General features: G+C 51.5%; 48 protein-coding genes and 1 pseudogene (1 of these 49 cut by a window edge). 22 read left to right on the top strand and 27 right to left on the bottom strand.

The features are described 5' to 3' along the window. The first annotated feature begins 203 nt into the window (after positions 1 to 203). Entirely contained in the window at positions 204 to 1,043 is an 840-nt protein-coding gene (locus B5D23_RS03920; protein WP_078684100.1) for a glycosyltransferase family 2 protein, read from the top strand. 71 nt (positions 1,044 to 1,114) lie between these two features. Further along, positions 1,115 to 2,164 (top strand): glycosyltransferase, encoded by a 1,050-nt coding sequence (locus B5D23_RS03925; RefSeq protein WP_159445895.1) that lies wholly within the window; start codon positions 1,115 to 1,117, stop codon positions 2,162 to 2,164. An 88-nt stretch (positions 2,165 to 2,252) separates the two neighbouring features. Here the strand turns inward: B5D23_RS03925 and B5D23_RS03930 are convergent, their stop codons facing one another. Beyond that, a complete protein-coding gene (locus B5D23_RS03930; protein WP_078684102.1) occupies positions 2,253 to 3,743 on the bottom strand; it encodes a sigma-54 interaction domain-containing protein in 1,491 nt (496 codons plus the stop codon). Positions 3,744 to 3,998: 255 nt separating this feature from the next. On the opposite strand from B5D23_RS03930, the gene B5D23_RS03935 reads away from it, so the two are divergent. Both B5D23_RS03935 and B5D23_RS03940 read left to right on the top strand, forming a co-directional pair. After that, complete coding sequence (locus B5D23_RS03935; RefSeq protein WP_078684103.1) at positions 3,999 to 5,000, top strand: DMT family transporter; 1,002 nt, start codon at positions 3,999 to 4,001, stop codon at positions 4,998 to 5,000. Between the two features lie 10 nt (positions 5,001 to 5,010). Continuing rightward, a complete protein-coding gene (locus B5D23_RS03940; protein WP_078684104.1) occupies positions 5,011 to 5,283 on the top strand; it encodes a hypothetical protein in 273 nt (90 codons plus the stop codon). 829 nt (positions 5,284 to 6,112) lie between these two features. Here B5D23_RS03940 and B5D23_RS03945 read toward each other — a convergent pair. From B5D23_RS03945 to B5D23_RS03985, 9 genes are all read right to left on the bottom strand, one after another. After that, positions 6,113 to 7,090, bottom strand: coding sequence for a DMT family transporter (locus B5D23_RS03945; protein ID WP_078684105.1), 978 nt, complete (start codon positions 7,088 to 7,090; stop codon positions 6,113 to 6,115). A gap of 1,096 nt (positions 7,091 to 8,186) precedes the next feature. Further along, the gene (locus tag B5D23_RS03950; protein WP_078684106.1) at positions 8,187 to 8,750 is read right to left on the bottom strand and encodes a hypothetical protein; all 564 of its coding nucleotides are present in this window, start codon (positions 8,748 to 8,750) and stop codon (positions 8,187 to 8,189) included. Positions 8,751 to 8,817: 67 nt separating this feature from the next. Further along, entirely contained in the window at positions 8,818 to 9,252 is a 435-nt protein-coding gene (locus B5D23_RS03955; RefSeq protein WP_078684107.1) for an OsmC family protein, read from the bottom strand. A gap of 21 nt (positions 9,253 to 9,273) precedes the next feature. Beyond that, complete coding sequence (locus B5D23_RS03960; RefSeq protein WP_078684108.1) at positions 9,274 to 9,606, bottom strand: DsrE family protein; 333 nt, start codon at positions 9,604 to 9,606, stop codon at positions 9,274 to 9,276. Positions 9,607 to 9,621: 15 nt separating this feature from the next. After that, positions 9,622 to 10,020: a DsrE family protein gene (locus tag B5D23_RS03965; protein WP_078684109.1), complete on the bottom strand. Its 399-nt coding sequence runs from the start codon at positions 10,018 to 10,020 to the stop codon at positions 9,622 to 9,624. 12 nt (positions 10,021 to 10,032) lie between these two features. After that, positions 10,033 to 10,314 (bottom strand): DsrH/TusB family sulfur metabolism protein, encoded by a 282-nt coding sequence (locus tag B5D23_RS03970; RefSeq protein WP_078684110.1) that lies wholly within the window; start codon positions 10,312 to 10,314, stop codon positions 10,033 to 10,035. 263 nt (positions 10,315 to 10,577) lie between these two features. Continuing rightward, positions 10,578 to 12,470 carry an alkaline phosphatase family protein gene (locus B5D23_RS03975; protein WP_078684111.1) on the bottom strand — a complete coding sequence of 631 codons (1,893 nt, stop codon included), beginning with the start codon at positions 12,468 to 12,470 and terminating at the stop codon, positions 10,578 to 10,580. 45 nt (positions 12,471 to 12,515) lie between these two features. After that, positions 12,516 to 14,141, bottom strand: a complete 1,626-nt coding sequence (locus B5D23_RS03980) for a BCCT family transporter (RefSeq protein ID WP_078684112.1) — start codon at positions 14,139 to 14,141, stop codon at positions 12,516 to 12,518. Between the two features lie 737 nt (positions 14,142 to 14,878). Next, positions 14,879 to 15,208 carry a CGGC domain-containing protein gene (locus B5D23_RS03985; RefSeq protein WP_078684113.1) on the bottom strand — a complete coding sequence of 110 codons (330 nt, stop codon included), beginning with the start codon at positions 15,206 to 15,208 and terminating at the stop codon, positions 14,879 to 14,881. A gap of 962 nt (positions 15,209 to 16,170) precedes the next feature. On the opposite strand from B5D23_RS03985, the gene B5D23_RS03990 reads away from it, so the two are divergent. The 3 genes from B5D23_RS03990 to B5D23_RS04000 all read left to right on the top strand — a co-directional run bounded on the left by B5D23_RS03990 (position 16,171) and on the right by B5D23_RS04000 (position 18,733). Beyond that, a complete protein-coding gene (locus B5D23_RS03990; RefSeq protein ID WP_159445896.1) occupies positions 16,171 to 17,070 on the top strand; it encodes a transporter family protein in 900 nt (299 codons plus the stop codon). Positions 17,071 to 17,325: 255 nt separating this feature from the next. Continuing rightward, positions 17,326 to 18,018 carry a Crp/Fnr family transcriptional regulator gene (locus tag B5D23_RS03995; RefSeq protein ID WP_078684115.1) on the top strand — a complete coding sequence of 231 codons (693 nt, stop codon included), beginning with the start codon at positions 17,326 to 17,328 and terminating at the stop codon, positions 18,016 to 18,018. 115 nt (positions 18,019 to 18,133) lie between these two features. Next, positions 18,134 to 18,733, top strand: coding sequence for a hypothetical protein (locus B5D23_RS04000; RefSeq protein WP_078684116.1), 600 nt, complete (start codon positions 18,134 to 18,136; stop codon positions 18,731 to 18,733). A 51-nt stretch (positions 18,734 to 18,784) separates the two neighbouring features. Here the strand turns inward: B5D23_RS04000 and B5D23_RS04005 are convergent, their stop codons facing one another. Genes B5D23_RS04005 through B5D23_RS04020 form a run of 4 tightly spaced genes read right to left on the bottom strand, consistent with a single transcriptional unit; the run spans position 18,785 to position 26,779 of the window. After that, positions 18,785 to 19,321 carry a hypothetical protein gene (locus B5D23_RS04005; protein ID WP_078684117.1) on the bottom strand — a complete coding sequence of 179 codons (537 nt, stop codon included), beginning with the start codon at positions 19,319 to 19,321 and terminating at the stop codon, positions 18,785 to 18,787. Next, positions 19,318 to 23,280: an efflux RND transporter permease subunit gene (locus B5D23_RS04010; RefSeq protein ID WP_078684118.1), complete on the bottom strand. Its 3,963-nt coding sequence runs from the start codon at positions 23,278 to 23,280 to the stop codon at positions 19,318 to 19,320. Before B5D23_RS04010 ends, B5D23_RS04005 begins: the two co-directional genes overlap by 4 nt. A 12-nt stretch (positions 23,281 to 23,292) precedes the next feature. Beyond that, positions 23,293 to 25,434 (bottom strand): efflux RND transporter periplasmic adaptor subunit, encoded by a 2,142-nt coding sequence (locus tag B5D23_RS04015; protein ID WP_078684119.1) that lies wholly within the window; start codon positions 25,432 to 25,434, stop codon positions 23,293 to 23,295. A gap of 4 nt (positions 25,435 to 25,438) precedes the next feature. Beyond that, positions 25,439 to 26,779, bottom strand: coding sequence for a TolC family protein (locus B5D23_RS04020; protein WP_078684120.1), 1,341 nt, complete (start codon positions 26,777 to 26,779; stop codon positions 25,439 to 25,441). Positions 26,780 to 27,107: 328 nt separating this feature from the next. Between B5D23_RS04020 and B5D23_RS04025 the strand changes: the two genes are divergently transcribed. From B5D23_RS04025 to B5D23_RS04055, 9 genes and pseudogenes are all read left to right on the top strand, one after another. Continuing rightward, the gene (locus B5D23_RS04025) at positions 27,108 to 27,713 is read left to right on the top strand and encodes an NAD(P)H-dependent oxidoreductase (RefSeq protein ID WP_078684121.1); all 606 of its coding nucleotides are present in this window, start codon (positions 27,108 to 27,110) and stop codon (positions 27,711 to 27,713) included. A 4-nt stretch (positions 27,714 to 27,717) separates the two neighbouring features. After that, entirely contained in the window at positions 27,718 to 29,583 is a 1,866-nt protein-coding gene (locus tag B5D23_RS04030) for a monovalent cation:proton antiporter-2 (CPA2) family protein (protein ID WP_078684122.1), read from the top strand. A gap of 11 nt (positions 29,584 to 29,594) precedes the next feature. Then, positions 29,595 to 29,846 carry a thioredoxin domain-containing protein gene (locus B5D23_RS15125; protein WP_200803620.1) on the top strand — a complete coding sequence of 84 codons (252 nt, stop codon included), beginning with the start codon at positions 29,595 to 29,597 and terminating at the stop codon, positions 29,844 to 29,846. A gap of 12 nt (positions 29,847 to 29,858) precedes the next feature. Continuing rightward, positions 29,859 to 30,242 carry a redoxin domain-containing protein gene (locus B5D23_RS15130; RefSeq protein ID WP_200803628.1) on the top strand — a complete coding sequence of 128 codons (384 nt, stop codon included), beginning with the start codon at positions 29,859 to 29,861 and terminating at the stop codon, positions 30,240 to 30,242. Positions 30,243 to 30,289: 47 nt separating this feature from the next. Continuing rightward, complete coding sequence (locus tag B5D23_RS15000; RefSeq protein WP_159445897.1) at positions 30,290 to 30,433, top strand: hypothetical protein; 144 nt, start codon at positions 30,290 to 30,292, stop codon at positions 30,431 to 30,433. A gap of 12 nt (positions 30,434 to 30,445) precedes the next feature. Further along, positions 30,446 to 30,802: pseudogene (locus B5D23_RS04040) on the top strand (hypothetical protein); the annotation flags it as partial. 5 nt (positions 30,803 to 30,807) lie between these two features. Next, a complete protein-coding gene (locus tag B5D23_RS04045) occupies positions 30,808 to 31,407 on the top strand; it encodes an NAD(P)H-dependent oxidoreductase (protein ID WP_078684125.1) in 600 nt (199 codons plus the stop codon). A gap of 164 nt (positions 31,408 to 31,571) precedes the next feature. Further along, on the top strand, positions 31,572 to 32,156 hold the full coding sequence (locus tag B5D23_RS04050) for a DUF1007 family protein (protein ID WP_159445898.1): 585 nt from the start codon (positions 31,572 to 31,574) through the stop codon (positions 32,154 to 32,156). Position 32,157: 1 nt separating this feature from the next. Further along, complete coding sequence (locus B5D23_RS04055; protein WP_159445899.1) at positions 32,158 to 33,090, top strand: nickel/cobalt transporter; 933 nt, start codon at positions 32,158 to 32,160, stop codon at positions 33,088 to 33,090. Between the two features lie 701 nt (positions 33,091 to 33,791). Here B5D23_RS04055 and B5D23_RS04065 read toward each other — a convergent pair. The 10 genes from B5D23_RS04065 to B5D23_RS04110 all read right to left on the bottom strand — a co-directional run bounded on the left by B5D23_RS04065 (position 33,792) and on the right by B5D23_RS04110 (position 43,888). After that, on the bottom strand, positions 33,792 to 34,700 hold the full coding sequence (locus tag B5D23_RS04065) for a DMT family transporter (protein WP_078684129.1): 909 nt from the start codon (positions 34,698 to 34,700) through the stop codon (positions 33,792 to 33,794). 144 nt (positions 34,701 to 34,844) lie between these two features. Beyond that, positions 34,845 to 36,218, bottom strand: coding sequence for an SLC13 family permease (locus B5D23_RS04070; RefSeq protein ID WP_078684130.1), 1,374 nt, complete (start codon positions 36,216 to 36,218; stop codon positions 34,845 to 34,847). Positions 36,219 to 36,230: 12 nt separating this feature from the next. After that, positions 36,231 to 37,148 (bottom strand): NAD(P)/FAD-dependent oxidoreductase, encoded by a 918-nt coding sequence (locus B5D23_RS04075; RefSeq protein ID WP_078684131.1) that lies wholly within the window; start codon positions 37,146 to 37,148, stop codon positions 36,231 to 36,233. Between the two features lie 12 nt (positions 37,149 to 37,160). Next, on the bottom strand, positions 37,161 to 37,469 hold the full coding sequence (locus B5D23_RS04080; protein WP_078684132.1) for a thioredoxin family protein: 309 nt from the start codon (positions 37,467 to 37,469) through the stop codon (positions 37,161 to 37,163). A 75-nt stretch (positions 37,470 to 37,544) separates the two neighbouring features. Next, on the bottom strand, positions 37,545 to 39,068 hold the full coding sequence (locus B5D23_RS04085; protein WP_078684133.1) for a sulfatase family protein: 1,524 nt from the start codon (positions 39,066 to 39,068) through the stop codon (positions 37,545 to 37,547). A 325-nt stretch (positions 39,069 to 39,393) separates the two neighbouring features. Then, on the bottom strand, positions 39,394 to 40,071 hold the full coding sequence (locus tag B5D23_RS04090) for a Crp/Fnr family transcriptional regulator (protein WP_078684134.1): 678 nt from the start codon (positions 40,069 to 40,071) through the stop codon (positions 39,394 to 39,396). Between the two features lie 495 nt (positions 40,072 to 40,566). Next, complete coding sequence (locus B5D23_RS04095) at positions 40,567 to 41,379, bottom strand: 4Fe-4S binding protein (RefSeq protein ID WP_159445900.1); 813 nt, start codon at positions 41,377 to 41,379, stop codon at positions 40,567 to 40,569. Further along, complete coding sequence (locus B5D23_RS04100) at positions 41,366 to 42,022, bottom strand: 4Fe-4S dicluster domain-containing protein (RefSeq protein WP_078684136.1); 657 nt, start codon at positions 42,020 to 42,022, stop codon at positions 41,366 to 41,368. The genes B5D23_RS04095 and B5D23_RS04100 overlap by 14 nt, the downstream gene beginning before the upstream one ends. 115 nt (positions 42,023 to 42,137) lie before the next feature. Next, entirely contained in the window at positions 42,138 to 42,362 is a 225-nt protein-coding gene (locus B5D23_RS04105; protein ID WP_078684137.1) for a hypothetical protein, read from the bottom strand. A gap of 17 nt (positions 42,363 to 42,379) precedes the next feature. Further along, positions 42,380 to 43,888 carry a reductive dehalogenase gene (locus B5D23_RS04110; protein WP_078684138.1) on the bottom strand — a complete coding sequence of 503 codons (1,509 nt, stop codon included), beginning with the start codon at positions 43,886 to 43,888 and terminating at the stop codon, positions 42,380 to 42,382. 294 nt (positions 43,889 to 44,182) lie between these two features. On the opposite strand from B5D23_RS04110, the gene B5D23_RS04115 reads away from it, so the two are divergent. Continuing rightward, positions 44,183 to 45,736: a sigma-54 interaction domain-containing protein gene (locus tag B5D23_RS04115; protein WP_078684139.1), complete on the top strand. Its 1,554-nt coding sequence runs from the start codon at positions 44,183 to 44,185 to the stop codon at positions 45,734 to 45,736. A gap of 159 nt (positions 45,737 to 45,895) precedes the next feature. Here the strand turns inward: B5D23_RS04115 and B5D23_RS04120 are convergent, their stop codons facing one another. Further along, positions 45,896 to 46,138: a hypothetical protein gene (locus B5D23_RS04120; RefSeq protein ID WP_078684140.1), complete on the bottom strand. Its 243-nt coding sequence runs from the start codon at positions 46,136 to 46,138 to the stop codon at positions 45,896 to 45,898. 18 nt (positions 46,139 to 46,156) lie between these two features. Further along, entirely contained in the window at positions 46,157 to 47,596 is a 1,440-nt protein-coding gene (locus B5D23_RS04125; RefSeq protein ID WP_159445902.1) for a reductive dehalogenase, read from the bottom strand. Between the two features lie 387 nt (positions 47,597 to 47,983). Here B5D23_RS04125 and B5D23_RS04130 point away from each other — a divergent pair, with 387 nt between their 5' ends. From B5D23_RS04130 to B5D23_RS04150, 5 genes are all read left to right on the top strand, one after another. Next, positions 47,984 to 49,537 carry a sigma-54 interaction domain-containing protein gene (locus B5D23_RS04130; RefSeq protein WP_159445903.1) on the top strand — a complete coding sequence of 518 codons (1,554 nt, stop codon included), beginning with the start codon at positions 47,984 to 47,986 and terminating at the stop codon, positions 49,535 to 49,537. A gap of 396 nt (positions 49,538 to 49,933) precedes the next feature. Next, positions 49,934 to 52,777: an ABC transporter substrate binding protein gene (locus B5D23_RS04135; protein WP_159445904.1), complete on the top strand. Its 2,844-nt coding sequence runs from the start codon at positions 49,934 to 49,936 to the stop codon at positions 52,775 to 52,777. After that, positions 52,752 to 54,176 carry a sigma-54-dependent transcriptional regulator gene (locus B5D23_RS04140; protein WP_234985064.1) on the top strand — a complete coding sequence of 475 codons (1,425 nt, stop codon included), beginning with the start codon at positions 52,752 to 52,754 and terminating at the stop codon, positions 54,174 to 54,176. The genes B5D23_RS04135 and B5D23_RS04140 overlap by 26 nt, the downstream gene beginning before the upstream one ends. A 370-nt stretch (positions 54,177 to 54,546) precedes the next feature. Continuing rightward, positions 54,547 to 55,857 carry a 2-hydroxycarboxylate transporter family protein gene (locus tag B5D23_RS04145; RefSeq protein WP_200803621.1) on the top strand — a complete coding sequence of 437 codons (1,311 nt, stop codon included), beginning with the start codon at positions 54,547 to 54,549 and terminating at the stop codon, positions 55,855 to 55,857. Between the two features lie 60 nt (positions 55,858 to 55,917). After that, the gene (locus B5D23_RS04150) at positions 55,918 to 57,234 is read left to right on the top strand and encodes a malic enzyme-like NAD(P)-binding protein (RefSeq protein WP_078684145.1); all 1,317 of its coding nucleotides are present in this window, start codon (positions 55,918 to 55,920) and stop codon (positions 57,232 to 57,234) included. Between the two features lie 127 nt (positions 57,235 to 57,361). On the opposite strand, the gene B5D23_RS04155 is transcribed toward B5D23_RS04150, so the two are convergent. Beyond that, on the bottom strand, positions 57,362 to 57,671 hold the 3' end of the coding sequence (locus B5D23_RS04155; RefSeq protein WP_078684146.1) for a metallophosphoesterase. Its footprint extends 884 nt past the window's final position; 310 of the gene's 1,194 nt are visible here — the last part of the coding sequence; its start codon lies beyond the right edge, outside the window — the gene reads right to left on this strand; its stop codon occupies positions 57,362 to 57,364.

The following is a 57,671-nucleotide window of genomic DNA, read 5'->3' on the forward strand; positions in this document are numbered from 1 at the left end:
CCCCAGTGTAAGCGTTTTTGATTAAATGCGACGCACTCGCGTAAGACATACATTTACAGCTTTAGAAAAGCTGATTATGCACTGTATCGCTTGCTATGAGTCGTTAGCCATGAATGGAAAGTATTAATAATGGTGATGAACACATAGCACCAAGCTCACTTCCGTATCCGATTTAATTTTTTGAAACAAGGTTTTGCAAAGGAATGTTTGATCTTATACTTGCTACGGTTGACAGAGTATATTGTGTTGAAAAACTATTCTCTTCACTTGCAACCCAGAAATCTAAAGATTTTCGAGTTGTAATAATAGATCAGAATGACAAGAAAACTTCTTTTGCGCTGCAAAAAATTGCAAAAAAGTATAGAGATATATTTTCTGTGAAGATCGTGAGCTCAGAGCGTGGCCTTTCACGAGCAAGAAACGCAGGGTTGGATATTTTAAAAGGAAATATGTTTTCATTAACAGATGACGATATATTCTTTTATGATGATACACTAGAGTGTGCAGAAAAGGCGCTTGGTCAGTGTGATATTGCAATAGGAAAAATCGTTTATCGAAATGGAGACTTTTCAAAGGGACTTCCTGAAAAAGAAAAGTATGCTAAGCCATATAGGCTACATTTTTTGCAGGAAGCCTGTTTTCAGGCTCCATCGGCAACCCTGTTTTTTCGTCGAGAGGTCGCCGAAGCTTTGGAAACGCATTTCCCGGAGCATATTGGAGCTGGGACTTCGAGCCCGTATGGCTCCGGAGCCGAGACTGATTTTCTGATTCGGGCAATGAAAAAAGGATTTCGGGTGGAGCGTCATGGAGAGATACAGGTTATTCATCCGGAGATGGAGCTGGCAGGCGCTGTGAATCTTACGAAAGCTCGTCGCTATGGGCTTGGGCGATATCGTTTAATTAAAAAGTATCGGCTGGGTTTTTGGTTTTTGCTTTTGAACGCTGCTCAGCCTTTGTTTCGCATGTTGCGCAAGCCCTTGAATAAAGCGCACCGACAGTTTCAGTGGCAGGTCTTTCTTGGAAGAATTGGTCGTCACATATGAAAATAGCGTATCTCTTACACGCCCCATTTGGCGGGCTGGGCCGGGCGGCTTCCTGTGAATTTCCACGGCGAATGGCAAAACGCGCAGACGTGACGGTATTTGCTCCTGTTGTGCGCCGCGCCCCAGAAGAGACTGCCGGTGCAACACCGTTTAAGCTCGTTTCGCGGAAAAGGTCGGCTTTGTTATGGTTTCGAGCATGGTGGCAGGAACTTTCTCGTTGTTCTCCTGACATCGTTCACGTTTATTACTCCCCGCGTACGTTTCCCCTGTATGCTGCGCTTCGCAGGGCTGCACCCAACGCCCGATGGTGTATAGATATCCGTGCTCCTCTTCTTGCGCAGGGCAAGAAACTTTGGTTTGCTCAGCAAATGGGACTTCGGCTTCACCATCATTTTGACCTGTGCTTTGGAACTTCGTTGGAGAATGCCCGCCGAGCCTTCCCAAACGTTTTTTCTGCGGAACAGGGACCTTCATCCGCACAGGGATTTCCCTACCGAGATCTGCCTTTTGGGGTGGACTGCGCTCTTGCCTCAGCTGCTGCGCGTGGCAAAAAACTTTTGCCCTCAGAAGGATCTGGACCGCGAAAAGCGGTGTATGTTGGGACGCTCGCCAAAGCGCGTCGTCTTGATGTGCTTTTGCGTGGCGTTGACCGCTTTTGCCAGACACCGCAGGGAAGAGGTTTTTATCTTGATTTGTGGGGAGAAGGGGATGCCGAAGAAGAGTTGCGCTCTTACGCCTCGCAGCGAGGGCTTCCCGTTCGATTTTGTGGTCGTGCTCCGCATGATGTGCTCTTGCAGCGTCTTGGGCATTACGATGTGGGGATCGGTTTTGTGCCGGGGGGCGCGTATGAAGATTCCCCCTCACTTAAGGTGCTGGAGTATTGCGCGTCTGGTTTGCTGTGTCTTGCAAGCAAGACCCGTGCGCATGAGCGGTTTATGGCACAAGGGTTTGAGGGACTTGTGTTTGAGAATACCGAGCAGGGGGTCTGTGATGCTTTGGTTCGGGCATTCCAAAATGATATTGGTGCCCCATTCGTTCAGAACATAAAGCACGCACAGCAGTATGACTGGGATGTGTTGATTGAGGAGCGGCTTCTCCCAAGCTACAAAGATCTTTTATAGAACACAGTACTTTTTTGCTTCGCGGCAAACACAAAACTCCCGACAGAGGCGTCTGCTTCTGCCGGGAGTTTTTGCGTATTGGGGAATGTCAGATGCTGTAGCGGCGGATTTTGCGCTGCATGGTTCGAATGTTTAGCCCGAGCTTGTCTGCGGCTTCGCCTTTATGCCAGCGACAGCGTTCGAGGGTTTTGACGATGAGGCGGCGTTCAAGCTGCTCTACGGCGGTTTTGAGTGTTTGCCCTGACTGGAAGACAATACCCATCTCTCCAAGCTCTCCTGCGGCCTGCGCTATGGCTTTTTCTTCATTAACGCGGATGTCTGTGAAGTTGATATCTCCAAAAGCCACATAGCGGTCCAAAACGTTTTGTAACTCACGGACATTGCCCGGCCAGTCGTATTCTTCCAGTGCAACGCGTATTGCAGCAGGAATGGCAAAGCGGCCACCGCTTTTGGGATTATTTTTTTTGAATCGCTCCAGAAAGTGGTCCATGAGCAGAGGAATATCTTCTTTGCGTTCGCGAAGTGGGGGGACGGTAACGGGAAGAACGTGGATTCGGTAGAAGAAGTCTGCGCGCATTTCACCTTTGCGCACCATTTCTTTGAGGTTGCGGTTGGTTGCCGCGATGATACGGAAGTCAGAGTGGCGGGGGCGGGTTTCGCCGACGGGGGTGTACTGTTTGCTTTCCAGGGCGCGGAGGAGTTTGACCTGAAGATTGAGATTAAGCTCACCAAGCTCATCAAGGAAGAGGGTGCCGCCATCCGCCGCAGCAAGCAGGCCCTGTTTGTCTGTGTTGGCCCCAGAGAACGCGCCTCGCTTGTGCCCAAAAAACTCACTTTCCAAAAGCTGTTCGGGAATGGCGCCACAGTTGACCGGGACATATTGCCCCTTTCGGGAACTGAGTTCGTGAACCGTTCTTGCCACGAGGTCCTTGCCTGTTCCAGTCTCTCCATAAACAATGATGTTTGTGTCGCTTTCTGCCGCTTTCATCACAAGCTTGTAGACTTGCTGCATGGCAGGGCTTCGTCCGATCATTTCTCCAAAGCGGTACTGGCCATTGAGGGATGCTCTGAGACGGTCGTTTTCTTCCTTGAGGTCCATCTCTTTGAGCTTCTGGGCGCTGACATCCATCACAATGCCATCCAGATGGGTTGCGACACCTTTTTGGTTATAGACCGCTTCCCCCTGGTCCCAGATCCATTTCTTTTCCCCTGTGCTCATGGTCACACGGTACATCGCTCCGTATGGCTCATGTTTCATGACATGGTCTTTTACGTGTTTTCTGATTCTCATCAAATCAGAAGGATCGGTCATCCGCTCAATGGTGTTCCAGTTATCCCGAATCATCTCATGAGAGGTGAAACCAAGAAGCTCCAGACTTCCTCGGCTTGCAAACTCCAGAGTGTAGTTGAGGTCGGAATCGATACGGCATCTGTAGGCCATTCCGGGGAGGTTGTGCAGCATGCGGGTGTGGCGCTCTTCACTTTCTTGCAACTGGTTACGAAGTTTTTCAGAATCCTTGGCCTTTATGCGGAGAATTTCACATTCTTTTCGCAAAGCTTCATAGTCTTCATTCGGCATGTCAGTCATCCTTGTCGCAAATCATGTCATTTTTGTCGTTTCGCCAATAAGCTATTCGGGAAAATGGTTTTATACCCGTACTCTATTGCGAAACACGACAAATCTGTCGCTCTCTGACAGTGTGCTTGTACATTTTTTCCCGTTATGCAAGAGGAAAACCACGATTAGACCGAAACTTTTTTTCTTGGCGTACTTGTTGCTTGTGAAGATATCTGCAAACCTATGGCCCCTTACACATGAGACGGAGTTTCTATTATGAAGATTTATTCCCCAACTGTTGGGGAGCTGAAGGAAAAACGAGACATCGCATTTGCAAAGAAAGGGCTTGCATGGGCGTTGTGCTCAGGAATCATCTGGGGCGCCGAAGGCGTGGTACTCGGTATCGCTCTTTCTATGGCTCCTTTTGCAGATTCCCCCCTGTGGCTTTTGGCTCCACTTACAGCGTCAGGAATGCATGACCTGATTGCTGGATGCTGGACTCTGATGTTTAACTGGAAGACTGGTCGCCTAAGAGAAATTGCACGGAGTATCTTCACCAAACCCGGACTCTTTGTCTGTTTTGGGGCACTGTGTGGTGGACCCATAGGAATGGGTGGCTATCTTGTCGCATTAAAATTTGCAGGACCTGCATACGTCCTGCCCATCACGTCACTGTATCCTGCTGTTGCTTCAGTGTTGGCAATGATCTTCCTGAAGGAAAAGATCTGTGGCAGAGCTTGGCTTGGATTGTTGATGTGTATTGCTGGTGCGTTCATCATTAGTTATGCGCCCCCGGAAGGTGGCGTGAACTCACATTTTTACTGGGGTATCGGCATTGCCCTGCTTGCAACGCTCGGCTGGGGAGCTGAAGGCGTCTTTGCAACCTATGGCATGGACTTGCTCGATCCCACGGTTGTGCTGAACATTTATCAGATTGTTTCAGCATTTTTGTATCTTTTTATTTTGCTTCCGCTTCTCGGAGGATGGATGGTTCTGGAAGGTGCGATGACAAACTTCTCAGGACTTGTCCTTGTCGCTGCGGGTTTCCTTGGAGCCTGTTGTTACATTCTTTGGTACCGGGCAATGAATATGACCGGCGTGAGCCGTGCTATGGCTATGAATATCACCTATGCCCTCTGGGGTATTCTGTTCAGTGCGATATTCACTGATGTCCAGATTACGCAGAACCTGTTGTGGGGTGCGCTGATTATTACTGGCGGTATGGTGCTGGTTGTTGGCAATCCCAAAGACATCGCAAACCTGCGTAGCGTGAATTAGGGGAGAAACTATGTTCAATCTGAAGCCTCCGTTTCGTATGATGATTGCTAACAGCTTTCGGGATGAGCAGCCCCGCAATGCTCAGAGTTTGCTTGATGAGTTACGTGATGAATATGGCTCTGAACGCCAGTTTACAAAGAGCCATGTAGAAAACCATCTAATGAGCCTTAAGGCTGTAGGGATTCTTCGGGACTTCGACGCAGAAATTACTGAGTCGGGTCAGCTTGTTCCTCGCTATATCATAACTCCATATGGCAAGGGCAAGATTCAGGAATCCTGTTAGTTTCCTCAGATATACTCCATCCGTTAAGGCCAGAGGTCGTCCCCCTCTGGCCTTTTCTTATGGTTTTTAGGGGTATGTAGAGATTGGTGTGTGTTTTTTGAAATGTGGTGTTTGATGGGGGGGCGTGTAATGCCTTTGAGAGGAAGAGTGACCTCCGGTGGGCAAGGGGATTGCATCCCCCTGCACCCTGCAAATGGGGATGTGTCAGTGGCGTAGAGTTGTGGTTAGGAAGGGAGAGGTCTTTTGGTAAAGAGTGGGATGAGATGTTTGGGTAGAGAGGTGATGTGAGAGGTGTGCAGAGATTGGTGTGTGTGTTTTAAAGGGGGGTGTTTGATGAGATGGGCCGTGTAATGCCTTTGAGAGGAAGGATGACCTTCGGTGGGCAAGGGGATTGCATCCCCCTGCACTCTGCAAATGGGGATGTGTCAGTGGTGTAGCGTTGTGGTTAGGAAGGGAGAGGTCTTTTGGTAAAGAGTGGGATGAGATGTTTGGGTAGAGAGGTGATGTGAGAGGTGTGCAGAGATTGGTGTGTGTTTTTTTAAGGGTGGTGTTTGATGGGATGGGGCGTGTAATGCCTTTGAGAGGAAGAGTGACCTCCAGTGGGCAAGGGGATTGCATCTCCCTGCACCCTGCAAGTGGGGATGTGTCCGTGGCGTAGAGTTGTGGTTAGGAAGGGAGAGGTCTTTTGGTAAAGAGTGGGATGAGATGTTTGGGGGATCGAGGAAAAGCACGCTTCCACGGGCTGATGTGGGAGCGTGCTTTGTGGGGATACGGATGAGGGCTGATTCATCCGTTTACGCGAGGTAAATGCTGAGAGCGAGAGCAATATCTAGGCGGATTCTCCCTGGAGTTTTCTAGCCACAGCAGGAGTCTTTCGTGTCTTGCTGGAGCGTGAAGAGCTTCCGACAGTCAGGCATATAATGATGCCGCTAAAGATGAGCAGGCCGCTAATAATCTGGCATGTGCTGACCGTCTCACCGAGGAAGACCCAGGCAAGGATGCCGCTACAGAAGGGAATTGTGTAATAGAAAAGTGTGGTTTTTCCTGCGCCAATGATTTCTACCGCCATGTTCCAGAACAGGTAGCAGAGCACGGATGCAAAGATGCCAAGGTACAGAAGGATAGCCCAGACGGTTTGGGTCATTTCGGGCAGGACAGCACCGTTATTCAGTTCCCAGAAGCACATCGGGCACAGGAAGAGCAGTCCAAGAATAAAAGTGGACATGAGCATGGCAGACTGGCTGAGTTTGCCAGCAAGTTTTTTGACGGAGACATTATAGCAGGCGGACATACCTGCCACGGCGAGCATAAGCAGATCGCCGGTCGTGAAGGTGAGCTGGGCGAGTTTGGCAAAGTCACCGTCTGTGACGAGGACAACAACGCCAAACATGCTGACCAGAATGCCGAGAAGAGTCCGCAGGCGCAGGTCTTCGCCAAGGAAAAAGTATGCGAGAATAAAGGTAAAGACAGGGGAGAGTGTCGCAATCAGCGACATGTTGAGGGCCTCTGTTGTGCTGCCTGCAACAAAGCTCAGCAGGTCATACAGGGAGATGCCAAAAAGCGCGACGAGGCACAGCCCCGGCAGGTGTGCAAGCACGGTCTGCCGTTCACGCCAAAGCGGCCGGATTCCAAAAGGAAGGAAAACAAGCGTCGCAATGAGCCAGCGAAGAACATTGAAAGTCGCTGGGGGGAAACTGTCAGCCATTGCCCGTGCTGCGACGAAATTGCCTGACCAGTTCAGGACCGCAAGGGCGATGAGCACATACCCGAAAAGTTCATGAGTCCGAAGACTCTTCAGGCTATGCATGGGAAACTCCTTATAGGGGGAAATATCTCTGCCTTGCGAGATGTGATGTACAAGGCGGTCCGTTCTGTTTGGACACTTTGAGAAAGGAAGGGTGTTCCTGCCTCTCCCCCTCCTCTTGGCGGTTCCAAGAGGAGGGAGTTTGGGAGGCACTTACAGGAGCCTTCGCGTCCTGGACATTAAAGCGCATACTGGCAGGGCGCTTCACCAAGGATGGAGTTCAAGCAAAAGCTTCCGTAACTGTGTACACCCGAAGCAACTCGGCCGCGAAAATATATGGCTAGTACATTCTCCGCCGTACCGCTTCAAAGCAGCCGATGGCGTTCCTTTGCCCAGACTCCATTTGCAGTAACGGGAGAGAAGACACTGGCTATGCATCTGATCTCGTCGACCCTGCAAATGAAGGGTTAGGAGGTAATGGACAAAGGCAAACCTTGGCAGGCCTGCTGTGCTCGAGATATATCTCTGCAAAACAGGCGGGCAGCTGTAATACCTCTTTGGTATTGCTGAATATCTAGCATCAGTCGTGCCAACTTTGAAAATTGAGCAATAGCGGGCTTTTCCAGTGGTTTTTATGTCCCTCCTTGAGAGGGAGCTTTGAGGCGGCGACAAAAATGTCGCAGGAAAGCTTTGAATATCCAAGAAATCCCCTGTATTTACAGGCTTTTTGGAGTACGACAAGTTTGTCGCATCCCTTTGAGGAGACTCTAGAGCTGCGACAATTCTGTCGTTTCTGATGCGAAAGGTAAATCTGAGGAGGAAAAAGGCTGTGTATTTTACTGAAAAGAGAGGAAGATATTCTTCAAAAGCGTTGCTATTCGGTGAAATACATGTGCGACACTTTTGTCCTGCATGGAAAAACTGTCGCATTCCACTGCGACAGTTCTGCCGCATGATTTGAGTACGTGATATACGAGTGCTCTTTTTGGCGTGCTGCTGTTGTCTGATGATGTAGAGAGGAGTAGGCGTGGGGAAGAAGAGGGAAAAGGAAAACGGGGCAACCGCAGACGTGCTGACAGTTGCCCCGTGGCATGCAAACCTTAACGCATGCCGCACAGAATAGGACCCATACTTCCGTGCGGCAGATATCCTAGAAAGACTAAGCGCAGTCGTGCTTGTCCCAAGGCTCGCGATTGTCGCGCTGAAGAGCTGCTTCCATGCGGGAGATGGCGTCTTTCAGCTTGTTGATTTCACTCATCTTCAGGTTCGGATCTTTCAGAGCCTGATAGATCACAGCGCCGGTAGCGTCTGCGGGGATTTCGAGATCAGCAACGTAGCAGATAGTGGGGATAACGTCCTGAGCAGCAGCAGAGCGCTCGACTTCACCCTTCTTTTTGACACCAAGGCCGTAGAAGTACAGGCCATTTTCAGCAGCGAGAACAACCAGGGTGCGGCGGTCAGCAGCCTCAATCACCTGTGCCATGCCTGCTTCCTGGTCGTCGCCGAGGGAGCAGTATGCAAATGCTGCGTCGTCTTCGAATGCCTTTGCCAGAGCTTCGGGAGCTGCACTCACAGCGCCGGAAACTTTTGCTGCCTCAGCAAGCACATCACCGCAGGTGAAGTCTTTGACGGAAGCGGCTTTCTTAGCGAATTTCTTGAGGGAATCGCCAGCAGCAAAATCAACAGTAGCAGCGGAAACGAGGATTGCTTTTTTGTCAGCCATTGTGTTCTCCTTAATATGATGACCGCAGTAAATGCGGATGTTTGAATGTCAGCAGTACGAGAAAAATTTATTCGGAAACCATTGTGATCGTGTAGTCCACGTCCATAGCTTCTTCGAGAGAGTAGGTCAGAAGCGAGCCGTTCAGCATGTTGTCTTTGACTTCTTCAAAGGCGTCGCGGAACTGTTCGTCCAGGCCAACTTCAACAGTGATGTCCAGCGTGCAGTACTTGGTGCGCATGACTTCGTCCTTGTCTTTGGACGTCGTGGCATGGGCACGCATGAACTTGATCTCTGCGCCCTTGCGGGTCAGGCTGTTGGCAAAGGTGTTGGTGTAGCAGGCAAGAGCAGCCATACACAGCAGACGGGCACCCATGTGCTCTTGATTACGATCCTCAGCGCTCAGTTCGGAGTAGTCCACCCGGATTTCGGGGAGGGCCTGTGCGCCAAGATTGAAGAGATCAGTGTTTCCATCAACACGGTCGTAGGTTACATTTACAGCCATTTTTTTCTCCTCAAGGGTGAGCTAGAAGTAGCTCACGGTGTCGCAGTCTTCACACATTTCCTGCACATCGTCGGCGTCGACAATTTCGACACCTTCCAGCAGCTTGCCTTCGTCTATGCCGCGCAGCTCAAGGCTCTTGCGGTCACAAAACACTTCGCCGTCCTGATCCAGAAAATCTTTCAGCATGGAGCTGTGATATCCGGGATTTCCAGTGAGGCACCAAACGCCTTCTTCGGTGAACAGCAGTTTGGTTTCAAAACCATTTTGATGGGTTGCCCATGCAGTTCGGATTCCAAGAGCGGAAGCTTCAACTCCAAGGGGTTTCGCAACAACCCAGCATGCAGATCCAATCATTGTTTCGTCTCCCTTCTAGTGGCCTACGGTAAGAAGTACGTCTGTTGTCATGAGGTACTTGCTAAAGGTTCCGCCAACATCACCCCACTTGATCTCACCGTCGTAGCCACGGGACTCAATGCCGCGGGCGTGTTCGTTGGTGTGACAGGTGGAAATGTCAGCCCCTTTTTCTGTCAGCTCGCCAAGGCGGGCAGACACTTTTGTAGGCTCAATGTGATCCAGAAGGCGCGGAGCAATGTGCAGGTCATCACCTTCAATCGGGATTTCCTGCTTGGAGAGGTTCACCCCGTTTCCAAAAAGGTACATCTGTACCTTGTGACCCTTGTTCAGAGCGGCTTCTGCCAGGCTTGTGGCAAAAACCGAATCCTCGTTTTCTGCGGCGCCAGACAGCAGAACCATTGTCAGTGTAGCCATTGATTATCTCTCCTATAACGAGACGACTTTGTCTTCGCTGCCGAGCAGCAGGTCGACGATTTCGTTGTAATCAACAACCGTGCAGGCGTCGCTCAGTTCCAGGTTGCGGGACTCAACAGCGTCCTTAGCGGCGTAAACTTCATCAACATCCATATCTTCAAGCCGCTGCTCAAAAAAAGGCGTGGCAAACGTCACGGCGTCTCCAGCCAAAAGCAGCAGTTTGTCTTCTTCGCCGCCGACCAGATTGACGCGATCGAGCATCTTTACATCGGGCTTGTTCACAAAAAACAGCATCGCAATGCATCCATTTGACTTAAGGTTTCCCTCTGAATCAGCGACCGCTGTTCAAAGGCATTTTTCTTTGCCAAAGAGTTCATTACCCACAACCAAGTCTCTACACGCGGATTTTCATTGAGAGTCCGCCCCGGTTTTGAACAGGATATCAGGCAAATAGTGTGCTCCTCGCGATAGAGCCTTGCCTGTGTCTGACTTGGCAGGGACACCAAGGGGAGTGTCCCTGCCAACGGTTGGGGCCTGTTCAGGTCGTAGCGCGAGCGCTAGTCGACCAGGTCAGGGTTCTCAAAGATCTGATAGATCGGAGCACCCTCGGTATCTGCCGGCACAGGGCCGCCTGTTGCGTAGCAGAAAGTAGGAACGATGTCCGCGAGCCAGCGCGGGCGCTCGTAACGGAAGCCAGCCTTGACGCCGGGACCGCGGAAGAACATGCAGTTCTTCAGCTCGCCGATGCCGCAGGAACCGGTGGGCAGGCCGTAGCCGTGCTCAGCCATGTATTCGGGCTTCAGAGCGTAGACGACGTCGCCAGCCTGGGCACCGCCCATTCCGAAGACAGCTGCGTCTTCCTTACGGACTGCAAGCAGAATCGGGCGTTCGCCAGTTTCGGGGTGCTTGTAGTCGTAGAGTGCGTCGATGATTTCATCGCGGACTTTTTCGTAATCTTCGTCAGCAACAATGCCGCCGGGGTACTTGGAAGCAAGGTTGACGTAGACAAACATGTAGCGCTGAGGAACTGCCTTGGATTTGGTCACGTCCAGCTCGTAGTTGAAGCCTTCGGATTCCTCGTAGATCTCCCAGTAGTTCTCGTTCTTTTTCGGCTCGTAGTGGGTGAGACCCTTTGCCTTCAGAGCGTCAGCAGTGTTCAGGATCGGGCCGAGGCGGGTTGCGCCGTGGTCAGAAACACAGGATACGATGGTTTCGTTGTCATCAAACAGCTCCATCATCTTGCCGAGGAAACGGTCCTCGATCTGGTAGATGGCGCGTTCCATGCCAAGAGCCTTTTCGCGGATTGCCGGATCTTCGCTTTCCATCTCGGACAGCCAGCCGTGGTACAGCCAGTCAATCAGGTGAGTGTGGAGGTAGAAGAGATCAAAGTCAGGGTTGGTCTGGATAGCCTTGGTAGCAACCTCGGTAACCCACTCGGAGTGGAACTGAGCAACTTCAACAACGGTGTCCATGTCGATGATGCCGTGAACAAATGCCACGTAACCCATGTCGTTGCAGATGAGGTGCTTGTCCCATTCGACGTTCTTGACGCCGTCAGCAGGAGCGATGAAGCCGTGGCGGCCAGAGATGCCGGACAGGTACAGAGTAAAATCTTCTGCGTCGTCGGTGAGCTTCATGAGCTTGCCACGGAAGGTGCCAGGCTCAGTGCGGCCGTCGGACTTCACAACAAACTCGTGCTTGGCAACGTCGGACCATTCGCCAGCCTTGATGACAAAGAAAGCCTTCTCAAGGTCCTTTTCGGGGCACAGGGCGAACATGTCGTAGCCGTCGTCGTCAGATTCCCAGGTCAGGCCGTACCAGGTCTGGTCTTCGAGGGGATCCATGGATTCCTTGAAGTGCATGTTGACTTCGAATGCCAGAGGCTCGTCAGCGTCTTCGGGAAGGTTCTTCCAGCCCTTTGCATCGTCAAAGCGAACCTGCTCGCCCATCGGATAGAAGTCGGAAGAAATGACGCTTTCGGAAGCAAGCCATTCTTTGTGGCCGTTGCCTTCTTCGTTCCAGCGGCTTTCTGCGGGAGAAAGGCCCTGACCCTGAACCATGACGCCGTTCTTCATGTGAGAAGGCCAGGACATGGGGTAGTTGACAACGATGCACTTCTTGCCTGCGCGGTCCCAGCGATCCCAGATGGTCTCTGCGGTCAGCGGTTCGGAACCAAAAGCCTGAACGGTCTTGTGGTGCTCAAGGCTGCGGCCCTCAACGTAATAGTAGTAGTCTTCAACACCGTGAGTGCGCGGGAAAGCGCCTGTGCAGATGGTGGCCCAGGACGGAGGCGTTACGGTGGGCATGTTGAAGCCCTCGGTCATGTAACTTCCTTCGTTGATGAACTTCTCGAAGTTCGGAAGAGCGCCTTCTGCAATGAGAGCCTCAAGGCGTTTGGGGATCATGCAGTCAAAACCCAGAAGAGCTGCTTTTTTAGCTACTTTAGCCATTTCTTCCTCCTAGAATTCGCACCGTGGTGCGATTGGCGAGAAAACCTAGTCAGTGACGGGGATTTCTACGGCCACAGCCTGAACAGAGGCTGGTTTTTCACTTGATGTTTCTTCTACTTTTTCCACTGGCTCTGTTTTCGGGACATTGATGTCCTTCAGCATCTTGAACCAGCTAATGACAACAAACAGAATCGGAATAAGCATTAACGCGCCAGCAAAGTTGGCAAATATGCGCACCGGGCCGAGGCCTCCAAGGGAGATTGCCGCCAGAGCCAGACCAGCCTGAATGGCTGCCCAGAAGAAGCGGTGTCCTCGTGTTGGTTCGCTTCCTGGCACCAGTTTTGTGGTGGCGGAGCAGGAAATGACGTATGCACAAGAGTCCACGCTGGTCGCGAGAAAAATTGTTGAGAAAATGCAGTAACCAACCAAAACAACGGTGCTGCCGGGCAGGGAGTCCAGAATTGCGACCATTGCCGCAGGACCACCGGAACTCTTCAGGATGCTGATGGCGTCAACTGCACCCGTCCACTGCTGGAACAGGGTAAAGCCGCCAAAGACTCCGTGAATCATGTAGGAGCCAGCCATGCCGCCGAAGATGCCCATGAGGATGATTTCGCGAACGGTACGTCCTCTGGAAATTCTGGCGATAAACAGTCCCATGAAGGGTCCGTAGGACGCCATCCAGAGGCAGAAGAACACTGTCCAGTCCTTGGGGAAGGAGTTTGGTTCAAATGGTGCCGTCCAGAAAAGCATCTGCATGAAGTTGTTACTCAGTTTGCCAAAGGCGTTGGTAAAGTTGTCCACAATGAAAGTTGTGGGGCCAACGCAGAAGGTGAACAGAACCATAGCAATGGCAATGAGAACATTGACGTCTGAAAGGATCTTGATACCCTTCTTCAGACCTGCACAAACAGACGTTGTAAAGATGATGGCGGATACCCCAAGAATGACGAGCTGCATTTTAAACGTTGGCTCGAAGCCAAGCGTGTGAGCCAGTGCTTGATTCACAATTGGGAGTGAGGCGCCCATAACTGCTGCATTGGAAAACATCAGGCCAACGATAAAGAAAACCTCGATGAATCGACCAACGCCGCCTTCGACATGTTTTTTACCTAAAAAAGGTTCAGCTGCAGAACTGATACGAAGGACAGGTTTTTTCTGCTTATGGAAAAGGTAACAAATTGGAAGTGCTACAATTACGTACCATGGCCATGTTACGGGACCCCAGTGCAGCATGACGTATGACAGAGACCATTCAAAAGCTTCTCGTGACAGTTCGCCTGCATACTGTGGTCTGGAGATGAGATCCCAAAGCGGTTCTACGATTGACCAGAACATGACGGCACCGGCAACACCGGAACAGAACATCATGGCCAGCCAGGAGTAGGTGCTGAATTCAGGTTTCTCGTCAGGATCTCCAAACTTGATGTTACCGTATCTGCTCATTGCGAAAAACGCGGAGAGGCAGACCATGCCAAATGTTGCCCACTGGTAGTACGAACCTGTGGCGCGAACGAATGCACCGTATGTGGAGCTTAAAATTCTCTGACTTGCCTCAGGGTAAAGTACAGAGCTTCCAATAATGAGGAGCAGAACAACAGAAGCAGGAACGAGGATTCGTAAATCGGGTCGTAAATCTGCTTTGCCAGTTTGTGTCCGGGTATCAGCCATATTACCTCCTAGTTTGTGTTCCAAAGCAGGGAAGCCAGTATCCCTGAACCCCCGAAGGGGTGCCTTATGGAAGCCCTCACAAAACTTTGAATATCCAAGCGAGACAGCCTATCTCGCGTTTGTGCTTTATTGCCCAAAAGGATTTTCGATAATTCCGTGCGGACGGCTCGTATTCATCAAGAACCGGACCAACACGAATAAGTATTTGAAATTTATTGAGAAAAAGGAAAATTTTGAAAGGGCAGATCGCTTGGGGACTTTTTCTCAATCGGAAAAGGCGACGCTAATGTCGTGTCCTTTTTGAGTTTTTGTATAACATGCTGTTTTCATTAGAAAAAAAGAACATGCCACAAATGGCATCTTAGACGACAATTTTGACGTGAAAGTTAAGGATTTCAGCTTGCTACAGGCGTTAAATCGATTCGTGTAAGATTTTGTTACTCAATTGATTGAACTTTTTTTCACAGCAAATTGGGGGCTTTGGAACTTTTTCACAATCTTTTTTGGGTGGTCGCCGCTTATGCAGAGGGAGGGGGATTTGTCGTATCGTATAATCGTCTAGAATCGTGCGGTTTTTCGCATGGTGGGCGTGCAAAAAACTGAAACACTTTTTTTCACAAAAGGTCTAGAGCTGGAGGGGGGAAAAACGCCTCAGGAAGAGGCTAGGTATGCTCTATGTGAGCAAAAAAAGGAAAGGCCAGCACATGCTGGCCTTATGGATGTAGCGGAATCATTGATTAATGTGTGTAATCAAGGAGGATGACGCTGTCACCAAGCTTTTTGGCAACAGCTGCCTTGATCTCGGCAAAGTGTGGGCAGGGCATGCCAATTGGATTCCCTTTGGAAATGCATGAAGCAAGCGCAATGACCTCCGCCCCGCGGTCTACCATAAGCTGCGCACGCGAAACTGCCCGCTTTCCCGGACAGCCTCCACAGCTCACCATCCCAACAAGCTCCGATGGCCCGATTTCTTCAAAAGCAAGCTTGCCCTCTCGAATTACCTTGAAATCCATCGTTGCAGGACACATGTCCTCGGTCTGCTGGCAGCGTATAACTCCAACTTTCATGGCGTCTCCTTTAGTGCCTCTCTTGTACGCCACTCAATACAGCGTACATAGAAATACTCATTCCATAAAAAGAGAATACACTTTTGTCTACAAGATCACTTTAAGAATAGATTTAATAGGATAGAAATCCCTTTGAATTAATGATTAAGCGCCCAATTGGATTGGGGGCCTGCCTCAGTGCGGTAGTGTTGGATGGTGGGATGGGGGAAAATTGAGGGCCTGCCCCAGCGCGGTAGTGCTGGATGGGAGGGTGGGGGAGAATTGGGGGCCTGCCCCCAAACCCCCGCGTAAGGGAATGATTCCCTTACGTATCCTCAGCGAGTTTAAAAGCCGTTCAAGCTTCGCTTGCACGGCTTTTAAACTTGTTGGGGCTGCCTAAAGCGGCTTCCTTCTCTTTCCCGTGCGTTGCCACCATTCCTTTTGAACGCCTTTCGGCGTTCAAAAGGAATGAGTGCGGTCTGAAAAAGGCAGAAGAACACGCAATCGGGAAATGCCCTCTAGCTCAAAAAATACGGCTGATGGAGAGGAAAGCACAGCTTTCATCCCATTCAGCCGTATTTTTTGAGCGATAGCGGGATTCCCAAGGGCCTCGTCCTTGGGCGGGGTCAAGGGGCAGCGCCCCTTGCAGAGGTGCGGGGACAGAGTCCCCGCCCACCCTCGCACCCCTTGTAGAGCACGAGACGGAGTCTCGTAATACCTCCCCCACCTCATCCCTCCGGTGACTTCTTGAGCAGTGAGATTGTGCCAAAAATGCGTATTGGCGGGACTTTTTTCAAGTTGTGTAACAAATGCAACAGTTTTTTTTGTTTGCTTTCCACTACATTGTGCATCGCTTCACAAGGAAGGCGGCTTGGGGCTAGCACGTGCCGAATCCCGTGAAGCGATGAGTAGAGGGACCTCATTAGGCTTCGCAGAAATCTGATGAAGGGATCACGATGGAGTTTTTCATAAAGGAAAGAGCTATGAAGTTTCGTTTTGCATTTGGCATTGCACTGGCGATGTGCCTGCTGTTCCAGACCCCGAATTTTTGTGCTGCGGAGGAGGGTGCCGCAAGCCCGCGTCCTGTTGGCGCTGTAACGGTTAATGGCGGACCTGGTGGCATGAGCGTCCCGACGGGCAAGTTTATTGGCGTATTGAACTACCGCTACGCAGAGAAAGATAATTGGTACCACTATTCTGTTGCCTGTGATGGTGCAGACCGCGAGGCCGTGTCTCACACAATGGTGACAAAGTTCCGCTATGGTATCGCACCGGGCTGGGACGTACGAACTGCAACTCCGTTTGCCTCGACAGAAGCACGCCTTGATGGTGAGTGTGATAATTATATCGGCGGCATTGGTGATACCATGATCGTGCTTCGTCACCAGTTCATGGCTCAAAAGAAGGGTGCACCTGTGAGCCTTGCATGGGATTTGGGTGTGAACACTCCGACTGGTGAAGTTGGCGAGGGAAAAATCGGTAGTGGCGCATGGGGCGGCATGGCTGGCCTTGGCGCAACATACATGTTTGGTTCTCACCGTATTGATGGTGATGTGAACTACCTGGTGTATACCGAGGGCGCACACGACACCCGTAAGGGCGACCGTTTCCGTGCCAATGCTCACTACGCATACGCAGTGAATAGCCTGCTCGACCTTGGTGTTGAGGCCAACTATGAGTGGCTGCAGGAAAACCGCCGCGAAGGCAAAGGCTTGAACAACGACATCAAGACTCTGTACGTTGGCCCGAAATTCAACCTGAAGTTCAAAGAGTACGGCATGACTTTTGGTGGTGCTCTGCTTGGTGCTGCATACCGCGAATCCCAGAAGCAGACTTTGACCGAAGACTGGAGAATGGAATTCAAGCTGGTGAAGGTCTTCTAAAGCAAGAAAAAGTGATGGGAAAAAGGCTTGTGAGTTGCTGTACGATTCTTTGTAGCTGCGGTTACTGCTTGCTAAAATTCATTGCTTAGACATATCACAGTGCGTTGTCTCCATAAAAAGTGGAGGCGGCGCACTTTTGTATTTAGTGGGTAGTGGAATGTGGGAGAGCATTCCTGCTGCACACAGTGATGTGTTTAAGCCAGTGCTTTTTTTTGAGGGGCTGGCTGTCTCCCCCGAAGTCCAACAAGGCGCGTTATGACTTCTATGGCAAACCAGCGAGAGTTCCTGTGGATCTCGCGGAACTGCGAAAGCTGGAAACAGGTGCTCCATCTAGGAGCGGTTCGCACGTATGAAAAGAATGAGATTATCATTCATTGTGGCGGGGTGGTCGATCACCTCTATTATTTAGCGGAGGGGGAGATTCGCCTTTCGTTTGTGTCTCCGGACGGCGTGGAAAAAGTGATCTGGTACGTGCAGCCGGGAACAATCTTTGGCGAAACGCCTTTTTTTGATGGGAAGCCGGCGGATTCACTGAGTACTGCTGTAGAGAAATCTGTTGTGTATGCCTTTCCCCGCCATAGCGTGTACGGAGAAATTGCCCAGAATTATCCCGAAGTCTGGCAGGATTTGCTGAAGACACTAGCGCTCAAGGTGAGAACCTTGTGCAATCAGATTTATACCTTGAGTATTGCCGATCTAAAGCAGCAGGTGTGTAAGTTTTTGCTCCAGGCAAACGCTAAAAATGAAGGGCCAACCCAGGCGAGTGGAGAGGTGCTTGTTGAATGTGGACTGTCGCAGGAAGAGCTTGGCTGCGTGCTTGGGGTGCACCGGGTGAGCATCAGCAAGGTCCTCAAACAGCTGAAAGAAGAGGGCGTCATTTCCAAATGCACGAAGAAAACCGTGCTGGTGACGGACTGGGAGCGCTTGCTTGAGTATGCTGTGCTCTAGTGCTGAGAAGAGAAGACTACCGTGAGATGAGGCATCCTTTGGGATGCCTTTTTTGTTTGTGCTGAGGGCCTTGAGGACGTACTGTTTGCAGAAAAAAAGTATAAGGGAGGAATGCGTGCAGTTCTTTTTGAAAGATGTGGAAAAAGCAAAGGCGTATTTTCTCGAAGGGGAAGGTCCTTTTCTCTCTTTGAAGCAAGTAGTGCGTGACGCTCGGTGCGCTACTGTTCAGCGTGCTCGTTTTTATTGCCCGTCAGAACAACGCGATCGGGAAATGCTCTGGCAAACTGCGAGAGATTTTGTGTCTGAACTAAAGGAAAAATACGCGAGGGGTGGAGTTCAGGAAGAGGAACATATAGAGACGCTTTGTGCCTTTCAGCGAACTATTGAAAAATCACACCGTGCTGTTTTGGCGGATGGAACCCTTCGGTTTGGTTCTGCACAGAAATTTGTGAACCTTTCGCTAAAGCTTCTGTGGGTGGTTGGAGAAATAGAAGAACCCCCGCATGCCCCAATAGACAACGTGATCGCTCATGCTCTTGGTTCTGAGTATAAATGGACAAAAAGTACATCACGCTCCGAGTACAGTGCTGTGGTTCAAAAATGCCGGGAAATAGCCTCTATGTATGCAATGAGTCCCGCCGTCTGGGAGTTACACTACTGGAATGCATGGTCTTTTTTTACTCATCCAATAAAAATATCTGATATTGAAAAATAAAGAAGGAGAGGCCGAAACCTCTCCTCTGTTTTTCTACGCTGTTGTGAGGGGTTATTTCCCGGCTTTTTTCATCATATCCAGCGCCATGTACATATCTTGCACCCCGCGCTTCATTTCTAAAAAGCCTTCTTCGCTATTCGCTTTCATTTGCCCCATGCCTTTCATGGTCTTTTTCATGCCATTATCCATATCAACCATGATTGCGAGTGTTGTTCCGTCATTTTCGGCTTTTGCCTTGCTGCGAACGGCTTCCATGCTGTGGTGCATTTCCATCATGTGTGTGTTGAAGTCTTTCATGTAGGCGTTGCGGTTCGCAAAATCTGCTTCCATTTTCTGCATTTGCCCGCCCATCATATCCAGACTCTTTTCCATGCCCATCATGCCATCATGGTGGGACATTGCTCCATGATTTGCACCGTGGTCCATATGTGTCCCATGGCCTGAGTCCATGTGTTTGCCATGTCCTGAATCCATATGTGTACCGTGTCCTGAGTGTTCACCGTGGTTGCCGTGAGATCCTGCGAGGGCCGCTCCTGCGCCCAGCATCATAACTGCGAGGGTAAGGCTTATGATGAGTAATTTTTTCATGAAGACTCCTTTTCTGTCGTTTTTGTGTGCTCCTGGTCCTGCTTTGGGGGCTGGACCGAAGAGAGGTATTTTTTGAGCCTGCGCTCCTCAACAGAGGAGTAGAGCACAGGGACAACAAAGACGGTCAAGAGGGCGACCGTCATACCGCCAAATGAGGGAATAGCCATTGGCACCATGATGTCTGCTCCACGGCCTGTGGAGGTCAGGACTGGAATCAGTGCCAGAATTGTTGTGGCCGAGGTCATGAGCGCAGGGCGAATGCGTCGGCGTGCGCCCGAGACAACTGCGTCGCGAATTGCCGGGATGGAATCCGTTTTTTGGTGCTCCCAGCTTTCGTTCAGATATGTTGCCATGATGACGCCATCGTCAGAGGCAATGCCAAAGAGTGCGAGGAAGCCAACCCAGATCGCAACACTAAGGTTAATGGGATGAACCTGAAAGAGTTCCCGCATGTTGCTCCCGAACAGAGAGAAGTTCAGGAACCAGTCCTGTCCGTAGAGCCAGATCATGAGAAAACCGCCAGACCACGCCACAAGAATACCAGAGAATACCATGAGTGTGGTCGTGAGCGAAGAGAATTGCAGGTAGAGGATGAGAACAATGACGAGCAGGGCGATAGGCAGGATGACTGCCAGCTTTTTTTGTGCCCGAATCTGATTTTTGTAGTTTCCTGCAAATTCATAGGAAACACCTGCCGGGATTTTTAATTTCCCCTCGGCGATGCGATTCTGGATATAGCTTTGGGCGGTGTTGACAACATCGACCTCGGCGAAGCCGGGTTTTTTGTCGAACAGCACATAGCCAAGCAGGAAGGTATCTTCACTTTTGATGACCTGAGGGCCGCGGACGTAGCGAAGTTCTGCAAGCTGGCGCAAAGGAATCTGCTCGCCGCCGGGAGCGGCGACAAGGACGTCCCCAATGCTTTCTATGCTGTCACGGAGTTCACGCATGTAGCGGACCCGAATAGGATAGCGCTCACGGCCTTCTACACTTCGGCTGAGAGGTTTGCCGCCAATGGCAACTTCAATGACGTTTTGCACGCTACTGAGTCGGATTCCATAGCGAGAGATGGCGTCACGGTTGATTTCAATCTCAAGGTAAGGCTTGCCCACGATGCGGTCTGCGATAACTGCCGCAGGTTCGATGCTAGGAACGTCTTTAAGCAGCGCCTCAAGCTGGAGGCCAAAGTCTTCAATGGACTGCAGGGAGGGACCTTTTATTTTGATCCCCATTGGTGCCCGCATTCCAGACTGAAGCATGACAATGCGTGCGGCAATGGGCTGGAGCTTGGGAGCCGAGGTCGTTCCCGGAATTTCAGCAACGGTGGCGATTTCTTTCCAAATGTCATCAGGAGTTTGGATACCGTTCCATGCCGGGCGTCCAGGGTTCAGGGTTGGGTCCAGAGCCGGGCGCCAGAGTCGGAAAGGCTTTCCGTCAGGATCGGGAATAAGCTCTCCTTTTTTGTCTCGTGGGAAGTAGCCGCGAACAATGTAGCTCAGGCCGTCCTGTGCTGGGAGCGGGTTTCCGTGGATGTCCCGAAAGTAGTCCTTTTGGTCAGAATCAAAACGGAAGCGAAGCCGCTGCCCCTGATCGTCGGTAAGGTATTCGGTTTTGTAGTTGATGATGGTTTCAATCATCGACACGGGGGCAGGGTCGAGTGACGTATCAGCCCGGCCAAGCTTGCCAACCGCAGAATCGACTTCCGGGATGGAGACGATAGCCATGTCTTGTTTTTTGAGCACATCCTGTACCTCGCCAATGGAGGCGTGGGGCATGGTTGTTGGCATGTACAGGAACGAGCCTTCATCCAGAGGCGGCATGAATTCTTTGCCAAGACCGGGGAAGGCATGAGCCAGAGCGGAAATGGGTGCTGAGGAGCGCACAAAGGCTGGTGCCCATCCTGTGAGCCTTGGAACTCCAATCCATGACATGGCCCCAAGCAGAATGAGGAGCATTGGCAGGCTCAGGAAAAGCATCTTGTGGTCCAGCGCATGGCGCAGGAGGCGAGGGTAAGCGCGCTGGAACAGGCTGAATGCCAGCATGAGTCCACCGATAAGGCAGCCTACAAAGAGGACGTTAAGCAGGGAGCCTTTTTCTGGTCCAAGCGGGAGCCAGTGATTGGACAGCAATATGGTGATAAGCAGGATAACTGCACTGTTTTCTAGTTTTTCCAGTATCCGGTTCCAGCGTGGACGCAAGTGCGAACCAAACAGCTTGTGCAGAGCCGGAATAATCAGGAAGAAGCCCAGCCACCACACAACAAAGATTGAGCAGAGAATTCCGCCAAGGACCATCAGAAGGGAAACTGTCCAGAGCGTAAGGCTACTCCGCTGTGCGAACTTTTTCCGTTGTCCAAGCAAAAGATGCGCAAGGGCAGGAAGCACCGTCAGAGCCACAATGATGGATGAAATCAAGGCAAAGGTTTTGGTGAAGGCGAGTGGCTTAAAAAGCTTGCCTTCGGGACCTTCCATGACAAAGACCGGGAGAAAGCTGACAATTGTCGTTGCTACTGCCGTCATGATGGCGCTGCCGACTTCTGATGCCCCTTCATAAATAAGCCGGAGGCTACTGTGTCCCGGTGGCGCGTTCTCAAGCTTTTTGAGGACGTTTTCGCAGATAATGATGCCCATATCGACCATCGTACCAATGGCAATGGCGATGCCGGAAAGGGCAACAATGTTGGCGTCGACACCGAAGTTTTTCATGGCAATGAAGCACATGAGCACTGCGAGAGGCAAAAGCGAGGAGATGAGCAGTGAACTTCGCAGGTGCATCACGGAGATGAGGACGACGATGATGGTGATAAGAATTTCTTCTGTGAGAGCGGTGTCCAGCGTCCCCAGTGTTTCCTTGATAAGGCCGGAGCGGTCATAGAACGGGACAATGGTGACTTTGCTTACCCGCCCATCTGGCAGAACTTTTTCTGGCAGTCCGGCCGAGATGTCCTGAATTTTGGCTTTGACGTTCTTAATGACCTGAAGCGGGTTTTCTCCATAGCGCGCAACAACGACACCGCCCACGGCTTCTGCTCCACCTTTGTCCAGAACTCCACGCCGGAGTGCGGGACCAAGGGTAACTTTGGCCACGTCCTGAATGCGGATTGGAACGTTGTTGGAAACTTTGATGACGGATTTTTCGATGTCCTCAAGACTTTTGATGAAGCCGATGCCACGAATAAGGTACTCAACGCTGTTGATTTCAATGGTTCGGGCGCCAACATCAAGGTTTGAGGCTTTGACGGCAGAAAAGACGTCTTGCAGGCTGATGCCGGTAGTGCGCAGGGCATTGGGATCGACATCGATCTGGTATTCTTTGACAAAGCCACCGGCAGAGGCTGTTTCGCTGACGCCTTCGGCAGAAAGCAGGGCGTAGCGGACGTACCAGTCCTGAATGCTTCGCAGTTCATCAAGATCCCAGCCGCCTGTGGGCTTGCCGTCTTTGTCCCGCCCTTCCAGTGTATACCAGAAGACCTGTCCCAAACTTGTTGCATCTGGTCCTAGTGTTGGCTGAACGCCCTGAGGGAGCGTGTCAGGGGGCAGGCTGTTGAGTTTTTCCAAGAGTCGGGAGCGGGACCAGTAGAATTCAACGTCTTCCTTGAAGATGACGTAAATGGTCGAAAATCCGAACATGGAAAAGCTGCGGACCGTTTTGACGCTGGGGATGCCAAGCAGGGAAACCGTGAGCGGATAGGTGACCTGATCTTCCATGTCCTGCGGGGAACGGCCTTCCCATTTGGTAAAGACAATCTGCTGGTTTTCGCCAATGTCAGGAATGGCGTCTACTGGTACGGGGTTTCTGGGGAGTCCAGACAGGTTCCAGTCAAAGGGGGCGACCGAAAGCCCCCAGACCAGCGTCATGACGACGATAATGAAGACAACCAGCTTCTGTTCCAGACAAAAACGAATGATTTTGTCAGTCAGGCTGCGGGCTTCGAGCTGTTCTTTTTTTTCTTTGTGCATGGTGTGCCCGTCCTAGTGAAGCTGCTTTTGGACTTCGCCGCAGGTCTGCATCGCCTGTCCAAAGTATGGGTTGTGAATTTCAGTACTCTTCTGAAGCCAAATGGCTCCTTTGAAGTCAAAGGCCATTGGGCAGAAGACTTCGTAGACGGGAGCGTCAAAATCGGCGCCAAAGCTATGGATTGCAGCGGCAAGCCCTGCGGAGAGAGGCTCAAGACCTGCGCGGAAGGCCACAAGTCCGCCAGAGTTCATAAGTTCCAGTCCCTTTTGCATATTTGCTGCGGAGGCTGCCCAGACCTGACGCGCGGCCGGGCTGAGCGAGGCGGCATCAATGCTGGTCAGGAGGACGTGGAGCTGTGATGAAGCTTTTTTTGCGGCGTCGGTATCATCCTGTGCAAGGGCCGTCGCAAAGGCTTCATATTTACCATACAGCACGGTGAGCTGCTTTCTGAATTGCTCTGGAACCTGCATGGTCGCGGATTTTTCGACCTGTTTGAACTCGTTTCGCAGGCGGGTGTAGTGGGCAGTCATTTCTGTAAAAAGCTCGTCCAGCCGCTCTACTGTTGGCACTTCTGCGCCGATCATGGCGTCATTTGCCAGCAGCATGAAGTATTCGTCCCAGACGAGCTTGCTGTCTTTTTTCAGTCCGCTTGCATCCACGAGGCGAAGGGCTTTGTGGAAGCTGGCAAATGCCAGATGTGTTTTGGAGAGGTCTTTGCTTTTGACAGCCTGTGAGAGGCGCTCAAAGGCACCATCAAGCAGGGCAAGCTGAGAGCGGAAGAGTGGCGGAAGCTCATCCTTGCCAGCAGACAGCTGGGGGCTTTCGCCTGTCATCATGCTTGGGCGGGCGATAATCTGAATCGCGCTGTCGATTTTGAAGTTGCCCTTGGTGACAACAAATTCCCCTTCTTTCAGACCATTTTTCACGACATAATATGAGCCAGAGCGTGCTCCAAGGACGATTTCGCGTCCGGTGTAGCTTCCTCTGTTTTTGGGGTCTGCAACGTATACCACCGCGCGTTTTCCTGTAATGAGCGGGGCAGAAGCAGGGATGACCAGAGGGGCATCGGCAGAGACGGTGCTTTTTTGTGCTGTCTTGCCTGCGGTGGCTCGAACAAGCATCCCCGGTTTCAGGCTCAGGTCGGCATTGTCAACTTCGAGCCGGACTTTGATGGTTCTGGTTTTTTCGTTCACCAGTGGATCGATAAAGACGACTTTTCCGGAATAGACCTGCCCCGGAAAGGCGTCGGTCTGGAAAGACAGGCGCTGGCCTTTTTTGATGAACTGGAGGTCTGTTTCATAGGCTTCAAGAAAAACCCAGAGGCGGCGGAGGTCGGCTATTGTGTACATGTCCATGCCGGTTTTGACGTACTGCCCGGCATTGACATTCTTTTTAATGACTACGCCGCTTTGTGGCGCAACAATGGTGATACGCTCCTGAGGCTTTGCCTTTCGTTCGATGGCGGCAATCTGGGCGCGCCCCAGCCCAAGGAGGCGGAGCTTTTCGCGGGACGCCTCAACAGTGCGGTCGGCACTCTTGCGAATGAGGTCCAGCGAACTGTTCCGCAGGGTGCGCTGTGCCTTGATTGCCTGAATAAGCTCGGCTTGTGCGGTCATGAGTTCAGGACTAAAAAGCTGCACCATTGGCTGGCCCTTTTTGACCGTGTCACCTGTGTAGTCCACAAACAGGCGTTCGACACGACCACCAGCCCACGCCGTAATGGCTTTGACCCGGGTCTCGTCATATTCGATTTTGCCGACCATGTTGGGCTGGGCAGAGAGGTCCAGACGCTGCACTTTGGCAATGGAAATTTCAGCAAGATTCACGGCTTCTGGCGAAAGCTTGATCTGCCGCAGGCTCGTTCGGCCTTCGTTTCCTTTTTTCTTGAGCGGAATCAAATCCATAAAGCAGATTGGGCACTTTCCCGGTTCTTTCATCTGAATCTGGGGGTGCATGGAACAGGTCCAGACAATCTCGCCGTCTTCTGTTGTGCTGGCTTCCAGCCCGTGTTCCTTGTGCTCATCCAGCTGTTTTTTGGTGACTTGCTGTGGTTCGGTGTCTGCTGGCCCATCTTTGAGCATATAGCCAGCGGCAAAAGCGAGAAGAACCACCGCTGATATTCCAAGAATCCCGTAAAGATGTGGACGTTTTTTCATTGTCTTACTCGTTGTGAGCCTGTGGCTGTTTGAGAGATGATCTGGAGTAACTTCCTGTCAGCTCGTGCCCGACCAGAACTTCCAGTTTTGCAAAGCGCTGGGCCTGATTTGCCAAAGACCGATAGTAGGCAAGCTGCATTTCCAGCAGGGTTCGCTCGGAGTCTATGAGGTCAAGCGAGCTTCCAGAACCGTTGATAAACGCCTCCATGTTGACGCTAAAATTCTGCTCGGCCTTGGGGATGAGAGAATCACGGTACAGGCTGACTTTTCGCTCTGCGTCCCGGTACTGGTAGAGCGTCAGCTCAAGCTCGGAGCGAAGCAGACGCTCAAGCCCCAGCTGCTTTTGGCGTGTGCTTCGGATTTTTTCCTGTGAGGAGGCGACTGCTGCATCTCGCGCATCCTGCCAAAGCGGAATATTAAGTGACATACTCACCATGACGGGGTTTTCTCCGTCACCCGTTACACCGTCATTTCTGGCGTCATCCACTTCAATGGCTTCAACGCCAAACGTGAAGTCTGGGAAATAGCTTTTTTCTGCGAGCTTGAGTCCTGAATTTTGCTTGTTCAGCACTGTGCCCCAGTACTGGAGATTGGGATTTGAATCCCGCATGTTCTCAATGAGTGTCGCATTTTCTGTCTTGAGACCTATGACAGGGATTTCTTTGGGAAAGGGAATGGGAGTATCTGGCTCCTGATTCAGGAGCGCATTGAGCTTTTCCACGAGAGGCCGCTGCTGTTCCCTGAGGGACGCAAGGCGGTCTTCAAGCTTTCCCAGCTCCAGCTGAGGCTTGATGATGTTGGCCTGACTCGTTGCCCCGGTGGAGTAGGTCGTGGTCGCAACCTTTTCGAGGTAACTCAAAAGCTCCATGTTTTCTTTGGTAATGCTGATAGCTTTGGCCAGGTAAGCATATTCAAAGTAGGTGGTCTTGATGTCATAAAAAAGCTGGAGCCGCACTGCGTCGAGCTTGGCCTTGAAGCCGTCAGCTTCTCGCATGGCAATTTGTTTTTTGAGACTCAGCTTTCCAAAGAACGGGAAGCTCTGAGACAGACCATATTTATAGCGCGCTGGACCACCACGGGTTTCCAGCGGGGTGGTGTAATATCCAAAATTCAGGCGAGGGTCTGGAAGGGTGTCCTCTCCCAGCGCCTTTTTGACTTCCGCCTGCCATGCGTGCTGCGCGGAACGGAGTGAGTTGTTTTGTTCTTCTGCGGTCTTGAGATACTGCATCAGATCTGCAAGCTCTGGAGGTGTTTTTTCGTGCAGTGGTGCGCAAAAAGCTTGCGTAGCGAAAAGAAAAATAACGCCAAACGAAAAAAGGAAAAGATACTGGACTCTTGTTCGCATTGGATGCCCCTGTCGTTACAGCAGAATGCCTTGTGATAGACAAATTTTGCTGAATAATAGCATGTTTTACTTGGTTGCAGAAATCCTTCTTTGTCCGCGGAATGACAAAACGCTGCATGCACAAAAAGGGACGGATGAGAATCCGGACTCCTGCGCTATGATTTTTAATTTGTTAATCAGTGTCTCCTAACGCACTGTTTTCAAATGCAATAAAAAGTGGAGAAAAAGCTTTTGTGCCGGGGAAGAAAAATGATTTGAAGCGGCTTTTTGGGAAATGATATACTTTGCTCTTACGTAGGAGCGGTCTGAGTCAGGCCGAGGAGGATTCATGAAGAGAATCTTGGTACTCTTTGCCCATCCCGCACTCAAAAAGTCAAAAATCAACAAGGCACTTCGGCTGGCCATTGAAGGCATGGAGCAGGTGACTGTTCATGACCTTTATGCGGCGTATCCTGAATATTTGATTGATGTGGAAGCTGAGCAGGCGCTGTGTGAGGCACATGACATCATTGTCATGCAGCATCCTTTTTACTGGTACTCAACGCCCGCGCTCCTCAAGGAGTGGCAGGACATCGTTTTGGAACATGGCTGGGCGTACGGAAGTACAGGCAAGGCGCTGCACGGCAAGATTTTTTTTCAGGTGCTGACTGCTGGAGGTGGTGAAGAAACCTATCAGACTGGTGGCTATAACCTTTTCCCTGTTGGAGAGCTGACGTCACCACTGCGGTCCACCGCAAATCTCTGCGGCATGGAGTGGCTTCCGCCTTTTGCTGTTTTTGGCGTGCACCGGGGCTTGCCCCCTGATGAGGTTGTGCACCACGCCGAAAACTACCGGCGGGTTTTGCTTGCCCTGCGTGATGGGCATTTTGACGTTGAGGCCGCCAAGGGGCTTGAGCACATGAATGTGAATCTTGACGCCATCATAGAGGGGTAGGGCTATGGAGAGATTCCTTCTGCAATTTCTTGTTTTTCTGGTGGCTGCAGTCATTGCCGTTCCTCTTGCCAAAAAATTCAGGCTTGGCTCTGTGCTGGGCTACCTGCTTGCTGGTATTGCCATTGGGCCTTTTGGTTTTTCCCTGATTAGCGACATTGAGAGCGTGATGCACTTTACGGAATTTGGCGTTGTGCTCATGCTCTTTTTGGTGGGCCTTGAGCTGCAACCCTCCATGCTTTGGCAGATGCGCACGCCCATTGTTGGTATGGGCGGCTCGCAGGTTTTGGTGACAGCGCTTTTCGTCGGTGGGGCGATGCTTCTTCTTGTGCCACTCAAGCAGGCCATTGCCGTGGGAATGATTATGGCGCTGTCTTCTACAGCGATTGCTCTCCAGACCCTGCGAGAGAAGGGGCTTATGACCACCTCGCCGGGGCGCGCCTCATTTTCAGTGCTCCTTTTTCAGGATCTGGCAGTTATTCCCATGCTCGCCATCCTTCCGCTTTTGGCGACGCTCTCGGCTGGTCATGGACCCGATGGGGGACACAGCGCCATACTGTTTGACATCACGCAGCTCCCTACTTTTTTACGGTTTTTGGCAGTGCTTGGGGCGATTGTTTGTGTTGTGGCCCTTGGTAAATATGCTAGCCGTCCAGTCTTTCGGGCCATTGCAGCAACTCGTGTCAGAGAGGTGTTCGTCGCTGCGGCCCTTGCCCTTGTCATTGGTATTTCCCTGCTGATGACGCTGGTCGGCCTGTCTCCAGCCCTTGGAACATTTTTGGCGGGCGTTGTTCTCGCGGACAGTGAATACCGTCATGAGCTGGAAAGCGACATTGAGCCATTCAAAGGGCTTCTGCTTGGCATCTTTTTTATCTCCATTGGTGCGAGTCTCAACTTTACGCTCCTTGCGGAGAATGCGGCTCTTATTGGTTCAATGGTACTCGCGCTTATAGTCCTGAAGTTTATCGCTCTTGCGTGTGTCGCGTTGATTTTCAGAATGCCACGTAGTGAGTTTTGGCTTTTTGGAATTGCTCTCGCACAGGGGGGAGAGTTTGCCTTTGTGCTCTTTCAGTTTGCCAAAACACATGGTGTTCTCCCGCCCGAAATGACGTCGCTTCTTGTCTCTGTGGTGGCGCTTTCCATGTTCACAGCGCCATTTTTGTTTATTCTCTACGACAAAGTGATTGCCCCTCGTCTTGAGAATCCGGGGCAGGAGCGGGAGGCGGATGAGATTGACGAGCATGACAATGCGATTTTGCTTGTTGGTTTTGGCCGTATGGGGACCGAACTCGGACGGCTTCTCATTTCTTCGGGCATAACTCCAACGATTTTGGACCACGACGAGACAAACGTTGATGTGCTCCGCAAATTTGGTTTTCGGGTGTATTATGGTGATGCGACCCGGCTTGATCTTTTGGAGTCGGCAGGTGCGGCACAGGCAAAGCTTATCGTCATTGCTTTGGATGAGCATGAAAAGTCTCTGGAACTCGTCAAGCTGGTAAAGAAGCACTACCCGCATCTCAGGATTGCCGTGAATGCCAAAGACCGGAAAGCCGCGTACGAGTTTATGGATTTGGGTGTGGATGCCATTCGTCGCGAGACATTTGGCTCCGCGTTGCGACTGGGGCAGGATGCAATGACCCTGCTCGGAGTACATCCCTTTGAGGCATTTAAGCGCATGCGGCTGTTTCGGAAGCATGATGAAAAGAGTCTTGCGGAACTGTATCGCGTGCATCGTGAACAGAACGATGACTATGTGTCCACGTATCGGCAAAATGAAGATCAGCTTGCCCGGCTGATTCAGCGGGACGTAGAGGCCAATACGCAGGAAGCCGTGGACCGGGCGTGGACTGCTGCAAACCCCGAAAAATAGGAGAGTTGCGCATGAGTGAGTTGCAGGAACAGCTTGTTGCCCAGCAGCAGGCCTCAATGGAGCGGATTCCAAAGGATACTTTCGCCTTTATGGTGGACGAGACAAAGAAGCTCAAAGCGTCGGGGATTGAAGGGCGAGCCGTACAGGACGGAGAGCAGGCCCCGGATTTCACGCTTCCCAATCATCTTGGCAAAGATCGAAATCTGCGGCTGATGCTTAAGGATGGCCCGGTCGTGGTGAGCTTTTACCGTGGTGGATGGTGACCATACTGCAATCTGGAGCTGGTAGCTCTGCAAAAACATCTTCCTGAAATTTTGGCCCTTGGTGCGCGGCTGGTGTGCATTACCCCAGAGACGCCAGACAACTCCCTTTCTGTCGTAGAGAAAAACGACCTCACCTTTGATGTGCTCTTTGATAAAGGCAATGTCGTGGCGGAACGCTATGGCCTCGTCTTTTCTTTGAGTGAGAAGCTGAAAGAAACCTATCGTTCTTTTGGCATTCATCTCGACAAGCAAAATGGTGATGGCACGTGGGCACTCCCCATCCCCGCAACCTATGTTGTGCGGCCGGATGGAGCGGTGATCTATCATTTGGCAGATGCTGATTACACTGTTCGTCTGGAGCCTGAGAAGGTCGTTGAGGCGTTAAGAACGCTGTAGGACCTGACAAAGGTGTAATAGCTTGTGACAAAGCACAGGAGTTTGTTATGGCACGTTTAGGAAAGCAGTTGGAGCAGGGGGCTGATTTCCCCCGCATGACATGGACATTACTTGATGGCTCACGTTTTACTCTTCCTGATGATCTTGGAGAACGCTGGTCGGTTGTTATTCTCCTTCGGGGACACTGGTGACCCTATTGCCGTCAGCAGTTGGCTGACTACCAGCGTTTGCTCAACGAATTTCAGAAGTATGACATTGGCTTGATTATGGCGTCCGTAGAAGACAAGGCGACATGTGAAGCTCTTCTTGCCCGGCATGGAGGGGACATCCCCTTTGCGTATGGCGTGGATGCAGAAGCAATGTCTACAGCCTTGGGCTGCTACTATGACGACAGTGACAAGTACATGGAAGCAACTGGCTTTTTGCTCCAGCCTGATGGAAAGCTGTATCTTGGAGCATATTCGACTGGTGCCGTAGGTAGAATCCGAGCGGATAATGCCTTGTCCGTGGTTCGGTATTACCAGACCGAGGACGCAAGTGTTCTTCCTGAACAAGGGTAAGCGAAATGAAAAACATCTTTATTATCAATGGGCATGAACTGTACCCCGCGATTTCTGAAGGCAGGCTGAATGCGACGCTCGCGGAAATGGCCGAAGCGTTTTTTGTCGAGCGTGGCTGTGAGGTCAAAACGACGACCATGCAGGACGACTGGAACATTGAAGAAGAAGTGCAAAAGCACATGTGGGCAGATTTTATTTTGCTCCAGACTCCTGTCAACTGGATGGGAGTTGCCTGGTCTTGCAAGAAATACATGGATGTTGTTTACACTGCCGGGCTTGACGGGCGTTTGTGCGATGGCGATGGCCGAACTCGCAAGGATCCGTCCAAGCAGTACGGTTCCGGAGGCACTCTGACAGGCAAGAAGTACATGCTTTCACTGACGTTTAATGCTCCCAAAGCTGCGTTTGATGATCCGGGGCAGTTCCTTTTTCAGGGAAAAGGCGTTGATGAGCTGTTTTTGCCTGCGCACATGAATTTCCGTTTTTTCAACATGGAACCAGTGAAAACCTTTGTGTGCTATGACGTCATGAAGAATCCTGACGTGAGCAGTGACTTTACCCGCTTTGATGCCCATCTTCGTGATGTTTTTTCAGAACTGAGCTAAGTACTCCATGTCGTTCGATTGAGAGCGCCCCTTTGGGGGCGCTTTTTTATGGCGGAGCAGAGAGTGCAGTGTGTCGACGTTGACCGATTTTCTGAGTACATACGAAAGACTGGTGGGCCTGCATTTCTCCAGTTTCTATGTTTCGCTAAGTTAAGGTGGGGTTTGTGCGATACTGTTTTTTCTGTTTCTGGTGTTTGGCGCTTTGTGTCCTGCCCCTTCGGGGAACAGCTCATGCGCATCCGCACGTGTTTGTGGACGCCGCCCTCGGTCTCAATTTTGATGCCAAGGGCCTTGCTTCTCTTGATGTGACATGGGTTTTTGATGAGATGGCAAGTCAGCTCTTTTTGGAGGACCTCGACACCGATGCTGACGGAGTTTTGGAGCAGAGTGAGTGGGATTCCAAGAAGGACGCGATTGCTGACGTCTTGCGTGAGCAAAGTTTTTTTGTCCACGTTGTTGTGAATTCTGAGCGGATTCACTTAACACAAATTACGAATTTTCAGGCAAAGTTCGACAGCGGTGTTTTGACCTACACCATGCGTTTGCCTCTGAGTATTCCTGACTCTCCAGCACAGGACACTGTGCAGATTTCTGTTTTTGATCCCTCGTATTACACAGATTTTTACACGCCCGTTGAGTCTGTTTCCGTGACAGGAAAAAAAGGACTTTCCGTGAGCAGTCAGGATGCCCCCGATCTCGCCTTTTACATGGGGCAGGTCATCCCTGTCGCCATTACCTTTGCGTTTTAATATGAAAAAATATTTCCTCGCTTGTCTTTTCTTCATATTTCTTTCTGGCATCGCCTTTGCCAATCCGTTTACGGGGAATGCCCCCGTGAAGTCTGCTCCTGCGCCAGCCAGTTCGGTGGAGCGTGTGCATCACGCAGAGCAGAAGAGTGCCAGTTTTTTGGTCGTTGGGTACAACAAGCTCTTGCGCGAAGTAAATTCCATCCAGCGCACTATGCGTTTCCGTATGTCTGCCCTTGGTCGTGAAATGAAGGCAGATCCCAGCGGGACAGCGTTCATGAGCTTTCTTCTCTTTTCTTTTTTTTATGGGGTGATTCACGCCTTGGGACCCGGGCACGGGAAGTCCATCGTCTTTTCGTATTTTCTCGGCAAAAAAGGTACTTTCTGGAAAGGTGTGCTCATGGGGAATGTGTTGACCGCAGTTCATACGCTGTCTGCCGTTGTCCTCGTGCTTGGCACAACCTATTTTTTACATCAGCGTGGAAGCCGCGCGATGATGAGTGCCACGCAGTCTTTGCAGCAGGTGAGCTATTTGCTCATTATCGCGCTTGGTCTTTTTATTGTGTTACAGACCCTTTTTGAGCGTTTTCACAAATCTTCCGCGTCTTCTCCTTCTCATGGTGACGCCAGCATCAAGAGTGTTTTGAGCGTCTCCTGTGTTGCCGGGCTTGTCCCATGTCCCGGAGCCGCGCTCCTCCTTTCTTTTGCCCTCAGTCTTGGTCTCCTCGGGACTGGCTTGTTAGGCGTCCTTTGTTTCGCCATTGGCATGGGGCTAACCACAAGCTGTTTCGGTGTTGCGAGTATTCATTCCCGGCGAGTCTTTCTTTATGTTTCAGGGAAGAATTCCGCCGTGTTGAGCTGGCTTCACTGCGCACTTGCACTCCTCGCCGGGCTTGGTATTGCCGCTATGGGATGGCTTTTATATTCGTCATTATAAATAGAGGCTGAATGGGGGGCTGCTCCAGCGCGTTAGTGCTGGATGGGTGGTGGGAGAAATTGGGGGCCTGCCCCAGCACGTAGTGCTGGATGGGAGGGTGGGGGAAAAGTTGGGGACCTGCCCCCAAACCCCCGCGTAAGGGAATGATTCCCTTACGTATCCTCATCGAGTTTAAAAGCCGTTCAAGCTTTGCTTGCACGGTTTTTAAACTTGTTGGGGCTAGCGTCGAGAGCCTCTTTCTCTTTCCCGTGCGTTGCCACCATTTCTTTTGAACGCCTTTTGGCGTTCAAAAGAAATAAGTGCGGTAGAAAAAGGCAGAAGAACACGCGTTCGGGAAATTCCCCTAGCTCAAAAAATACGGCTGATGGAGAGGAAAGCGTAGCTTTCATCCCATTCAGCCGTATTTTTTGAGCGAAATCGGGATTCCCAAGGGCCTCGTCCTTGGGCGGGGTCAAGGGGCAGCGCCCCTTGCAGAGGTGCGGGGACAGAGTCCCCGCCCACCCGAGCGTCCTTTGCAGAGCACGAGACGAGGTCTCGTACCCCCCCCACTCGACGCCTCCACCCAGTGCCCCTTGCAGAAAAGCCCACAGGCAATGCCTGTGGGCTTTTGTGTACTGCCTCAAGACCTGCGCATTACCAGTTCCTGAGGGTTGGAGCTGGCGTCCTGAGGCGACGTGGAGGTTTCCTTTTTGGGGAAAAGTTTACGCCTTGGCGGGCTGTTCTTCTTTTGGTGCTGCGGTTTCCGAAGATTCTGGCATACCGGAATAGAGAACTCCTGCGAGTACGAGGGCGGCGCCTGTGTACTGAATGGGAGTGAGCTGCTCGCCGAGTATGAGGAAGGCGAGGACGAGGGTGGAGACCGGGATAAGGTTCGCGAACAGAATAACGTGTGCAGCCTTAATGCGAGTCAGGGCGTAGTTGATAGCGAGATAGACGCAAAAGGTAATGCCGATGCCGAGATAGAGCAGGGCGCCGAGGGCGCTCCAGGAGATGCTTTCTGGCAGGGGAGAAGAAATAGCGCCGGGCAAAAAGAGAATCGTCGCGCTAAAGACCTGAATGGCAGAGAGAAACAGGAAGTGATAGCGGTCGGCGAGGTGCTTGACCGAGAGGGCATAACAGGTGCCGGATAAGACGGCGCAAAAAATGAAGAAGTTGCCCAAAATTGGATTGCTTCCAAACTCGTTTGCGGAGCCGTTTGCGGAGACGATAACAACGCCAGCAATGGCACAGATAATACCGATAAGACAGCGCCTGCTGATCTTTTCTTTATAGACGAGATAGGCACCAATAGCGACAGTCAGAGGGTTACAGGCGATGATCATGCCACCCTGCGCTGCGGAGGTGTACTGAAGGCCGAGAGTTTCAAAGGTAAAGAGCAGGAATGGTTCACACAGAGCCAGCAAAATCAGTGTCTTCCAGTCGCCTTTTTTATACTGCGGCTTGGGGATGCGTGACCATATCAAAAGATAGATAACAGAGGCGAAAAGGACTCTGCCCAAAAGGATCTGTTCAATGGTGAAAGAATCCTGAACGAGCTTGAGGACGATAAAGCCACCGCCCCAAATGATGTGTACAAGGGCAAGGGCGACTAAAAGCAGTGATGTCGGCATTGGAACTCCGTGTCATAAGCCAGAGGCGCAAAGGGACTTGCGCGTGAATGCGTCCAAAAAAAAGCGCCTTTCTCGAGAGAAAGGGCCGGGAAGTTGAGTGGGAAAATGGGCAGCCCTGCGGTGCAAGGCTGCCCACAGTATGTGCTAGAAGATCCACTGCCAGTAGGTAGAGGCAACGATCCAGACTGCAATACCGGCAAGCACCATGCGGATAAGCATAATCTGAATGAGGTATTTCATTCTGACGTAGCCCGTAGAAAACATGATGAGTGCTGCGGCAAGTTCATACGGGAACACGAACTGATCGAGACCGTAGAAGAAGCTGTAGAGCAGTGGCTTGATGGAAAGGCCGAGAGAACCTGCAATGTTGGCCAGTGGGATACTGAGCGAGGTTGCTGCTGCAACAGGGGTCAGGGCAAAGTTTGCCAGAATGCCTGTGCAGTACGCGAGCAGGGAAGAAGCGGCGAGGCTGTCGACGCTTTCGAGATATGGGACAATCTTGCTTGCCATCCATTGCGGGATGCCAAGGCTGCCAGCAACGATGCCGATAGCCATACAGCCGACAATGAAGAAGAGGATGGAAAATTGAACTTTGCCGATATCTTCCTGCTTGAGCAGACCAAAAAGAGGGGTAAAGCCAAGGAGAACAACACCGCAGAATGCGTAGTATCCGGGAATGCCGTGAAGTGGTTCCGTGGCAAAGGCAGCAAGGGCGAGGGAGGTCAGTACGAGAGTTTTGATTTCTTCGCGGCTGATGGAACCCATTTCGTTAAGCTGCTCCTGTGCATGACTCAGGCATTGCTCCATGTAGCGTCCCAGCTCTTTGGAGCCGAAGAAATGGAGGAGACCAATGCAGGCGATGCCGACGAGTACGGAAAAGCAGATATTCTCAATGAAGAAGCTCAGCCATTCGATGGGCACGCCCATGTCCTTGACCATAAGCAGACCAACGATACCCACATTGTTGGGGAGGTAACCCGTTGCGGGGATGGTTGCGCCAAAGAACGCAGCCATGATGAGCGTTGTTGCTGCTTTTGATCCTTTTTCCAGCTTCATGCTGGCGCACATGCCAGAGGCGATGGTCATGAACAGGATGGTAACGGTGACAACGTCAGGAATAATGGCACCTACGGCATAGCCTGCTACGAGCATGGCAAGGTAGAGCCGTAAGGGAGTGGAACCGATTTTGGAGATAGCCATAAGCGCGATTCGGTCAGACAGGCGAGTCCGTTCCATGAGTGCGCCGATGAGCATACCGCACATACACACCCAGGGAATAGGTGTGGTCCATCCCACAAAGGCGAGATCTGGGCTGCTGATTCCGGTGACGATATACGCCATGAGAAGCAGCACAGCCGTGCTGAAAAGCGGAAGGATCTCAAAAGCAAAAGCCGCAATGGCAAAAATGGTTTCAAACCAGTAAAGGCCGATTTTGGGGTTGCTTGGGTCGTAAAGAAGATACGCGCCTGTTGCGGCAATACCTGCTGCGAGCAGCCAGTTTCGTAGGGTCGTATTCATGATGGTGTTCCGTTAGTCTCTAAGGAAATGCTCTGCGGCAAGGGCGGCAATAGTTCCGTCGGATATTGCGGTAGTAATCTGCCGGTATACCTTATTGTTAATGTCGCCAGCACTGAACACACCGGGAAGGTTGGTGCTCATGTGCTCGTCGGTCACAATGTATCCCCTGTCGCTGAGCGTAATGCTGTCGCGGAACATCTCATTGTTGGGGCACTGTCCGAGGAAAACAAAGATGCCGTCGACCGGGACGGTTTCTTTTTCACCTGTAGCGGTGTTTTCCAGAATGGCTGCTTTCAGCTCGTCGTCTTCAACAACGAGGTCCACAACCTGCGTCGAGGTACGGCCATCAACCTTGCCAGAGGACAGCAGGGAATCCTGTGTGGCCTGTGCTGCAAAGAAGCGGTCCATTTTTTCGATCAGGGTGATGTGCTCAATGCCCAGAGTGAGCATGTAGAGGCTTTCATCAAAGGCGCTGTTGCCGCCGCCAACGACCAGCACACGCTTGCCCTTGTATGGGGCACCGTCGCAGATGGCGCAGTGGTGAACCTGATCGCATTCAGTTGGAACATCCAGCGGGATGGGCTTGCGGCCTGTGGCCAGAATAATGGCCCGTGCAGAGTAGGTGCCTTCGTCGGTTTCGACGATCTTGCGTTCACCATCAAGAGACAGGCTCTCGATCTCGCATACCTCTTCTACGGTGACATCAAGGCTGTCAACATGGGCACGCATCTTTTCCATCAGCTCCATGCCGTGGATAGATGGGTAGGACGGGAAATTTTCGACGGTGTAGGTGGAGTTTACCAGTCCACCGGTCACGTTTTCTTCCAGAAGAACGACGTCCAGATTTGCGCGTGCAGCGTAGATAGCTGCGGTCATTCCGGCGGGGCCACCGCCCAGAATGACGAGATCACATTTCTTTACTTCACACATGGTCAGCTCCCCTTATGCAGCAGCAAAAAAGGCTTTCATTTCTTTGGGATTCATCAGGCCAGCTTTACGGGCGGCAATTTTGCCTTCTTTGATGACGAAAATTGTGGGAGCGCGCTGCGAGTCCAGCTCGGCCAGTGCTTCCGGATTCTCTTCGCTGTCCAGCTTAAAGAGGGTGACGTCTGCCTTTTTGGATGCAAACTTTTCCAGAACTTTTTCCATGTTTTTGCAGTGGGGGCACTGCTTTTTGAAACAGATCAGCACGCCAGACTTGGTTTCTTCGATGGTCTGCTTGTAGTTTGCGTCGGTCAGCTCAGTAAACATTGTTTTCTCGCTTGGTTTGGGAAATATGGTGGGAGAAAAACGGCCAGCAGGAGGTACTGCTGGCCGCAGAATGGACTAGGAAGTGCGAAGCTCGCCAATGAAGAGCTTCAGCTTCTGGAGCAGCTCTTCGGCAATTTCGGGGTGTTCCTCAGCGATGTTTTTCAGCTGGAAGGGGTCGGTGCGGCGGTTGTACAGCTCGTTGTGCTCTGGCACGACGACCTGTGCGCCTGCAGTACAGGTCCACATCTCTTCGGACATTTCTTTGTCTGCACCCTCAACGCAGTCTGCGCTGTTCTTTTCATCTTCGTCGACCAGCCAGTGAACATAGCTGTAGTCTTCGGTGATAATGGACCAGGACATGCCGTAGTAACCAGCAATTGCGAAGTCACGGACAGACTTGGTTTCACCCTGCATCACGGGGAGCAGGCTGATGCCTTGGAAGTCTTCTGCACCGTAGGTGTTCATGCCGTGATCGCTGACACCGTCTTCGGTATCGAGCAGGTTCAGCACGTCCATGATGGTCGCGGTGACGTCGACGTTCTGGACAAAGGAAGAAACGCGCTGGCCACCCTCGACGCCAGGAATGTGCATCATGAGGGGAACGTGAACCAGCTCTTCATAAGGCCACGGGCGGGACTTGCGCATGATGCCGTGTCCGTGCTCGTCTTTACCCATGGGCTGGCCGTGGTCAGACATGAGAACAACCATTGTTTCGTCCATCAGACCCTGCTCGCGGAGAGAATCGAGGACTCGGCCGACGTATTTGTCGACCATGGTGATTTTTTCCATGTACAGGGCGCGGACGTGTTCGCATTCACGGTCGGTGATACGGCCTTCAACAGGCGTCCACGGAGCGAGAAGAATGGGGTTGCCTTCGTAGTCTGGATCGTACGGGCAAGGCTCGTTTTTCCAGACAGAAGGACCGTCCCAAGGCTCGTGCGGATCAAAGGAATCAATCCAGAGGAAGAAGGGGCGATTCTTGTCGCGGCGCTTCTGGAGCCAGTGGTCTGCACGGCCCATGACCTTTGCGCAGTACTGGTCTTCTTCGGTGCGGCGGTGCTGCTGCTGGCGCAGGAAACAGCCAATCTCATCCAGAAGCTGCTTGCTGTCGTCGTCAATCATGTTGCCGTCTTTGTCCCAAACCATAGAAGGAGAGGTGAAGTCCTCAGCCTTCAGTGCGGGGTCCAGAGGCTCATTTTCAAAAGTCGTATGGTCAAGCTCCTGTCCGGGGCAGAAGTCCACGTAGTCAAAACCACGGGAGTAGCCGAACTTAGGCAGGCGCATGGGAGCGGTATCGTAGACCAGTGCGGTCTGCATGTTGCGGCCCCACAGGATGTCGGTCACAGTCGTCTCGTCTCCTGCAAGCGGCTTCCAGCCACCGTAAGGCAGTGTGAAGCGGCCAGTCATCAGAGCACGACGAACTGGAACAGTGGGGAGGCCTTCACTGTATGCGTTCTCAAACAGCACAGACTGTCTGGCAAAGCGGTCAATGTTCGGCGTCTTTATGGTCTCATTGCCGTAGCACCCGAGGTAGTTGAACTGCAGGGTGTCCAGCATGATGAAAACAACGTTTTTAATTTTGCTGCGATCAAAAGCCATTTTAATCCTTTCCTTCTAAGAGTGGCGGAGTTGGCAGGAGAGGCTGCCGCTCCGAGGCATTTGATCTTATTTTCACGAAGCACGCGGAAAATTCTATCTCAAATGAGACAGTTTTTTGGGAAATGTGATCTTGTTCACGAAATTTTAATTTGACAAAAAATGTCGGAAAACAAGCAATATCAGTGCTTTTATAAATATTGATTTGTGGAAGCTTCCCCCTTAGGGGAGTCTTGGGCGAAGATTCAGGCAGGGAAAGGCCTCGTGGTGGATTTCACATACGAGGCAAAGGCAGGGAAAAGAGGCGGAAGAGGGCTATGTGGTCTGGTTAATCAAGGTTTTCAAGGAGTTTTTCAGGGTGATGAATTTCCAGTTTTGCCTTTGAAAAATGTCCAATAATGCCCTGTTCACGCAGGATTCGTATCTCGCGGCACAGGGAACTTCTATGTACACCGAGCATAGCTGCCATATCGACCTGAGAGACATTTGTGCGGAATGAAGGCTTCTCTCCATTTTCCTTCCACAGCTGGTGCAGCATTCGGCAGACTCGGCCGCGGACATGAATAAGGCCAGAGTCAAAGAGCTGTGCGAAGAATGCCCCTGTTTTGATTCCAAGCGACTGGACAAGGTTTTGAATGAGTAGTGGGTGGCTCGTAAAGAATTCTGTGTCCTTAAGCAGTTTGTCTGGGAAGCGTCCTACCTCACATTGTTCCAGCGTATGCAGGCTATGGCGGTGTGCGGACAGGTGCAGGTGTGATACCTCGTTAAACAACGTTCCCGGTCCAAGGTGCATGACGACCCGTTCTTGCCCGTTGGTCGACAGGCATGACAGTTTGAGTTTGCCCTTGATGAGATAATAAAAGTAGTCCGACTGGATTGTCTGGATTTCATGATTCTTGGGAAACGAAACATGCGTCGAGCGGTCAAGCACCGTCGCCCAAATCGAATTGACCCCCTCCAGCGTAAAGAGAGCGCTTTGCTGGCGGAATTGTTGCGTATTCTTCATTTTGCCGCCTATGGCTGTGGTTTATGCATGTTTCATTTAGCACAAGCGCCCTCGCACCGCTAGGGCTGGATGGGGGGAGGGAGAGAACCGGGGCCAGCCCCGGACCCCGCGTAAGGGAATGATTCCCTTACGTATCCTCAGCGAGTTTGAATTCCATCCACGCTTCGCGTGAATGAAATTCAAACTTGGGTGAAAATGCGATAAGAAAGTCTTTCTCTTCTGCGAGTTGCCACCATGTTCTTTCTGAACGCGAGCGTTCAGAAAGAAAGGGTTGAGGCGCAAAGAAAAAGAACACACGCCCAGTTAACTAGGCCGAAAAAAAGGGACCGGATGAAGGGGAAAGCCAAAGGCTTTCACTCATCCGGCCCCTTTTATTCGGGCGAAAGCGGGATTCCCAAGGGCCTCGTCCTTGGGCGGGGTCAAGGGGCAGCGCCCCTTGCAGAGCACGAGACTGAGTCTCGTAACCCACCCACCCGAGCGCCCCTTGAACCTCTGCTATTTGTTCCAGACAGCGATGGAGAGAGCGCTTTTGGGACATTCGTCGACACAGCGGAGACACTTTACACACTTGGAAGGGTCGACGATGCCGAGGTGAGGGGAGAGTCCGCTGGGGCAGATCCGTTCGCACTTCCGGCATGAGTTGCATAGGCGAGGATTTTTGAGAGGGACGAGGGTGTGGTTCGAGCGAGCGACGAGACCTCGTAGCGTTCCGACAGGACACATGCACTTCCACCCACTCCGAAAGAGGAGACCGAGAAAGAGTGGGAAGAAAAGCAAAATGAGGTCCATTCGCACGGAGTAGTGTGTCGCAAGCTCGATGAGATTCCTTGAGATGACGCCTATGGGGCAAAAGAGACAAAAGAAGGGATAGCCAAAAACGAGAATACCCACGGCGACACCGAGAAAGAGCGCGATTCCGTCCTGATAGTCAAGCTGGAGCTTTGCGGAAAGATGAGAGCGAGTTCGCTGCCATTTGCGCCGGGTTCCTTTCATAAATGACGGCGGGAGGAATTTCCCTAAAAATGTGATGCTTTTTTGCCCAGCCTGAGCTGCGGGGCAAATCCAGGAACAGTAGGCCCTGCCGAACAGAAAAATGAGGACGCAGATAATGAGAAAGCCGGGGACGAGGGGCCAAATAATGCTCTTGGTTGCGAGTGTTGTTTCGATGAATCCAACAGGACAGACGAGCCGCAAAAATCCGAGGCGAAGATAGCTGCATCCGGAAAAGGGGAATTCAAAATAGGCGGCGAGCAAGATACCGAAAAGAGAGACGAAACCGATCCAGCTCCGCACTTTAGCGATGCGCATGCGCATTTTCCTCCTTGAGAGCTTCCATGTCGATACACTCGGCAATGCAGTAGTGTGCACAGAGTCCGCAGCCCACACACTTTTCTGTGTCAATCCACGGCTTGTAGGGCGAGTTTTTTACCTTAATTTTTTCTGGAATGTCCTTTTCCCGAACAAATGGAGCACCACCATTTGGGTTAGGAAAGAGAACGGCGCCTTCGATGGGACACCACCGATAACAGACCATGCAGTTGACGCATTCATTTGTCCGAATCTGTGCAGTTCCCATTTTTCTCTCAAGGGGAGCCTTGGGGCTGAGGGCCTTTGTGGGACAGACATCAATGCAGCGCATACACTCACCGCGCCATGCCGTGCAGCCACCGAGATGATAATCAACAACGGGGGTTCCCATGTTTTTGATGTCTGTGGTGAGGTCGAGAAGGGTGATGGCTCTGGTCGGACAAACCTCTGCGCAAGCGCCACAACGCATGCATCTCTCAGAGAATTCTTTTGCAGATATTGCGCCGGGGGGGCGGATGTAGCTCCGTTCTGTAGAGGCAAAGGAGAGACCGCCAACGACGCCAAAGGCGACCGTTGCTTCTGCGGAAAACTTGAGGAATGACCGACGGCTGAGCGCGGTTTTCTTTTTGGATTCTTGCGGCATAATATGTCTTTTAAAGTGCGCAGCCAGACGCCGCGCTAAGGCGCCTGACTGCGGAGAGGACAGAGGTCGTTCGCATGGGACGAGCGGCTGTCAGGTTGAAAGGATAAAGCGCGAGCTATTTTTGTGTTGCACGCCGACTGTTCCGGCGCCACATCCAAATGAAAACAGCAAGCACGGCCCAAATAACTGTAACGAGTCCAAACATCTTGCCTGCCTTGGGTTCAAGTTCCCAATAACTGCCAAGAGTGAGGCTCAGGTTGATAAGTAAAACAATGCTCCAGATAGCCCAGACAAGAAGGTCCGTGACCGTTCTTTTGGTTATTGTGACGGTGAATTCCATGTGAATCTCCTTGTGGCCTATCTCAGGCGGGATTTACCAAATTTATCAGGATCGAGTCCGTACGGGGCGATGTCGGTGCTTGCAAAGACGTCTTTCGTTTTGCGGCGTTCGCCATAATGGAATGCATCATCAAGATTGAGCCAGATCCCATCTGCAGCCGGGACATTCTTGATGGACCACTCTGTGACGGAGTGCGCCCACATTTTCCCCTTTGTGAAGGGACAGACAGCGATGCAGTTCGAACAGACGCTGCCGTTTTCGACCCAAAATGCCAGACATTTTTTGGGGTCATTCTGCCATTTGTAGACACCGCTTAGTGTTGCCGAAGTTGGGCCATCAAAAGAGCGTTCACCCATTGTAATGTTTTTTGAGGGGCACTCGCGGGCACACTTTTTACAGTGGCGGCAGAATTCATGCACACCGAGGTCGATAGGTTCATCCGGGATGAGCGGCATGTTGGTCAGAATCTTGTCAATACGGACATTCGGTCCATATTCAGGGGTGATAAGCAGACCATTTCGACCGTCCTGGCCAAGCCCTGCTTCGATGGCCATAGGCACGGAAAGACCGACGCCATTCTTGCAGGGAATGGCGTGATATCCCTGGGCGCGGATGTATGCACAGATAGTCTGCGCGGCAAATCCCATACGGGAATAGCCAAGAGATGCAGCACCGGAGCTGATCGTTGACGGAGAGGTCTGAATCAGCGGGCGATTCATGGCAAAGGCTGTCACGATGGCATAATTCACATCGTCTGGGATAATAAGTTTGTCGTCTGTTTCAATGGGCTTTTCGACATCCTCGAATGTGATCTTTTTTGTAATGGGATCACCGGGAATGTACGGGTTGCGCTGAACATCGGAGTAAATCCAGTTTCGGTTCAGCTTGCAGATGCCCACAAGGTCTGCGCCACCAAGACGTGCACATATCTTGGCCAGCGGCGTCAGCTCCTTGGGATCGGTCAGCGTGGGAGCCGGGAAGTCTGGCATGTGCTCTTCATCAAAAAGTTCATCATTCCAGCTCAGCGCACCTTTGTTTTCCATGCCTTCGCCGTGGTAGCCCGTCAGGGTGTTCATGCGCTCCATGCTCCAGAAAAAAGCCATCTGGGTACGAGCTTCGGCAATGCTCGTCCGGGGCAGGTTTTGGCCGATGGAGCCTGTTTTCCACTGCTGGAGCGAGCTTTGTATAGCCTGTTCATGGCAGTTCTCGCCTGTGTCGCGAGGCAGCGAGTTGAAGGCCTGATCCTTGGCGTTGAAGCGTTTAAATTTATTTGGATCAACTTTGATCGGATTCTTGATTTTACGGAACTTGTCCCGAAGATTCTGCGCCTGTTCTTCTGCTGCTGCGGCGTCAGCCATTGGTCCCGCAAGGGCGGCGCCAGTTGCGCCGACGCTCAAGCCTCCAAGAAGTTTTGTGAACTGACGTCTGTTCATTCCTTTTTTCTGCTCTTTACTCTCCATGATATCCTCTTTGTATTTCAGCGTGATGAGTCTCAGCTCCGTGCTGGTGAGACTGAATAAAATCATGAGGTGGTGTGCGAGGAGAGAGGCAAGGAATGTGCCTTCTTAAAAAGATATTAATTACAATATGTTAGATTGTTGATTGTCATTTTACACCGCAGGGAGTAGAATTTTTACTCTATAGTGTGATTTTGCCATTTATGAATGATTCCTTTGAGAATGTTTGTGAATCTTTGTGCAAATTTTTTGTTATTTTTCTTTAAATTCAGTGTATTAAATGATTACGTTTTACCTTTCTTTTCTTTGGAGGTAAAAAAATTACCCCCATAGGGTATTTTAATTCCACAATGAGAGAGCGCCGTGAACGAACTTGAGTTTTTTAAAAAGGCAACACTGTACATCACCGCCACCCCTGATTCTGAGCTTGGGGTTGGGCATTTTTTTCAGTTTCTCAAGACCTGTATCCCTCTCGAAGGGATGACTATTCAGGTTTATGACCCCGGACTGCTCTCCCTGCATCTGTTTCAGGTGCGGGTTGATGACAAACTGCTGGAGCTTGATAAAGTCATCCCCCTTGTGGATGAAGAGGCGCGCAAGCTCGTTCAGCAAAATGTTGGGAGAACGATTTTCCGTATTAACAAAGGCTCACAGGAACCTGTGAGTCGCATTCTTCTGAAAGCTCTTGATGGCTATCTTGAGCAGGGGGAGAAGTCCTGCATTGTTGCCAATCTTAATCTTGGGACTGGAGCCTTTGGGGACTGCTGCTTTATTGCTGACGGAGAGAATCGTTTTGAGGAAAAGCATGTCAGGATGCTGAAAATGCTGATTTCTCCTTTGAGTATTGCGATCACAGCTCAGATGCAGTTCATGCAGGTGAAGCGACTCAAGAGTGCGCTGGCCGAGGAGAGTCGTTTTTTTCATGACGAACTGAAAAAAATTACGGAAGGCGAAATCATTGGTCGCGATTCTGGACTGAAAGACATTATGGACATGACAGCGCAGCTTGCGAGGGTGAATACACCGGTTTTGATTAACGGCGAGACAGGCGTCGGCAAGGAACTTATCGCCAATGCCATTCAGAGCGCCTCGACGCGCCATGATGGGCCATTCGTTAAGGTGAACTGTGGGGCAATTCCTGATTCGCTTATAGACAGCGAACTGTTTGGGCACGAGAAGGGCGCTTTTACAGGCGCGCAGTGCCGCAAGATAGGTCGCTTTGAGCGGGCCAGTGGTGGAACGATTTTTCTCGATGAAATAGGAGAGCTTCCACTCAAGGCTCAGACGCGACTTTTGCGCGTGCTGCAAAACCATGAAATTGAACGCGTTGGCGGTATAAAAGCTCTCCCTGTTGATATTCGCGTTATTGCAGCGACCCATCGCAATCTTCCTGAGATGGTAGAGAAGGGGGAATTTCGTGAGGACTTGTTTTTCCGCCTGAATGTTTTTCCACTCACGGTTCCACCTCTGCGGCATCGAAAAAAAGATATCCCGGCGCTGACCCAGTATTTTATTGAAAAAATAGCGACGAGGATGCGGCTCCCCAGCACTCCAAAACTGATGCCCGCGGCTGTAGAACCTCTTATGGCGTATGATTGGCCCGGAAATGTCCGCGAGCTGGAGAATCTTGTAGAACGGGCGCTGATTGTCTTCCCGCAGGGGCCGTTGCGGTTTGATGTGCTTTTTGCTCAGACTCAGGGGCGGGCAAGGGCGCCGCAAGTGCTGAGCGACACGGTTTTGCCTATGGATGTCATGATGCGTCAGCACATCCAGCACGCGCTTCGGGAAACACAGGGGCGAATTAGCGGACCACATGGCGCGGCCAAGCTTTTGCAGATGCATCCGAATACCCTTCGGAAGCGAATGGACAAGCTGGGCATCCAGTACCGGCTGCGGGACCGTAAGCGACGTGGATAGACCCATTTGGGGAATCGCGGTGCTTCGGTGTCTTTTGTGCTGGTGTCCTTCGGGCTGGATGTTCATTGGCTGTGCTGCGTTTTTTGTGCTGCCGGACGCCGAGGGAGACGCCCGGCAGCTGAGAAGAAAGACGTGGGACAAGCCCCGCGTCAGTCAGGATTATGAGGAGAGGGAGTGACCTTTCTGGAGGGCGCGATGACTGTTCCGGCGCCACATCCAGATGAACACGGCAAGCACTGCCCAAATGACTGTGACCAGTCCAAACATTTTTCCTGCCTTTGGCTCCAGCTCCCAGTAACTGCCAACGGTCAGGCTCAGGTTGATGAACAAAACAAGGCACCATGCAGCCCAGACAAGAGCGTCTGTGACTGTTCTTTTGTTTATGGTGATGCTCAATTCCATGTGATTCTCCTTTGGGCCTTATCCCTTGTGGGTTTTTGCGAACTTGTCGGGATCAAGGCCGTAAGGTGCGACATTCATTGTTTCAAAGACTTCTTTTGCATCGCGGCGCTCTCCGTAGTGGAATGCGTCATCCAGGTTGAGCCAGATTCCATCAGCAGCAGGAACATTTTTGATGGACCATTCTGTGACGGCATGTGCCCACATTTTGCCCTTTGTGAACGGACAGACCGCGATGCAGTTGCCACAGTCACTGCAGTTCTCGACCCAGAATGCCAGGCATTTTTTGGGATCATTCTGCCACTTGTATACGCCGCTATGCGTGCATTCAGATGGACCTTCAAAGGTTCGCTCACCCATTGTGATGTTCTTTGAGGGACATTCGCGGGCGCATTTTTTACAGTGGCGGCAGAATTCGTGGACACCAATGTCGATGGGATCGTCCGGCACGAGGGGCATGCTGGTCAGGACCTTGTCGATACGGATATTGGGGCCGAATTCTGGCGTGATGAGCAACCCATTACGGCCATCCTGACCAAGGCCTGCTTCAATGGCCATCGGGACGGACATGCCAACTCCGTTTTTGCAGGGAATAGCGTGATAACCCTGCGCGCGAATGTAGGCAGACAGCGTCTGCGATGCGAAGCCCATACGGGAGTAGCCCAGAGAGGATGCCGCCGTGCTGATCGTTGCCGGAGAGGTCTGCATCAGCGGACGGTTCATGGCAAAGCCCATGACAATGGCGTATTGCACCGTGTTGGGAATAATAAGTTTATCATCAGTTTCGAGAGGCCGCTCTGCGTCTTCGAAGCTGATTTTTTTTGTGATGGGTGGATCAGGAATATATGGATTGCGCTGAACGTCGGAATATATCCAGTTGCGATTCAGTTTGCAGATACCAACGAGGTCAGCGCCAGCAAGACGGGCGCAAATTTTTGCAAGCTTGGTCAGCTCGACAGGATCGCTTAGGCTTGGAGCCGGGAAGTGCGGAACTGGTTCGTCACCATTCTCATCATTCCAGCTCAAAGGTCCCTTGTTTTCCATGCCTTCACCGTGATGCCCCGTCAGTGTATTCATCCGTTCCATGCCATACAGGAACGCCATCTGTGTGCGGGCGTCAGCAACGCTGACTTTGGGCAGGTCTTTGCCAATCTCACCTGTGGGCCAGTTCGTCATGGCGCGGTGGAACATTTCGCCGAGGCTGTTTTGGTTGGTATCGCGAGGCAGTGCGTTAAAAGTCAGGTTCTTGCCATTAAAGCGCTTGAATGTTTTCTCATCAATTTTGATGGGATTTTTGACCTTGCGGAACTGGGCGCGCAGGTCCTGAGATTTTTCTTCTGCGGCGGCGGCCTGCGAAAGTGGTCCTGCAAGGGCGGCGCTTGTGGCTCCAACACTCAGCCCGCCAAGAAGCTTGGTGAACTGCCGCCTGTTTAAACCCGATGTATGCTCTTTACTCTCCATAATGTCCTCATCTGATAAATTCATCGTATTGGCATCATTGTTGCCCGGAATCCTTAGGGCGGGAATTCCGTAAACAGTGATGCAGAAGAGCTTTGCGAAGAGTGTGCCTAAGCTATTTTCATAAGTATTTTAGGAAGATAGTTTTGTTGAGCTGTTGCTATTTGTCTTATTTGACGAAAAAAATGTCATATGGAGTAAAAGATGTTTTGGAGCAGAATAGTTTCGTGAAGGTGAATGCGGAATGAAGCAGGGTTTTTGAAAAATATTTATATTTTTCAATATGTTAAAAATCCTAACCGAGAGGGGAAATTCCATAAGTGGGAGGTTTGCTTGTCTTTATTTTTGCGCCATGCGACAAATCCAGCGAAAATGACTCGCGAGGATTTCATGAACAAGCTTGAATTTTTTAAAGAAGCGACCCTGCATATTTCTGCCAGCCCAGACCCAGAAGTGGGAATTGGACATTTTTTTCAGTTTTTGAAGCAGAGTATTCCGTTGGAGGGAATGACCTTCCATGTCTATGATCCCGGTCTCTTGGCGTTGCGTCTGTTCCGACTGCGTTTTGATGAAACCGCGCTGGAGTTCGACAAGATTATTCCCGTGGAGGGTGAGGCCGCCCAGAAGCTCGCGAAGTGGAGCTACCCCGGTAATGTGCACAGAATTGACCGAAGTTCCGAAGACCCCGTGAGTAATACTTTGCTGAAATCTCTAAGCAAGCATGTGGGCACAGGGGAAAAGTCATGCATTGTGGCACTGCTTGATTTGGGGAGTGGACTCTGGGGGCACTGTTGCTTTTTTGCTGACGGGGCAAATCGTTTTTCGGATGAACATGTGAGCCTGATTGAGATGCTGATTCCACCGCTGAGCATTGCCACGCGGGTGCAGATTAAGTTTGATCAGGTTTTGCGGCTCAAGAGTGCCTTGGCCGAAGAAAATCAGTTTTTGTACGACGAGCTGAAACGGTTTTCTGGAGAGGAGATCATCGGAAGTGACTCTGGCCTGAAAGACATAATGGACATGACGGCGCAGCTTGCGAGGGTCAATACCCCGGTGCTGATTAATGGAGAAACAGGCGTCGGCAAGGAACTTATTGCCAATGCTATCCAGAGCGCTTCGGCACGACACGACAAAGCCTTTGTGAAAGTGAACTGTGGGGCAATTCCTGATTCGCTTCTTGATAGTGAGTTGTTTGGGCACGAGAAAGGTGCGTTTACCGGAGCGCAAAGTCGCAAAATTGGACGCTTTGAACGGGCAAGCGGTGGAACAATATTTCTTGATGAAATTGGCGAGCTGCCGCTAAAGGCTCAGACTCGGCTTTTACGAGTGCTGCAAAACCATGAAATTGAACGCGTTGGCGGGGTGAAGGCTATTCCTGTAGACATACGGGTGATTGCCGCAACACATCGCGATTTACCAGAGATGGTGAAACGGGGGGAGTTTCGGGAAGACCTGTTCTTTCGTTTGAATGTCTTTCCCCTAACCGTGCCGCCACTGCGGCACCGAAAACAGGACATCCCCGCGCTGACACTGCATTTTGGGAAAAAGATCGCGGCGAGCATGAAACTTACTGGCGGGCCAAAGCTTATGCCGGGGGCAATGGAGTCACTTATGGCCTATGACTGGCCGGGGAATGTTCGAGAGCTGGAAAATCTTGTTGAACGGGCACTTATCCTGTTTCCTCAGGGACCACTTCGTTTTGATTCACTTTTCCCCAAGGCTTTTGGGCATGCTGACTCTGTTCAGCAGGAGAGTGAGGGACTTTTGCCTTTGGATAGTGTCATTCAGCAGCATATTCAGCGGGCACTTCGGGAAACACAGGGGCGGGTGAGTGGACCTCATGGCGCGGCAAAACTTTTACAGATTAATCCCAATACCTTGCGGAAGCGTATGGATAAGCTTGGCATTTCGTACAAGCTGCAGGAGCGCAAGCACAGAGCTTAGGGCGAAAGCTAGAGATTCGGCGTTCAGAAAGAAAGGGTTGAGGCGCAAAGAAAAAGAACACACGCCCAGTTAACTAGGCCGAAAAAAAGGGGCCGGATGAAGTGGAAAGCCAAAGGCTTTCACTCATCCGGCCCTTTTATTTCGGGCGAAAGCGGGATTCCCAAGGGCCTCGTCCTTGGGCGGGGTCAAGGGGCAGCGCCCCTTGCAGAGTTTGGGACAGCGTCCCAATAAATCACCTCCCGCCCTGCACCCCCTGCTGAGCACGAGACGGAGTCTCGTAACCCACCCACCCGAGCCTTGGTTCCTGCTGAATTTGTACCGTTGCGTCAGGTGAAAAAACACGGCACAACAAAGTCACGGTGTCTGATAAATGACTTAAGCCGGGGAGGAATGCCTGTGAAGAGATGTCCTGTATGTACGATTCTGCTTATGCTGATGCTGTCGTGCTGGGCTGTTTTTTCTCCAGCCAAGGCACAGGCAAAAGGCCACAGCTTTACTGTGCTTGTGCTGAATTCCTATCATATTGGGTATTCATGGGGCGAAAGCGTCCTGAATGGCATTCGTCGGGAGCTGGCAGAGTCAGGACTTTCTCTCAAGGTGCATTATGAGTTCATGGACACCAAGTTCTACAGCCCGCAGGCTGTCGAGCAGCCTCTTGTTCAGCTCTACAAAAGTAAATACGCTACGACGCATTTTGATGCGATAATCGCCTCAGACAACAATGCACTCAATTTCCTTATTGCTCATCGCGATACCCTTTTCCCCAAGACCCCCGTCACCTTTTGCGGTGTGACCCGCTTTCGCCCAGAGATGCTTCAGGGGCGCAACGGCTTTACTGGTGTTGCAGAGGATGTCGATGTGGCTGGGACCATTTCGCTGATTCTTCGTCTTTTCCCCAAAACCCGGCATATTGGACTGGTCAGTGGCGGCGTCACAACCTCAAGCAAAAATAATCTTGAGCACGCGCTGGAAGAAGTCCGGGATTTTGCCGGGCGGCTTGATGCGATAAACCTGTCTGGGCTTAATCCTCAGGAACTGAAAAAACGCCTTGAGACATTGCCGCAGGATACCGCGTTGCTCTATCTGTCCTATTATCGAACTCCTGACGGGACGGTGCTTGATGTGGATGAGAGCACCGGGCTTGTGGCAGAGTGGAGTGGGGTCCCAGTGTTTTCTCCGTGGCTCTATACAATGGGCAACGGCGTCATGGGTGGGCGCGTTGTGAGCGGAGCGGAGCAGGGGCGAAAAGCTGCGCAGCTTGCGGTGCAAATCCTCCGGGGGACCGCTGTTGAGGCCCTGCCTGTCATTCAGTCCCAAGAGAGCAAGACCGTTTTGGACTATCGCCAGCTCAAGCGATTCTCTTTGTCCAAACATCTTCTGCCAGCTGGTTCAGAAGTCCTTTTTGAGCCTGAAACTCTTTTTTATAAATATCGAACAAGTCTTATCATTGTTCTGGCCTGTTTTTTGTGGCTGACCTTGACGGTGTTTGTGCTTCTGTGGCTGCTTCGAGAGAAAACGCGTGCCGCGCAGGAACTCCAGCGGCGTGAAGAGCGGCTTCAAAGTCTTGTGGCTTTGAATGACCTTGCAGAGACGCCCTATGAGCAGCTTATTCAGTTTGGACTTGATCGGTTGCAGCATCTTTTGCAGGCCAAGAAAGCCCTCGCTCTGACCTTTGACTCCAGAGGGACGCTTAAACGCTACTGTCTGTGCACAGCCTCAGAGTTGGGGTGGCATGACGGGCCGGGGCTGCAGTATGAACAGCTTTTTTCTCCGTTTTGGCTGGAGGTCCTGCATAAGAAAACGGTCCAGCGTATTCGGGCAGGCGCAGAGTCTGATGCCCATAGCTGGCCTTGTGAAACCGGACGCTTTGCCCAGAGCATTGCGCTTCCTGTCTGGGAAGGTGAAAGAGTCCACGGTCTGATTTTGCTGGGGCGGGATTCTGGAGACTTTAGCCGGGCTGATGAGCAGCATCTTATGCTGTTGATGCAGGGCATAATGGACATTATTCTCAAGCGTCGCGCACGGGAACGGCAGGAACAGCTTGAGTCTGAGTTACGGCATTCGCAGAAGATGGAGGCCATAGGGACCGTCGCCGGGGGGATTGCTCATGATTTCAATAACATTATTAGTGCAATCAGCTCCTGCTGTGAGCTTGCGCTGGAGGACATCCCGCCGGGAAACCCTGCGCGTGAGGATATGAAGCAGTCTCTCAAGGCAGCAAGCAGGGGAAAGCAGGTTATCAGCCGCATACGGACTTTTTGCTCGCGGTCAGAGGCTCCGGCTGAGTCGGTGTATTTCCCTGCACTGGTGGAAGAGTGTCTGGAGCTGTTGACTTCGCTTCTTCCGTCAACCGTTGAGCTGCGCGTGGAGCAGGAAATTTCAGGGTCGGGAACTGTTGTTGCGGACCCCGGCGATCTTCACCAGATATTAATGAATCTGTGTCTGAATGCAGACCACGCCATGCTGGGGCAGCAGGGAACCTTGCGGGTTCTTGTGCGTGAGGTCTGTGTGAGTTCCAGCCTTGCTGCTGCACCACCAGAACTCTCAGAAGGAGAGTATATTTGCCTGACCGTGGAAGACACAGGAAAAGGAATTTCTTCGGAGGTTTTGCCTCGGATTTTTGATCCGTTTTTTACCACTCGAAAAGAGCATGGGGGAACCGGACTTGGACTTTCGACTGTGCAGGAGATTTGCCGCAAGTACAAAGGGCTGGTCACTGTGGAAAGTGAAGAGGGCAAGGGCAGTGCGTTCCATGTTTTCCTTCCGGAGGAAGAGCATCCCGCCGCGGATGTGGATACTCACGCAAAAGAGCATGTGTCGGTGCGTGGAACAGAACGCTTGCTTGTCGTGGATGATGACCCCGAGCTTTTGTATTCGGTGGCAAAGTATCTGTCCCGGCAGGGCTATCAGGTTCGGAGCTGTTCCCGCAGTATGGAGGCGCTGGAACTTGTGCGAAATGATCCTGACCAGTTTGATCTGCTGCTTGCGGATCAGATTATGCCAGAGCTGACAGGTTCAGGTCTCGCATGGGAACTTTTGGATTGTGCTCCTGACATGCCCGTTATTTTGTATAGCGGCTATTCTGGAGAGAATGCGGATGACTTTGTTCAGGAGCTTGAGGCGCTCGGCGTTGCAGCGTTTATTGCCAAGCCTTTTGAGAACCATGAGCTTGGGATGCAGGTGCGGAGAGTTTTGACCGCAAAAAAGGAGCGGGATGATGGCGCGAGTTCTCATAATTGATGACGATCCTACCATCAGCTATACGCTGGCGCGGGTTGCCCGCCGGTCTGGACATGAGGTTGATTTTGCCCGGACTTTGGGTGAGGGGCGAGACTGTGCCCAAAATGCAGAGTATGGTGCTATTTTTTTGGATGTGATTCTGCCGGACGGTGATGGCCTGACGCTTTTGCCGGAACTTGCCGCACATTCATATCAGCCGATGATTTTGATTATTACGGGGGCGGCTGAGCCTGATGGTGCGGCAAACGCCATTGTGAATGGCGCGTGGGAGTACATTCAGAAAAGCGCGTCCATTAGCCATATTGGGCAGGCTCTGGAGCGGGCTTTGCGGCATAGGGAGAAGCAGCGTGCTGCGGCCCAAAATCAGGAAAAGCCGTTGAGTCGGGAGAAAATTGTTGGCAATAGTCCTGCGCTGAATCGTGCGCTTGGCATGGTGGAGCAGTATGCCGCGTCTGAGGTCAACGTGCTCATTACCGGGGAGACTGGTGTGGGCAAGGAAATGTTTGCCAGAGCAATACATAACAATAGCCGCAGGCAGCGAAAGCCGTTCGTGGTTGTTGACTGTGCCGCTCTCCCGGAGACCTTGGCCGAAGGAATGCTGTTCGGTCATTGCAAGGGCGCGTTTACCGGGGCAGATAGGGAGCGAAAGGGGCTTGTGCTTGAGGCTGACGGCGGAACGCTGTTTTTGGACGAAATAGGCGAGCTGTCGCTGGAACTCCAAAAGAAGTTTTTACGGATTTTGCAGGAGCGAACGGTGCGCCCCCTGGGTGGCGCTCAGGAGTATTCGAGTGATTTTCGGCTGATTGCTGCGACGAACAGAAACATTGAAGACATGGTCGCGGCAGAGACGTTTCGGAGCGATCTTCTGTATCGTGTGAAAGAGCTGCACTTGCCCCTGCCGCCGCTGCGGGAGCGTCAGGAAGATATTCAGGAGCTGGCACAGGTCTTCGTGGATTCTTTTTGTGCGCAGTATGGCCTTGCCGAGAAGCTCCTTGATGCCGAGTTGCAGGACGTACTGCGGAGTTATTCGTGGCCGGGGAATGTACGCGAACTGCGTAATGCCATGAATTTTGCCGTTACTGCCGCCCGTCACGAGCCACTTTTATACTCTCAGCATTTGCCTCAGGAAATTCGGATTGCTGTGACCTGTGGGCGAATGGAGGCTTCTCCTGCCCGGCTTTTTCCTTTGCCGGAGTCCAAGTTTGAGCTGCCGTCCCTGCATGATTACCGGATCGAAGCATATCGGGTGATTGAATCGCAGTACCTTGCGGACCTGATGACCTTGACCCAGTGGAACATAAAGGAAGCCTGTGAAATCTCCGGGCTGTCTCGTTCTCGACTCTATGCCTTGCTCAAGGAACACAAAGTCCTGCAAAACAAGACTTCTGCGTCTTCATAAAGAAGACACACGTCGAGGAATTCCCTCAATATATTAAAATATAAGGAAAAGATTGAAATCCTGAGAGTGTCCTTTTTTTGAGGACACTCTTTTTTTGTGCGCAAAAAGCCGCTGAGATTGACGGGGCTTGGTGAGAATTGGGCTTGGTTGACTGTTCAGTGAAAAAAAACATTTTGCAGAACTGTCTTGAAAAGAAAGACAGGGGACTGCTGTTTAGAATTGCTGTTATTTTTTAATATATTGGATTTATTGAAAAAAATTAAAGAAGTGTCGTTGGCATGACTTCTGCTCAAGGGGAAGTACACAGCTCAGAAGAAGGCTCTGCATGGCTTGCATTGTCTGGGCTGGAGCATCTTTACAGGAGGGAAAAATGGCTAACGCTCAAGCTCTTCAACTCAACACAGGGATGAAAGAAGGCTACCGGATAATGGGCATGTCGCTTACGGTCTTCTGTCTTTTCTCTGTCATTATTTTTGTGAGCACGTACGCAGGGGTACTTCCCGGAGGAATGGTTGGGGCCTTTCCGCTGATGATGATACTCGGCGCCGTGCTTGGGGAGATTGGTGACAAGACTCCAATCGTGAAGGATTACTTTGGTGGTGGTCCAATTCTGATTATTTTTGGCTCTGCAGCCCTGCTGAGCTACGGCATCCTGCCAGTTCGTGTTGGTGAAATTATCACCAGCTTTATGAAAAAAGAGGGCTTTCTGAGCTTCTACATTGCGGCTCTGATTTGTGGTTCCATCCTTGGCATGGACCGCAAGCTCCTCATCAAGGCTGCAATTCGCTATCTGCCTGTTATTCTGGGTGGTGTTTCTGCGGCACTTTTGCTGTGTGGCACTGTGGGTATGCTCATTGGCTATGGCTTCACAGAGGCTGTGCTGTACATTGCCCTCCCAATTATGGGCGGCGGTATGGGGGCGGGTGCTGTTCCGCTTTCCCAGATTTTTGGAAGTTCCCTGCACGTTGATGTTGGAACCATGCTCTCAAAAATGGTCCCGGCCCTCGCACTTGGTAACGCTTTTGCCATTGTTGCTGGTGGACTCCTGCACCGTCTTGGAAAAGTGTCCTCCAAGCTCTCTGGCCAGGGAAAGCTTTTGAAGAATCAGGAAGCTGAGTCTGAGAAAGAGAATTCCTATGCCGGGGACATTGATTACAAGTCCATGGGCATTGGTCTGCTGCTCGCAACAACCTTTTTTGTCTGGGGCAAGCTCCTTGGCTCCTTTATCCCGATTCATTCCTATGCACTGATGATTATCTCTGTTGGCGTGGTCAAAGCTCTTGGACTGATGCCGCACAAGTATGAAAAGTGTGCCTTCCAGTGGTTCCGCTTTGTCATGACAGCACTGACCCCAGCCCTGCTGGTGGGCATTGGTATCGCCTACACCAACCTGCAGGAAGTGCTCGATGCCTTCACCATTCAGTATGTGATTCTGGTCGCCATGACCGTTATCGGTGCCATTATTGGCTCTGGCTTAATTGGAATGCTGCTTGGCTTTTACCCCGTTGAAGCGGCAATTACTGGCGGTCTGTGCATGGCGAATATGGGCGGAACCGGTGATGTTGCGGTGCTCTCTGCATCGAAGCGTATGGGACTGATGCCGTTCGCTCAGATCTCATCCCGTATTGGTGGAGCATTCATGCTGATTTTGGCAACTGCGCTTATCAAGCTGTTTATCTAGCCTGCACGCTGATGGCAGCTGTGCCAACTTTGCAACTTTTTGACATGATGGAGAAATAGAATGGCCCTTTTTACAAAAGAAGAAGCTCTTGCGTACCATGAAGCTCCCCGCCGAGGGAAAACAGAAGTCATTCCCGTCAAACCGTGCATCAACCAAAAAGATTTGTCTCTAGCATATTCTCCGGGTGTGGCAGAGGCGTGTAAGGCTATTGCCGAAGACGAGACAAAGGCCGCGCTGTACACGGGACGTTCTAATCTCGTTGCGGTTGTATCCAATGGCTCTGCGGTTCTGGGGCTAGGCAACATTGGTCCGCTGGCTGGCAAGCCCGTCATGGAAGGCAAGGGCATTCTGTTTAAGAATTTTGCCGACATTGACGTGTATGACATCAACCTTCAGGTCGAAAGTGCAGATCAGCTTATTGAAGTTGTTAAGACAATGGAGCCGACCTTTGGCGGTATTAACCTTGAGGACATCAAGTCTCCTGAGTGTTTCTACATTGAAGAGCGTCTGAAAAAGGAAATGAACATCCCGGTGTTCCATGACGATCAGCATGGAACGGCAGTTATTTCTGGCGCTGGACTTCTGAATGCCTGTGAAATCACAAACCGCCGTCCAGAAGATCTCAAGGTTGTCATTGTTGGGGCCGGTGCTGCGGGTATTGCCTGCGCAAAGTTCTATGTGTCTCTTGGCGTGGACCCCGGCAATGTCTTTATGTTTGACTCCAAGGGCCTGATTTATGAAGGGCGCCCCGGCGTGAAAGAGGTGAGCAGAATTTTTGCCCAGAAGAAGGACCACGGAAGTCTTGCCGAAGTCATCAAGGGCGCAGACATGATGCTTGGGCTTTCTGTTGGTGGGCTGCTGACCAAGGATATGGTGGCCTCTATGGCTCCAGACCCGATTATCTTTGCAATGGCGAATCCCGATCCGGAAATCAGCTATGCTGATGCAAAGGAAGCATCTCCCCGCTGTATCATGGGTACTGGCCGTTCGGACAATCCCAATCAGGTCAACAACGTTTCTGGCTTCCCCTATATCTTCCGAGGAGCGCTGGACGTTCAGGCCACGGAAATCAATGAAGAGATGAAGATTGCTGCGGCCCATTCTCTTGCTGATCTGGCAAAGGAACCCGTACCGGAAAGCATTTGTGCCATGTATGGCGGTCGGGAAATGTCCTTTGGACCTGATTATGTCATTCCGACCCCTCTGGACCCGCGTGTGCTGGAGTGGGAGACCCCGGCAGTAGCCAAGGCTGCAATGGATACTGGTGTGGCCAAGGCGCCAATTGCTGATCTTGACGCATACCGCAAGAGCCTGACCGAAAGAGTTAGCGCATCCCGGGCACGAATTGAGGCCCATGTTGCGCAGTACTATAAATAGTTCTGGAAACGCAGGTGGACTTCCCAACAGTGTGTTGGCGCATATTCCGATGTCACCCTGTCTGCCTGTAGAACTGAAAGACCCGTCACAGCGTGGCGGGTCTTTTTCGTTGTGGCAAAAGGGCTGGTTAGGCCGGAATAAGTGTCAGGAGAGTCACCTCTGAGGGAACGCCAAGCCGGATGGGCGGACCCCAGTAGCCAGTGCCCCGGCTGACGTAAATGTGTGTATTTTTGACCTTGTGCAGGCCAGACAGGAACGGTTGGGCGAGGTCAACAGCGTATTTCCACGGGAGAAACTGCCCGCCGTGGGTATGCCCGCATACAAGAAGGTCATAGTTGGAATCGGCAGCTTCATAAACGCTTTGCGGGCGGTGCGCCAAAAGGATTTTGACGTCTGATTCCCGGCTTCCTTTCTGTGCGAGGCTGGGGCTGGAAATG

Origin of the sequence: Desulfobaculum bizertense DSM 18034 (genome assembly GCF_900167065.1) — a bacterium.
In the GTDB taxonomy this organism is placed as follows: Bacteria; Desulfobacterota; Desulfovibrionia; order Desulfovibrionales; family Desulfovibrionaceae; genus Desulfobaculum; species Desulfobaculum bizertense.

What these genes read in the sequence shown, in the direction of transcription:
- B5D23_RS03920 (WP_078684100.1), top strand. Translation starts at nt 204, where the DNA reads ATGTTTGATCTTATACTTGCTACGGTTGACAGAGTATATTGTGTTGAA.
- B5D23_RS03925 (WP_159445895.1), top strand. Translation starts at nt 1,115, where the DNA reads ATGGCAAAACGCGCAGACGTGACGGTATTTGCTCCTGTTGTGCGCCGC.
- B5D23_RS03930 (WP_078684102.1), bottom strand. Translation starts at nt 3,743, where the DNA reads ATGCCGAATGAAGACTATGAAGCTTTGCGAAAAGAATGTGAAATTCTC.
- B5D23_RS03935 (WP_078684103.1), top strand. Translation starts at nt 3,999, where the DNA reads ATGAAGATTTATTCCCCAACTGTTGGGGAGCTGAAGGAAAAACGAGAC.
- B5D23_RS03940 (WP_078684104.1), top strand. Translation starts at nt 5,011, where the DNA reads ATGTTCAATCTGAAGCCTCCGTTTCGTATGATGATTGCTAACAGCTTT.
- B5D23_RS03945 (WP_078684105.1), bottom strand. Translation starts at nt 7,090, where the DNA reads ATGCATAGCCTGAAGAGTCTTCGGACTCATGAACTTTTCGGGTATGTG.
- B5D23_RS03950 (WP_078684106.1), bottom strand. Translation starts at nt 8,750, where the DNA reads ATGGCTGACAAAAAAGCAATCCTCGTTTCCGCTGCTACTGTTGATTTT.
- B5D23_RS03955 (WP_078684107.1), bottom strand. Translation starts at nt 9,252, where the DNA reads ATGGCTGTAAATGTAACCTACGACCGTGTTGATGGAAACACTGATCTC.
- B5D23_RS03960 (WP_078684108.1), bottom strand. Translation starts at nt 9,606, where the DNA reads ATGATTGGATCTGCATGCTGGGTTGTTGCGAAACCCCTTGGAGTTGAA.
- B5D23_RS03965 (WP_078684109.1), bottom strand. Translation starts at nt 10,020, where the DNA reads ATGGCTACACTGACAATGGTTCTGCTGTCTGGCGCCGCAGAAAACGAG.
- B5D23_RS03970 (WP_078684110.1), bottom strand. Translation starts at nt 10,314, where the DNA reads ATGCTGTTTTTTGTGAACAAGCCCGATGTAAAGATGCTCGATCGCGTC.
- B5D23_RS03975 (WP_078684111.1), bottom strand. Translation starts at nt 12,470, where the DNA reads ATGGCTAAAGTAGCTAAAAAAGCAGCTCTTCTGGGTTTTGACTGCATG.
- B5D23_RS03980 (WP_078684112.1), bottom strand. Translation starts at nt 14,141, where the DNA reads ATGGCTGATACCCGGACACAAACTGGCAAAGCAGATTTACGACCCGAT.
- B5D23_RS03985 (WP_078684113.1), bottom strand. Translation starts at nt 15,208, where the DNA reads ATGAAAGTTGGAGTTATACGCTGCCAGCAGACCGAGGACATGTGTCCT.
- B5D23_RS03990 (WP_159445896.1), top strand. Translation starts at nt 16,171, where the DNA reads ATGAAGTTTCGTTTTGCATTTGGCATTGCACTGGCGATGTGCCTGCTG.
- B5D23_RS03995 (WP_078684115.1), top strand. Translation starts at nt 17,326, where the DNA reads ATGACTTCTATGGCAAACCAGCGAGAGTTCCTGTGGATCTCGCGGAAC.
- B5D23_RS04005 (WP_078684117.1), bottom strand. Translation starts at nt 19,321, where the DNA reads ATGAAAAAATTACTCATCATAAGCCTTACCCTCGCAGTTATGATGCTG.
- B5D23_RS04010 (WP_078684118.1), bottom strand. Translation starts at nt 23,280, where the DNA reads ATGCACAAAGAAAAAAAAGAACAGCTCGAAGCCCGCAGCCTGACTGAC.
- B5D23_RS04015 (WP_078684119.1), bottom strand. Translation starts at nt 25,434, where the DNA reads ATGAAAAAACGTCCACATCTTTACGGGATTCTTGGAATATCAGCGGTG.
- B5D23_RS04020 (WP_078684120.1), bottom strand. Translation starts at nt 26,779, where the DNA reads ATGCGAACAAGAGTCCAGTATCTTTTCCTTTTTTCGTTTGGCGTTATT.
- B5D23_RS04025 (WP_078684121.1), top strand. Translation starts at nt 27,108, where the DNA reads ATGAAGAGAATCTTGGTACTCTTTGCCCATCCCGCACTCAAAAAGTCA.
- B5D23_RS04030 (WP_078684122.1), top strand. Translation starts at nt 27,718, where the DNA reads ATGGAGAGATTCCTTCTGCAATTTCTTGTTTTTCTGGTGGCTGCAGTC.
- B5D23_RS15125 (WP_200803620.1), top strand. Translation starts at nt 29,595, where the DNA reads ATGAGTGAGTTGCAGGAACAGCTTGTTGCCCAGCAGCAGGCCTCAATG.
- B5D23_RS15000 (WP_159445897.1), top strand. Translation starts at nt 30,290, where the DNA reads ATGGCACGTTTAGGAAAGCAGTTGGAGCAGGGGGCTGATTTCCCCCGC.
- B5D23_RS04045 (WP_078684125.1), top strand. Translation starts at nt 30,808, where the DNA reads ATGAAAAACATCTTTATTATCAATGGGCATGAACTGTACCCCGCGATT.
- B5D23_RS04055 (WP_159445899.1), top strand. Translation starts at nt 32,158, where the DNA reads ATGAAAAAATATTTCCTCGCTTGTCTTTTCTTCATATTTCTTTCTGGC.
- B5D23_RS04065 (WP_078684129.1), bottom strand. Translation starts at nt 34,700, where the DNA reads ATGCCGACATCACTGCTTTTAGTCGCCCTTGCCCTTGTACACATCATT.
- B5D23_RS04070 (WP_078684130.1), bottom strand. Translation starts at nt 36,218, where the DNA reads ATGAATACGACCCTACGAAACTGGCTGCTCGCAGCAGGTATTGCCGCA.
- B5D23_RS04075 (WP_078684131.1), bottom strand. Translation starts at nt 37,148, where the DNA reads ATGTGTGAAGTAAAGAAATGTGATCTCGTCATTCTGGGCGGTGGCCCC.
- B5D23_RS04080 (WP_078684132.1), bottom strand. Translation starts at nt 37,469, where the DNA reads ATGTTTACTGAGCTGACCGACGCAAACTACAAGCAGACCATCGAAGAA.
- B5D23_RS04085 (WP_078684133.1), bottom strand. Translation starts at nt 39,068, where the DNA reads ATGGCTTTTGATCGCAGCAAAATTAAAAACGTTGTTTTCATCATGCTG.
- B5D23_RS04090 (WP_078684134.1), bottom strand. Translation starts at nt 40,071, where the DNA reads ATGAAGAATACGCAACAATTCCGCCAGCAAAGCGCTCTCTTTACGCTG.
- B5D23_RS04095 (WP_159445900.1), bottom strand. Translation starts at nt 41,379, where the DNA reads ATGCGCATCGCTAAAGTGCGGAGCTGGATCGGTTTCGTCTCTCTTTTC.
- B5D23_RS04100 (WP_078684136.1), bottom strand. Translation starts at nt 42,022, where the DNA reads ATGCCGCAAGAATCCAAAAAGAAAACCGCGCTCAGCCGTCGGTCATTC.
- B5D23_RS04105 (WP_078684137.1), bottom strand. Translation starts at nt 42,362, where the DNA reads ATGGAATTCACCGTCACAATAACCAAAAGAACGGTCACGGACCTTCTT.
- B5D23_RS04110 (WP_078684138.1), bottom strand. Translation starts at nt 43,888, where the DNA reads ATGATTTTATTCAGTCTCACCAGCACGGAGCTGAGACTCATCACGCTG.
- B5D23_RS04120 (WP_078684140.1), bottom strand. Translation starts at nt 46,138, where the DNA reads ATGGAATTGAGCATCACCATAAACAAAAGAACAGTCACAGACGCTCTT.
- B5D23_RS04125 (WP_159445902.1), bottom strand. Translation starts at nt 47,596, where the DNA reads ATGGAGAGTAAAGAGCATACATCGGGTTTAAACAGGCGGCAGTTCACC.
- B5D23_RS04130 (WP_159445903.1), top strand. Translation starts at nt 47,984, where the DNA reads ATGAACAAGCTTGAATTTTTTAAAGAAGCGACCCTGCATATTTCTGCC.
- B5D23_RS04140 (WP_234985064.1), top strand. Translation starts at nt 52,752, where the DNA reads ATGATGGCGCGAGTTCTCATAATTGATGACGATCCTACCATCAGCTAT.
- B5D23_RS04145 (WP_200803621.1), top strand. Translation starts at nt 54,547, where the DNA reads ATGGCTAACGCTCAAGCTCTTCAACTCAACACAGGGATGAAAGAAGGC.
- B5D23_RS04150 (WP_078684145.1), top strand. Translation starts at nt 55,918, where the DNA reads ATGGCCCTTTTTACAAAAGAAGAAGCTCTTGCGTACCATGAAGCTCCC.